Annotated in this window: 62 protein-coding genes, 2 riboswitches and 1 other annotated feature (1 of these 65 cut by a window edge); of the genes, 37 read left to right on the top strand and 25 right to left on the bottom strand. The window is 47.3% G+C overall.

Going from position 1 to position 56,679, the window contains the following annotated elements:
• The 15 genes from LCM20_RS15630 to LCM20_RS15560 form a co-directional block, all read left to right on the top strand.
• Positions 1-329: the end of a hypothetical protein gene (locus LCM20_RS15630; protein ID WP_225196417.1), read on the top strand. Its footprint begins 373 nt before the window's first position; only the last 329 of its 702 coding nucleotides appear in the window; its start codon lies beyond the left edge, outside the window; it ends in the stop codon at positions 327-329.
• Positions 330-417: 88 nt separating this feature from the next.
• Entirely contained in the window at positions 418-1,227 is an 810-nt protein-coding gene (locus LCM20_RS15625; RefSeq protein WP_225196416.1) for an ABC transporter permease, read from the top strand.
• 7 nt (positions 1,228-1,234) lie between these two features.
• Complete coding sequence (locus tag LCM20_RS15620) at positions 1,235-2,005, top strand: ABC transporter ATP-binding protein (RefSeq protein ID WP_225196415.1); 771 nt, start codon at positions 1,235-1,237, stop codon at positions 2,003-2,005.
• 12 nt (positions 2,006-2,017) lie between these two features.
• The gene (locus tag LCM20_RS15615; RefSeq protein WP_225196414.1) at positions 2,018-3,085 is read left to right on the top strand and encodes an ABC transporter substrate-binding protein; all 1,068 of its coding nucleotides are present in this window, start codon (positions 2,018-2,020) and stop codon (positions 3,083-3,085) included.
• A gap of 114 nt (positions 3,086-3,199) precedes the next feature.
• A complete protein-coding gene (gene eis / locus LCM20_RS15610) occupies positions 3,200-4,435 on the top strand; it encodes an enhanced intracellular survival protein Eis (protein WP_225196413.1) in 1,236 nt (411 codons plus the stop codon).
• A gap of 182 nt (positions 4,436-4,617) precedes the next feature.
• The gene (locus tag LCM20_RS15605) at positions 4,618-5,661 is read left to right on the top strand and encodes a LacI family DNA-binding transcriptional regulator (protein ID WP_225196412.1); all 1,044 of its coding nucleotides are present in this window, start codon (positions 4,618-4,620) and stop codon (positions 5,659-5,661) included.
• Positions 5,662-5,825: 164 nt separating this feature from the next.
• On the top strand, positions 5,826-7,076 hold the full coding sequence (locus LCM20_RS15600) for an ABC transporter substrate-binding protein (protein ID WP_225196411.1): 1,251 nt from the start codon (positions 5,826-5,828) through the stop codon (positions 7,074-7,076).
• 55 nt (positions 7,077-7,131) lie between these two features.
• A complete protein-coding gene (locus tag LCM20_RS15595; protein WP_225196410.1) occupies positions 7,132-8,070 on the top strand; it encodes a carbohydrate ABC transporter permease in 939 nt (312 codons plus the stop codon).
• Positions 8,070-8,894: a carbohydrate ABC transporter permease gene (locus LCM20_RS15590; protein WP_225196409.1), complete on the top strand. Its 825-nt coding sequence runs from the start codon at positions 8,070-8,072 to the stop codon at positions 8,892-8,894. The genes LCM20_RS15595 and LCM20_RS15590 overlap by 1 nt, the downstream gene beginning before the upstream one ends.
• 21 nt (positions 8,895-8,915) lie before the next feature.
• Positions 8,916-10,235, top strand: a complete 1,320-nt coding sequence (locus LCM20_RS15585; RefSeq protein WP_225196408.1) for an alpha-glucosidase/alpha-galactosidase — start codon at positions 8,916-8,918, stop codon at positions 10,233-10,235.
• Positions 10,236-10,294: 59 nt separating this feature from the next.
• Positions 10,295-10,621 carry a CHY zinc finger protein gene (locus LCM20_RS15580; protein WP_263622142.1) on the top strand — a complete coding sequence of 109 codons (327 nt, stop codon included), beginning with the start codon at positions 10,295-10,297 and terminating at the stop codon, positions 10,619-10,621.
• A gap of 145 nt (positions 10,622-10,766) precedes the next feature.
• Positions 10,767-12,056, top strand: a complete 1,290-nt coding sequence (locus LCM20_RS15575) for a Na+/H+ antiporter NhaC family protein (RefSeq protein WP_225196407.1) — start codon at positions 10,767-10,769, stop codon at positions 12,054-12,056.
• A gap of 24 nt (positions 12,057-12,080) precedes the next feature.
• Positions 12,081-12,557 (top strand): GNAT family N-acetyltransferase, encoded by a 477-nt coding sequence (locus tag LCM20_RS15570; RefSeq protein WP_225196406.1) that lies wholly within the window; start codon positions 12,081-12,083, stop codon positions 12,555-12,557.
• 108 nt (positions 12,558-12,665) lie between these two features.
• Complete coding sequence (locus LCM20_RS15565; RefSeq protein ID WP_225196405.1) at positions 12,666-12,803, top strand: hypothetical protein; 138 nt, start codon at positions 12,666-12,668, stop codon at positions 12,801-12,803.
• A 182-nt stretch (positions 12,804-12,985) separates the two neighbouring features.
• Entirely contained in the window at positions 12,986-13,612 is a 627-nt protein-coding gene (locus tag LCM20_RS15560) for an FMN-dependent NADH-azoreductase (protein WP_225196404.1), read from the top strand.
• 292 nt (positions 13,613-13,904) lie between these two features.
• On the opposite strand, the gene LCM20_RS15555 is transcribed toward LCM20_RS15560, so the two are convergent.
• The 4 genes from LCM20_RS15555 to LCM20_RS15540 form a co-directional block, all read right to left on the bottom strand.
• Entirely contained in the window at positions 13,905-14,894 is a 990-nt protein-coding gene (locus LCM20_RS15555) for a Gfo/Idh/MocA family protein (RefSeq protein ID WP_225196403.1), read from the bottom strand.
• Positions 14,895-14,966: 72 nt separating this feature from the next.
• Complete coding sequence (locus LCM20_RS15550; protein ID WP_225196402.1) at positions 14,967-15,698, bottom strand: VCBS repeat-containing protein; 732 nt, start codon at positions 15,696-15,698, stop codon at positions 14,967-14,969.
• A gap of 150 nt (positions 15,699-15,848) precedes the next feature.
• Entirely contained in the window at positions 15,849-16,304 is a 456-nt protein-coding gene (locus LCM20_RS15545) for a hypothetical protein (protein ID WP_225196401.1), read from the bottom strand.
• Between the two features lie 60 nt (positions 16,305-16,364).
• Positions 16,365-17,192 carry a DUF1206 domain-containing protein gene (locus tag LCM20_RS15540; RefSeq protein ID WP_225196400.1) on the bottom strand — a complete coding sequence of 276 codons (828 nt, stop codon included), beginning with the start codon at positions 17,190-17,192 and terminating at the stop codon, positions 16,365-16,367.
• A gap of 169 nt (positions 17,193-17,361) precedes the next feature.
• Here LCM20_RS15540 and LCM20_RS15535 point away from each other — a divergent pair, with 169 nt between their 5' ends.
• Positions 17,362-17,592 carry an excisionase family DNA-binding protein gene (locus LCM20_RS15535; RefSeq protein ID WP_225196399.1) on the top strand — a complete coding sequence of 77 codons (231 nt, stop codon included), beginning with the start codon at positions 17,362-17,364 and terminating at the stop codon, positions 17,590-17,592.
• 37 nt (positions 17,593-17,629) lie between these two features.
• Here the strand turns inward: LCM20_RS15535 and LCM20_RS15530 are convergent, their stop codons facing one another.
• Complete coding sequence (locus LCM20_RS15530; RefSeq protein ID WP_225196398.1) at positions 17,630-18,010, bottom strand: RidA family protein; 381 nt, start codon at positions 18,008-18,010, stop codon at positions 17,630-17,632.
• 133 nt (positions 18,011-18,143) lie between these two features.
• Between LCM20_RS15530 and LCM20_RS15525 the strand changes: the two genes are divergently transcribed.
• Positions 18,144-18,302, top strand: coding sequence for an aspartyl-phosphate phosphatase Spo0E family protein (locus tag LCM20_RS15525; protein WP_225196397.1), 159 nt, complete (start codon positions 18,144-18,146; stop codon positions 18,300-18,302).
• A gap of 216 nt (positions 18,303-18,518) precedes the next feature.
• On the top strand, positions 18,519-19,967 hold the full coding sequence (locus tag LCM20_RS15520) for a carbon starvation protein A (protein WP_225196396.1): 1,449 nt from the start codon (positions 18,519-18,521) through the stop codon (positions 19,965-19,967).
• Between the two features lie 53 nt (positions 19,968-20,020).
• On the opposite strand, the gene LCM20_RS15515 is transcribed toward LCM20_RS15520, so the two are convergent.
• The 7 genes from LCM20_RS15515 to LCM20_RS15485 form a co-directional block, all read right to left on the bottom strand.
• On the bottom strand, positions 20,021-20,431 hold the full coding sequence (locus tag LCM20_RS15515) for a DUF4395 domain-containing protein (protein WP_225196395.1): 411 nt from the start codon (positions 20,429-20,431) through the stop codon (positions 20,021-20,023).
• 384 nt (positions 20,432-20,815) lie between these two features.
• The gene (locus LCM20_RS15510; RefSeq protein ID WP_225196394.1) at positions 20,816-20,977 is read right to left on the bottom strand and encodes a hypothetical protein; all 162 of its coding nucleotides are present in this window, start codon (positions 20,975-20,977) and stop codon (positions 20,816-20,818) included.
• Positions 20,978-21,002: 25 nt separating this feature from the next.
• Positions 21,003-21,782, bottom strand: a complete 780-nt coding sequence (locus LCM20_RS15505; RefSeq protein WP_225196393.1) for a TatD family hydrolase — start codon at positions 21,780-21,782, stop codon at positions 21,003-21,005.
• The gene (locus LCM20_RS15500; RefSeq protein ID WP_225196392.1) at positions 21,779-22,516 is read right to left on the bottom strand and encodes an ABC transporter ATP-binding protein; all 738 of its coding nucleotides are present in this window, start codon (positions 22,514-22,516) and stop codon (positions 21,779-21,781) included. Before LCM20_RS15500 ends, LCM20_RS15505 begins: the two co-directional genes overlap by 4 nt.
• Complete coding sequence (locus LCM20_RS15495) at positions 22,509-23,273, bottom strand: ABC transporter permease (protein WP_225196391.1); 765 nt, start codon at positions 23,271-23,273, stop codon at positions 22,509-22,511. The genes LCM20_RS15500 and LCM20_RS15495 overlap by 8 nt, the downstream gene beginning before the upstream one ends.
• Positions 23,270-23,563 (bottom strand): MTH1187 family thiamine-binding protein, encoded by a 294-nt coding sequence (locus LCM20_RS15490; protein WP_225196390.1) that lies wholly within the window; start codon positions 23,561-23,563, stop codon positions 23,270-23,272. Before LCM20_RS15490 ends, LCM20_RS15495 begins: the two co-directional genes overlap by 4 nt.
• A gap of 12 nt (positions 23,564-23,575) precedes the next feature.
• Positions 23,576-24,550: an ABC transporter substrate-binding protein gene (locus tag LCM20_RS15485; protein WP_225196389.1), complete on the bottom strand. Its 975-nt coding sequence runs from the start codon at positions 24,548-24,550 to the stop codon at positions 23,576-23,578.
• Between the two features lie 119 nt (positions 24,551-24,669).
• A riboswitch (TPP riboswitch) is annotated at positions 24,670-24,779 on the bottom strand.
• 128 nt (positions 24,780-24,907) lie between these two features.
• On the opposite strand from LCM20_RS15485, the gene LCM20_RS15480 reads away from it, so the two are divergent.
• Positions 24,908-25,846 carry an ATP-grasp domain-containing protein gene (locus LCM20_RS15480; RefSeq protein WP_225196388.1) on the top strand — a complete coding sequence of 313 codons (939 nt, stop codon included), beginning with the start codon at positions 24,908-24,910 and terminating at the stop codon, positions 25,844-25,846.
• A 33-nt stretch (positions 25,847-25,879) separates the two neighbouring features.
• Here LCM20_RS15480 and LCM20_RS15475 read toward each other — a convergent pair whose 3' ends face one another.
• The gene (locus LCM20_RS15475) at positions 25,880-26,938 is read right to left on the bottom strand and encodes an NAD(P)/FAD-dependent oxidoreductase (RefSeq protein WP_225196387.1); all 1,059 of its coding nucleotides are present in this window, start codon (positions 26,936-26,938) and stop codon (positions 25,880-25,882) included.
• 182 nt (positions 26,939-27,120) lie between these two features.
• Between LCM20_RS15475 and LCM20_RS15470 the strand changes: the two genes are divergently transcribed.
• From LCM20_RS15470 to LCM20_RS15455, 4 genes are all read left to right on the top strand, one after another.
• Positions 27,121-27,801: a VC0807 family protein gene (locus LCM20_RS15470; RefSeq protein ID WP_225196386.1), complete on the top strand. Its 681-nt coding sequence runs from the start codon at positions 27,121-27,123 to the stop codon at positions 27,799-27,801.
• A gap of 31 nt (positions 27,802-27,832) precedes the next feature.
• Complete coding sequence (locus LCM20_RS15465) at positions 27,833-28,900, top strand: C45 family autoproteolytic acyltransferase/hydolase (RefSeq protein ID WP_225196385.1); 1,068 nt, start codon at positions 27,833-27,835, stop codon at positions 28,898-28,900.
• 43 nt (positions 28,901-28,943) lie between these two features.
• On the top strand, positions 28,944-29,723 hold the full coding sequence (gene fabI, locus LCM20_RS15460) for an enoyl-ACP reductase FabI (protein WP_225196384.1): 780 nt from the start codon (positions 28,944-28,946) through the stop codon (positions 29,721-29,723).
• Between the two features lie 295 nt (positions 29,724-30,018).
• A complete protein-coding gene (locus LCM20_RS15455; RefSeq protein ID WP_225196383.1) occupies positions 30,019-31,395 on the top strand; it encodes a Glu/Leu/Phe/Val family dehydrogenase in 1,377 nt (458 codons plus the stop codon).
• 100 nt (positions 31,396-31,495) lie between these two features.
• Here LCM20_RS15455 and LCM20_RS15450 read toward each other — a convergent pair whose 3' ends face one another.
• The gene (locus LCM20_RS15450; protein ID WP_225196382.1) at positions 31,496-31,663 is read right to left on the bottom strand and encodes a hypothetical protein; all 168 of its coding nucleotides are present in this window, start codon (positions 31,661-31,663) and stop codon (positions 31,496-31,498) included.
• A 187-nt stretch (positions 31,664-31,850) separates the two neighbouring features.
• Between LCM20_RS15450 and LCM20_RS15445 the strand changes: the two genes are divergently transcribed.
• Together LCM20_RS15445 and LCM20_RS15440 are read left to right on the top strand one after the other, a co-directional pair.
• Positions 31,851-32,681 carry a GNAT family N-acetyltransferase gene (locus LCM20_RS15445; RefSeq protein WP_225196381.1) on the top strand — a complete coding sequence of 277 codons (831 nt, stop codon included), beginning with the start codon at positions 31,851-31,853 and terminating at the stop codon, positions 32,679-32,681.
• 122 nt (positions 32,682-32,803) lie between these two features.
• Positions 32,804-33,319, top strand: a complete 516-nt coding sequence (locus LCM20_RS15440; protein ID WP_225196380.1) for a DinB family protein — start codon at positions 32,804-32,806, stop codon at positions 33,317-33,319.
• A gap of 62 nt (positions 33,320-33,381) precedes the next feature.
• Here LCM20_RS15440 and ppc read toward each other — a convergent pair whose 3' ends face one another.
• On the bottom strand, positions 33,382-36,144 hold the full coding sequence (gene ppc / locus LCM20_RS15435) for a phosphoenolpyruvate carboxylase (protein ID WP_225196498.1): 2,763 nt from the start codon (positions 36,142-36,144) through the stop codon (positions 33,382-33,384).
• Positions 36,145-36,371: 227 nt separating this feature from the next.
• Entirely contained in the window at positions 36,372-36,863 is a 492-nt protein-coding gene (locus LCM20_RS15430) for a GNAT family N-acetyltransferase (RefSeq protein ID WP_225196497.1), read from the bottom strand.
• 184 nt (positions 36,864-37,047) lie between these two features.
• On the opposite strand from LCM20_RS15430, the gene LCM20_RS15425 reads away from it, so the two are divergent.
• Positions 37,048-38,541, top strand: coding sequence for a Na+/H+ antiporter NhaC family protein (locus tag LCM20_RS15425; protein ID WP_225196379.1), 1,494 nt, complete (start codon positions 37,048-37,050; stop codon positions 38,539-38,541).
• 226 nt (positions 38,542-38,767) lie between these two features.
• Here LCM20_RS15425 and LCM20_RS15420 read toward each other — a convergent pair whose 3' ends face one another.
• Positions 38,768-39,250 (bottom strand): DinB family protein, encoded by a 483-nt coding sequence (locus LCM20_RS15420; protein ID WP_225196378.1) that lies wholly within the window; start codon positions 39,248-39,250, stop codon positions 38,768-38,770.
• A 135-nt stretch (positions 39,251-39,385) separates the two neighbouring features.
• Between LCM20_RS15420 and LCM20_RS15415 the strand changes: the two genes are divergently transcribed.
• The 6 genes from LCM20_RS15415 to eutH all read left to right on the top strand — a co-directional run bounded on the left by LCM20_RS15415 (position 39,386) and on the right by eutH (position 45,357).
• The gene (locus tag LCM20_RS15415; RefSeq protein ID WP_225196377.1) at positions 39,386-40,075 is read left to right on the top strand and encodes an AIM24 family protein; all 690 of its coding nucleotides are present in this window, start codon (positions 39,386-39,388) and stop codon (positions 40,073-40,075) included.
• Positions 40,076-40,165: 90 nt separating this feature from the next.
• Positions 40,166-41,731 carry a GAF domain-containing sensor histidine kinase gene (locus tag LCM20_RS15410; RefSeq protein WP_225196376.1) on the top strand — a complete coding sequence of 522 codons (1,566 nt, stop codon included), beginning with the start codon at positions 40,166-40,168 and terminating at the stop codon, positions 41,729-41,731.
• Entirely contained in the window at positions 41,703-42,347 is a 645-nt protein-coding gene (locus LCM20_RS15405; protein ID WP_225196375.1) for a response regulator, read from the top strand. The genes LCM20_RS15410 and LCM20_RS15405 overlap by 29 nt, the downstream gene beginning before the upstream one ends.
• A gap of 149 nt (positions 42,348-42,496) precedes the next feature.
• A riboswitch (SAM riboswitch) is annotated at positions 42,497-42,618 on the top strand.
• Between the two features lie 123 nt (positions 42,619-42,741).
• A complete protein-coding gene (msrA, locus tag LCM20_RS15400; protein WP_225196374.1) occupies positions 42,742-43,215 on the top strand; it encodes a peptide-methionine (S)-S-oxide reductase MsrA in 474 nt (157 codons plus the stop codon).
• A 137-nt stretch (positions 43,216-43,352) separates the two neighbouring features.
• On the top strand, positions 43,353-44,291 hold the full coding sequence (locus tag LCM20_RS15395) for a DUF1835 domain-containing protein (protein ID WP_225196373.1): 939 nt from the start codon (positions 43,353-43,355) through the stop codon (positions 44,289-44,291).
• Positions 44,278-45,357, top strand: coding sequence for an ethanolamine utilization protein EutH (eutH, locus tag LCM20_RS15390; RefSeq protein ID WP_225196372.1), 1,080 nt, complete (start codon positions 44,278-44,280; stop codon positions 45,355-45,357). The genes LCM20_RS15395 and eutH overlap by 14 nt, the downstream gene beginning before the upstream one ends.
• A gap of 386 nt (positions 45,358-45,743) precedes the next feature.
• Here the strand turns inward: eutH and LCM20_RS15385 are convergent, their stop codons facing one another.
• Together LCM20_RS15385 and LCM20_RS15380 are read right to left on the bottom strand one after the other, a co-directional pair.
• Positions 45,744-46,301 carry a DUF4256 domain-containing protein gene (locus LCM20_RS15385; RefSeq protein WP_225196371.1) on the bottom strand — a complete coding sequence of 186 codons (558 nt, stop codon included), beginning with the start codon at positions 46,299-46,301 and terminating at the stop codon, positions 45,744-45,746.
• Between the two features lie 25 nt (positions 46,302-46,326).
• Entirely contained in the window at positions 46,327-46,590 is a 264-nt protein-coding gene (locus LCM20_RS15380; RefSeq protein ID WP_225196370.1) for a DUF4190 domain-containing protein, read from the bottom strand.
• A 112-nt stretch (positions 46,591-46,702) separates the two neighbouring features.
• On the opposite strand from LCM20_RS15380, the gene LCM20_RS15375 reads away from it, so the two are divergent.
• The gene (locus LCM20_RS15375) at positions 46,703-47,605 is read left to right on the top strand and encodes a DMT family transporter (protein WP_225196369.1); all 903 of its coding nucleotides are present in this window, start codon (positions 46,703-46,705) and stop codon (positions 47,603-47,605) included.
• Here the strand turns inward: LCM20_RS15375 and LCM20_RS15370 are convergent, their stop codons facing one another.
• Positions 47,606-48,127, bottom strand: coding sequence for a ribonuclease H-like YkuK family protein (locus LCM20_RS15370; RefSeq protein WP_225196368.1), 522 nt, complete (start codon positions 48,125-48,127; stop codon positions 47,606-47,608).
• Between the two features lie 16 nt (positions 48,128-48,143).
• Positions 48,144-48,857 (bottom strand): tryptophan-rich sensory protein, encoded by a 714-nt coding sequence (locus tag LCM20_RS15365; protein WP_225196367.1) that lies wholly within the window; start codon positions 48,855-48,857, stop codon positions 48,144-48,146.
• Between the two features lie 117 nt (positions 48,858-48,974).
• Here LCM20_RS15365 and LCM20_RS15360 point away from each other — a divergent pair, with 117 nt between their 5' ends.
• Both LCM20_RS15360 and LCM20_RS15355 read left to right on the top strand, forming a co-directional pair.
• Positions 48,975-49,595 carry a CPBP family intramembrane glutamic endopeptidase gene (locus LCM20_RS15360; protein WP_225196366.1) on the top strand — a complete coding sequence of 207 codons (621 nt, stop codon included), beginning with the start codon at positions 48,975-48,977 and terminating at the stop codon, positions 49,593-49,595.
• Between the two features lie 31 nt (positions 49,596-49,626).
• Complete coding sequence (locus tag LCM20_RS15355) at positions 49,627-50,730, top strand: endonuclease (RefSeq protein WP_225196365.1); 1,104 nt, start codon at positions 49,627-49,629, stop codon at positions 50,728-50,730.
• A gap of 78 nt (positions 50,731-50,808) precedes the next feature.
• Here LCM20_RS15355 and LCM20_RS15350 read toward each other — a convergent pair whose 3' ends face one another.
• From LCM20_RS15350 to argS, 4 genes are all read right to left on the bottom strand, one after another.
• Positions 50,809-51,309: an isochorismatase family protein gene (locus LCM20_RS15350; RefSeq protein ID WP_225196364.1), complete on the bottom strand. Its 501-nt coding sequence runs from the start codon at positions 51,307-51,309 to the stop codon at positions 50,809-50,811.
• Between the two features lie 106 nt (positions 51,310-51,415).
• Entirely contained in the window at positions 51,416-51,646 is a 231-nt protein-coding gene (locus LCM20_RS15345; protein WP_225196363.1) for a hypothetical protein, read from the bottom strand.
• A 109-nt stretch (positions 51,647-51,755) separates the two neighbouring features.
• Entirely contained in the window at positions 51,756-53,240 is a 1,485-nt protein-coding gene (locus LCM20_RS15340; RefSeq protein ID WP_225196362.1) for an MDR family MFS transporter, read from the bottom strand.
• A gap of 100 nt (positions 53,241-53,340) precedes the next feature.
• On the bottom strand, positions 53,341-55,023 hold the full coding sequence (gene argS, locus LCM20_RS15335; RefSeq protein ID WP_225196361.1) for an arginine--tRNA ligase: 1,683 nt from the start codon (positions 55,021-55,023) through the stop codon (positions 53,341-53,343).
• Positions 55,024-55,067: 44 nt separating this feature from the next.
• Positions 55,068-55,281 (bottom strand) — a binding site (T-box leader).
• An 82-nt stretch (positions 55,282-55,363) separates the two neighbouring features.
• Here argS and LCM20_RS15330 point away from each other — a divergent pair.
• Positions 55,364-55,960, top strand: coding sequence for a DUF421 domain-containing protein (locus LCM20_RS15330; RefSeq protein WP_225196360.1), 597 nt, complete (start codon positions 55,364-55,366; stop codon positions 55,958-55,960).
• A gap of 57 nt (positions 55,961-56,017) precedes the next feature.
• On the top strand, positions 56,018-56,344 hold the full coding sequence (locus LCM20_RS15325; RefSeq protein ID WP_225196359.1) for a thioredoxin family protein: 327 nt from the start codon (positions 56,018-56,020) through the stop codon (positions 56,342-56,344).
• Positions 56,345-56,679: the final 335 nt, after the last annotated feature.

The following is a 56,679-nucleotide window of genomic DNA, read 5'->3' as shown; positions in this document are numbered from 1 at the left end:
TTTATGTCGATCAATCTGAAGACTACGAAACCATCGAAGCGATCTTTTTCCGTTCCCCGATTGTCGTCCGTGGTATGGAAGTCGTGCCGGAAGAAGTGCCTCGGTTCTCTTTAATAGAAGAGACACTCACGGTGCAATGGGAAGGTTCACGGGATATAAGGTTCAATTTATACGAACCTCCTATGATGATCCAGCGGTTCATGGATGGAGAAGGAACCGGATGGGATTATTCCGATGCCAAACGAGGTGTCTATGGCGTTTACATCAAAGCCCCTGAAGGGTTGGATATAGAAGTAGCGGATGGTTCTTCCATCCGCGTTGAACGTTAAAACCGGGGGATGCCTCGGTTTTTTTATTTCTCTATTCTCACACAATACGAGAGCCGTACATAAAATGGGCGGTAAGAGGTGGTGAAAGATGAAAGAATTTGAACATGATCCTCTTGCCGTCGAACAGGAAGAATGGAAGAAGCGGCAGTGGATGGAACGATGGAAGAAGCTGCTGACCATTTCGTCCCCCATATTGATTCTTGTATTATGGGAATTTCTATCGCGCACGGGACTTGTAGATGCCCGTTTTTTCCCGCCACCGACTGAAATCATCGGCACGTTTTTTGCCATGAGTGCGAGTGGTGAATTGTTTCAACATATCGGCATATCGCTGTTTCGTATTTTCGCAGGTTTTCTGCTTGGTGTCATTCCGGCGATCATCATCGGATTGTTTATGGGACTCTATTCTCCTATTCGTCATTTCTTATCCCCGTTGATCATGGCGCTGATGCCGATTCCGACGCTTGCGTTACTTCCGATCATCCTGATTTTGTTCGGAGTCGGCGAAGTGTCTAAGGTCGTCACCATTGCGGGGAGTGTCTTTTTCCCGGTTGTCATCAATACGGTGGCAGGGGTCATCAACATCGACCGCATCTATTTGGATGTGGCGACCAATTACGGCGCAGACAGAAAGAGTTTCTTCTTCAAGATCGCCCTCCCTGGCGCACTTCCGGTCATGCTTGAAGGCATCCAGATGGGGCAGGCGATTGCCCTCTTGACGATTGTCGCTGCTGAAATGATGGGAGCGAACTCCGGAATCGGATACTTAATCTGGACGTCTTACAAGGCATTCTTATTACAGGAGATGTTTGTCGGGCTTGTGCTCATTTCGTTCTTCGGCTACTTGTTCTCGCTGTTGTTGAGAGGTCTTCAATCGAAATTGCTGCCATGGAGATAGGAGGGCAATGATGAAAATATCGATGGATGCTCTGACGAAGGTGTTTTATAAAAAAGGGCAGAGTGTAACGGCTTTAGACGGCATTGATGTAGGAATTGAGGACGGCGAGTTCGTCTGCCTGCTCGGGCCGAGTGGATGTGGGAAGACGACACTGCTTCGAATTCTTGCAGGACTCGAGAAGCCGAGCACAGGTTCTTTTTCGATTCAGGAGAGTGGCAGGGACCGGCCGCTGCAGTCGATGGTCTTTCAGGAGCGAGGCGTCATCCCCTGGCTCACGGTAAAAGAGAACGTCGCGTTCGGATTGAAGATGCGTCACGTTCCGAAGGCAGTCGTCCAGGAGAGAACCGCGTTTTATTTAGAAAAAGTAGGGCTCGATAAGTTTGCTCATCTTTATCCGAAAGAGCTGTCAGGCGGGATGAAGCAGCGGGTGAGCATTGCGAGAGCATTCGCCAACGACCCGGAGATCCTGCTGATGGATGAACCGTTCGCCGCATTGGATGAACAGAACAAATTCATTCTCCAGGAAGAGTTGTTGAGTATTTGGGAAGAGACGAAGAAGACGGTGCTGTTCATCACCCACAGTATTGATGAAGCGCTCTTGTTGAGCGACCGGATTCTACTGATGAGCTCACAGCCGGGGCGGGTCACAGAAGAAATCTCGATCGACCTGCCGAGGCCGCGGACGATGGAGATGGTCCGGGCAGATCCGAAGATGACCGAACATTTCGTCCGGATTCGGAATCATTTAGACCGTGAAGTTGAAGGCTCACGAACATAGGAGGATATACGTATGAAAAAAAGATGGATGGTTGTGCCGATGCTGATGCTTGCGCTTGCTGGGTGTAGCGGTCAGTCTGGAAGCGGGAAAGAAGATGTCAATGGAGAGAATCCCTCTGGAGATCTGTCCCCGCTTGATAAAAAAACAACCGTTTTGATTGCAGAGGATGGGGCGGCTTCGGGGGCTGGCTTTTACATTGCAGAGGAAAAAGGGTATTTCGACGACTACAACATTGATGTGAAGTTTACGAAGTTCGCCAACAGTGATGATATGCTTCCGGCTCTGGCAGCTGGGGAAGTGGATATTGCGGGTGGCGTGTCCACAGCATCCTTCTTCAACGCCATCGCTCAGGGTATCGACGTCAAGATCATTGCCGACAAAGGCCACTACTTTGACGGGGCTTCCTATTTCTCATTCGTCCTCCATCCGGACCTCGTCAATGACGTGCAGGACTACTCGGATCTGAAAGGGAAGCGGATCGCGATTTCGTCACGGAATTCTGTCGATGAGTACATTTACGCGAAGATGCTGGAGCACGCCGGTCTCACGGAAGACGATGTTGAGACGGTGATCATGTCCGACTTCGGGAACATGCTTGCGGCGATGGGAAGCGATTCGATTGATGCCGCACTTCAAATCGAGCCTCTGATTACCCAGGGAGAAGTGGAGGACCTTCACGTCCGGTTCAAAGATGCAACCGACTTTGCGCCAAAAGCTCAGATCGCCATGGTGCTCGGGTCTCCGGATTTCATTGATAAAGACACGGATGTTTCCCTCCGATTTATGGCCGCTTATCTGAAGGGTGTCCGTGATTACAACGATGCTTTTCTAAAGGATGAAGGGAAAGATGAGGTCATCCAGATCATGACGAAGCACACCGCTCTGAAAGACCCTGCCTTGTGGGAAAAAGTAGCGGTCACAGGACTCGATCCGAACGGCGGAATGTTTGTTGAGGATATCAAAGCGCAGTACGAAATGTATCAGAAGAACGGAGCGACACGAGGCGAATTCGATTTTGAGAAATCGGTCGACACATCGGTTGCCGAGAAGGCAGTAGAGCTATTAGGTGAATACGAATAAACGGTGAAACCGCATCCTGTTAAGGGTGCGGTTTGTTTCTGAAAGAAGGGGAGTGCTCCGTGGGGTGTGGGAGCTAAGATACGGTGTATAATGGAAAAAGGGAGGGGATTGGATATGGTTGAATTTAAGCCGATGAAGGATTTTAATGAATTTATGGAGCTGTCACAGCGCTGTTATCCGGGAATGAAGCTGAACTCGAAAGAGGAAAAGGAACGATATACGGAGCATCGTGAAAAAATGAATGCGAAGGAAAACATTCGTACGATCGGACTCTATGAACATGAGAAGCTCGCAGGGGGTTACATTGAATACGATTACGTCGCCAATGTGTATGGAACAGCGGTGAAAGCAGCGGGAATCGGTACGGTTGCGGTTGACCTGGTCAACAAAAAACAAGGGCATGCGAAGCGGTTGATTCAAAAATTCCTGCTCGATGCCAGATCGAATGGCCGACCGCTCGCTCAGCTCTACCCGTTCCAGCCATCCTTTTATAAGAAAATGGGATTTGGGCTCGGACCGAAGCTTGAGACGTATCGTTTCCATCCTTCGCAACTTCCAACTGTGGAAAACGGGCTCAAAGGAGTCGTGCTCGGGGAAGGCGATGAGGAAGAGGTCAGCCGCTGTTATCATCAGTGGTCACGTCAGACGCACGGAGCTTGCGATAAGCCGGAATATGAGTTTGCTTTTTTGAAAAAAGAAGATCATCATGCAATCGGAGTCCGTGAAAACGGAGTACTTACCGGATATGTCAACTTCCAGTTTGAACAGCAGCCGGGAGATCATTTCCTACAGAACGATCTTATCGTCCGCAACTTTATCAGCACTTCCGTGAAGGCATACAGGTCTTTGCTTGCGATCTTACATAATCAAAAAGACCAAGTCCGATCCATCCTGTTTCCGACCTTTGATGAAGGGTTCTCAATGGTCCTCGACGACCCGACTCACACAGACGCTGACATCATCTTCGGCATCTATCACAAAACGAGCGAAGCGGGACGCGGATTGATGTATCGAATCATAGATGTGGATCGTTTTCGGGATGAAGTCAAAGACCATTCATTTGGAACGGAAACCGTACGAATCGGCTGGACGATTCATGATTCGCTACTTGAGGAAACCTATGAAGCAGTCTGGCAGTTCGACAATGGAAGACCACAAAAAACGGATCAGCCTGCAGATGTGAATCTTTCGCTGGGCATCGGTGAATTTTCTTCCCTGATGATGGGATGTCTGACACTGCGTGATTTGGTGTACCGGGGTTCTGTAGAGGAGCAAGACAGAGAGGCATTCCGTACCGCTCTCGATTTGTTCTCGCAGCCGACTAAGCCTGAGAGCTGGTCTTTTTTCTGATGACTTTACTAAATTATTTACTGGATTCATTTGAACAGCACTCTTTTTATTGAGAGGGCTGTTCATTATTTTTCAGAAAATTAATGAAATTGTGTTGAAAGCGCTTTATGTATCTGTTAGTATTCAATATAACAAATATATTTAGTAAATCTTTACTAAATTTTGTTGGAGGAGAGTTTCTAGTGGTCACTATAAAAGAGATAGCATTAAAGACAAATTATTCAAGCAGTACCGTTTCAAGAGTTTTAAATCATGATCAGAGCTTATCTGTGTCACCAGAGACTCGTCAAAGAATCTTGAGTATTGCGAAAGAACTCGGGTACAAAACTGTTCAGGAAAGGAGATCGACAAAGTCCGATCCTTCTACTGAAAAGGTAGGCATCCTCTTGTGTCACTCTGTAGAAGAGGAGTTGAATGACTCCTATTTCCTGTCTATACGGCAGGGGATTGAAAATGAATGTAAAAAGCAAGGGGTTCAAACGACGGAGCTGTTCAGGCTGAATAACTTGCAAACGGGGCAAATCAGCAAGGATATTGAACATTTGATCGTAGTCGGAAGGATCAACCATGAGTTGCTGGAACAATTAAGTGATCAGTTGAAGAACATTGTGTACATCAACCACTTAACCGACGAAAGCCAATTTGATTCCATTGTTCTTGACTTTGAGAAAGCGACACGACAGGCGATGGACCATCTGCTTGGTCTTGGTTACAAGGACATCGGATACATCGGTGGTCAGGAAATTGAATATTACTCTGGCAGGCAGAAAGAGTTTGAAGAAGGACGAAGAGCGACCTTTCAGAAAGTGATGGAAGAAAGAGGCTCCTTCGATCCACGTAAATGCTTAGTCGGCAAGTTTTCCATTTCGGATGGGTATCGATTGATGAAGGAAGCCATTGAGCAGGAGCTTGTACCGGAAGCCATCTTTACGGCAAGTGATTCTATGGCACTTGGGGTCATTAGGGCGTTGCAGGAACAACAATACAGAGTTCCAGAAGACGTAGCCATCGTCAGCTTTAATGATATCGAACTGGCCGAATACTCTAATCCACCTCTTACGACCGTAAGAGTTCCAACAGAAGAGATGGGGCGTTTGGGCGTGACGATGATGGTCGACCGCCTCGGTGGAAGAGAAATTCCGTTGAAAGTCGTTGTCCCGACAGAATTGGTAATTAGAGAAAGCTGCGGAGCTCGAAAAGGAAGGGGGAGGGAGGAAATCATTTAATAAAAATGCACACCCACCTGTTTTGGAGAACAGGAAGGTGCGCTCGGTAAAAGATGCTGAAGGATCTCTCGCTAAAGAACACCTTCAGCGCCTAAAGTATATCGGAAACGTGAATGACAAACAAATATTTCAATTTTTCATCTATCAAACTAGGAGGCTATTATATGAAAACAAAAGGTTTTCTGATTGGTGCGGCTGTGGCTGCAGGGGTGATGTTGACAGGTTGCAGTGGTTCGGCTTCAGGTGATGAACAAACGACGCTATCCTTTTACTCTACCGCCACTTCTGAGGAAGATAAACAGGTTGTAAAGGAAGCTGTACTTGCATTTGAGGAAGAGTATCCTTCGATTGATATAGAAGATAACTATCCTGGTGATGGATATGAAAACATGGCGCGTGTCAAAATGGCAGCGGATGATATGCCGGATTTATTCGACACCCACGGTTGGGCCAAGCAGCGGTATGGAGATTATGTTGCGGATTTGAGCGAAATGGAATGGACGGAGCGCTTGGATCCGGCGTTGGATACGATATTGAAAGACGATGAAGGGAAAGTGTATGCCTTTCCATTGAATCAGGCAAAAGACGGTATCAATTACAACGTGAACCTCCTGGAAGAATACGGAATCGAGCCGCCGTCTACGTTTGATGAGTTTATGGAAGCGCTGAGGACTGTTAAAGAGAAAAGTAACGGTGAAGTGACACCTCTCTGGTTCAATGGATCGGACAAGTCGGCATTCGGGCAATACTTTGACCAATTTTCCACACCGCTACTCGTAACAGATGAAGAGAACAGTTATGAAAGTGAACTGCTCGATGGAAGTTTTGATTGGAGCCATTATACGTACTTACCGGAAAAGTTGAAACAAATGCAGGAGGAAGGATTACTGAACGAAGATGCCTTGACTGCTCAAATCCAGCAGCGTGCTCAGCTTATGGCTCAAGGTAAGATTGCCTTTGTTTTCGGTGGAGGATCGATTGGAACAGCTGTTGAGGAACTAAATCCTGATGTTGAAGTAGGTGTCATTCCTATGCCGACGATCCATGAAGGTGATGAGTCGAGCTGGATTGGAGGCGAGCGTCATACTGTAGCGATTGCTCACAATACAGAGTATATGGAAGAAGCTAAACAGTTCGTTGAATTCCTTGCACGCCCTGAAGTGGCGAAGAAGGTAGCGGAAGGAACCTCCCTCCCAGCAGGACTCACAGAAATTGAAGCGGACAACTACTTTGCAGAATACTTCAACGAATATCAAGGTGTAAAAGTGCAACCCTATTTTGACCGTGTCTATCTTCCAAGCGGCATGTGGGACGTCATGGGATCAACAGGGCAGGAACTTCTGTCAGGTACAATGAGTCCGGAAGACGTGTCTGAAAAAATGTCCGAGGAATACACACGTTTACGAGAAGAATGAGTAGAGGGGGACACCCCCTCTGCCAATCAAACTCTACGAATAGGAGTTGTATGTAATGAGTGAATGGGTTCGTAAATCCCAGCAGTCGATTTCCAGGCAGAAAGTGAAAGTAGACACTCTCAGAAAACCGAAGCGGGAACAGTCGCTCTGGTGGATGTACCTGCCTGCCTTACTTGTAGTCAGTATCTTCATCCTTTATCCATTCATCAATGGAATCCGTGTCTCGTTCACAGACTGGAACGGCTTCTCCCAAACGAAGAACTGGGTAGGAATAGAGCAGTATGTTCGGATGTTTCAGGATCCAACGACATGGCTTGTTGTCAAGAATACATTGTTATATGGAATCGGAAGTACGATTCTTCAAAATGTGATCGGTCTCTTGTATGCCCTGCTATTAAATCAAAGCATCCGTTTCAAAGCCGTCACAAGAACTATCGTGTATCTTCCAGTTATAATTAGTCCACTCGTCATGGGATATATTTGGTATTTCTTCTTTGCTTTCCAAAATGGCGCTTTGAATGATGCCTTTCTTCTTTTCGGTTTAGATAAAATCAACGCCTTGGGTAATCCTGATTTGAACCCTTGGATCATAGTCTTCGTCAATACGTACCAATTTGTCGGAATCGCTATGATTATCTACCTTGCCGGACTTCAAAGTATTTCTAAAGATTTCTATGAAGCGGCTGTGATTGACGGTGCGTCGGCGTTTCAGAAGTTTAAAAACATTACGCTGCCACTCTTAATGCCTGCGATTACAATCAATATGGTGCTGAATATTATCGGTGGACTCAAGTTGTTTGATGTCATTCTTGCTCTGACGGGTGGGGGACCGGGTAATGCCTCCCAGTCTATGTCTACGTACATGTATTCCTTGTATTTTGACAGACAGGATGCTGGATATGCCGCCACTCAAGGGGTATTGATGGCCTTCATCATCTTAATTCTGAGTTTGCTTGCTCTCGTATATTTCAAGCGTAAGGAGGTCGATGCGTAATGAAAGGGAAAAAGAATAAAAGAGGTTGGACGACGTTAGCTATCGTTATATCTCTGCTTCACTTGGTTCCATTTTATATCCTGATCACGACTTCCTTAAAGGCGAATAATGACTTCAGTTCGAAGTGGCTGTTGCCGACAGAATGGAGATGGGATAACTTCACGTCTGCCTGGGAGAATGCCAGTCTTGGGACAGCTTTTTTCAATACGACAGTGATTACAGCTGTAGCTGCGGCTCTACTGATTGTATTCGGCTCATTAGCCGCCTATCCACTAGCGAGAATGAACACGAAGCTCAATAAATTCATATACTTCTTGTTCATTGCCATCATGATCATCCCGCCTTTGACGGCATTGGTTCCACTTTACCAGATGGTCGTCGACATGGGACTCATGAATACGCGACTTGTCGCGGTTTTGAATAATTTAGCCGCCTTCTTACCACTGACCATTTTCTTGTATGCCGGATTCATCCGCTCTACAATACCGAAGGAGCTGGAAGAAGCGGCCAAGATTGATGGGGCGGGTACATTGATGATCTTTTTCCGTATTGTCTTTCCGTTACTTAAACCGATCACAGCCACAGTACTTATTATTTCCTGCGTATTCATTTGGAACGATTACCAGTTTGCAATTTTCTTCTTGCAGGATAAGGAAGTTCAGACACTCACGGTCGCACTGTCCAGCTTTTTCGGGCAGAACCTGAGTCAGCTCAACCTTGTTGCAGCGGCGGCATTGATGTCCATGCTTCCGATGACGATTCTGTTCTTGTTTTTACAAAAATACTTTGTTGCGGGTCTTTCGTCAGGCTCAGTAAAAGGATAAGACTAGTAGAGGAGTGGAGATATGTCGAAAATTACATTTCTAGGTGCTGGGAGTACGATATTTGCTAAAAACGTTCTAGGAGATTGTATGCTGACACCGAGCCTACAGGAGTTTGAGTTTGCTCTTTATGATATTGATTATAAAAGGTTGAAAGAATCAGAGAGTATGCTTGAGAACCTTAAAGAAAGTGTAGGAAGTGGTGTTACGATCAACGTCTATACGGATCGGAAAGAAGCTTTGCGCGGAGCAAAGTACGTCGTGAACGCAATCCAAGTTGGCGGTTACAAGCCGAGTACGGTCATCGACTTCGACATCCCTAAAAAGTATGGGCTAAGGCAGACGATTGCAGACACAGTCGGAATTGGGGGGATTTTCCGTTCATTGAGGACCATACCTGTCATGTTGGACTTTGCAAAAGACATAGAAGAAGTCTGCCCGGATGCTTTATTCCTGAATTATACGAACCCGATGTCTACTTTGACAGGGGCTATGCTTCGCTATACGAATGTGAAAACGGTCGGACTTTGCCATAGTGTTCAGGTTGCGGTGCCAGAGTTGTTCAAAGCGTTGAATATGGACGACGAAGGGGTGAAGTGGAAAATCTCAGGTATCAATCATATGGCTTGGCTCCTGGAAGTCTCCAAGGATGGGAAAGACCTTTATCCAGAAATAAAACGTAGAGCAGAAGAGAAGCAGCAGGAGAAACACGAGGATATGGTGCGCTATGAGTTAATGAAGCGTTTCGGTTACTATGTCACCGAGTCCTCTGAACATAATGCCGAATACCACCCGTACTTCATCAAGAGTCAGTATCCGGAGTTGATTGACCGTTTCAATATTCCACTCGATGAGTATCCGCGGCGTTGTGTAGAGCAAATCGAGAACTGGGAGAAGATGCGTGATCAAGTCGTTCACGATAAAAACCTTACACATGAGCGAAGTCATGAATATGCTTCTTACATTATCGACGCGATCGAAACAGACAGCCCATTCCGTCTTCATGGAAATGTGCTGAATAAGGGAGGATTGATTGAAAACCTTCCGGAAAAATCAGTTGTCGAAGTGCCGTGTCTGGTTGATCGTAATGGAATCACACCTTGCCACGTCGGCGAGCTCCCGGAACAGTTGGCAGCTTTGAACAGAACGAATATCAATACCCAGCTTATGACGATTGAAGCGGCCGTGTCAGGTAAGCGTGAGCACATTTACCATGCCGCTATGCTCGATCCTCATACGGCAGCAGAATTATCGATGGATGATATCGTCTCCATGTGTGACGATTTGATTGAAGCTCATGGGCCGTGGCTTCCGAATTTTAAGAAAGAAAACATTCTTGTCTAATGTTGTTCCCCTCCTTACAATAAGTAAGGAGGGTTTTTTACGTTAGGGGGACAATCATTTTGAGGAATCCTATAGAGGTTTATGGAGTGGACGTCGATCAAGAGTCAAGGTGCACGCACTATCATTCGCAAGTGGATATCGTCGCCCTCAAATTTCGTTGCTGCCGGAAATTTTATGCCTGTTATCAATGCCACCAGGAAACAACCGATCATCCACCTGAGAAGTGGCCTCTGGACGAAAGAGATCACCATGCTATTTTGTGTGGCCACTGCCGGAAAACGATGAGCATTGACGAATATATGAATGTGAACGAGTGTCCTCACTGTCAGCATGCATTCAACGCAGGTTGCAAGAATCATTATCCTCTTTATTTTGATATGGAATGAGAAGGGAAGCGCAGTGGATTCGCTGCGTTTTTCTAATGGCTGATGGGAAGCATTTCTGCTTGATAGCAAGCGGAATAATATTGTAGAGTGTAAACGTGCTTTAATAGGGAAAAGAATAGAAATCATGGAGGGAGGATCATCAATCATGACAGAACAACCAAAAGCAAATCCATGGGCACTGATCCCGTTTGGCGTATTCATTCTTTTATTTATTGGATCAGGTATTGCGACAGGGGACTTCTACCAAATGCCTGTGCTTGTTGCTTTGTTTGCGGCGATTCTCGTCGCTTTATTCATGAATCGTAAAACAGACTTTCAAACGAAAATGCAGCAGCTGACCAAAGGCGGGGGACATCCCGATATCATCCTCATGGTCATCATCTTTCTATTAGCAGGTGCCTTTTCTTCCGTTGCAGAAGGAATGGGAGCTGTTGAGTCGACGGTTAACCTCGGGCTCTCAGTTCTGCCGGGTAACCTTCTTGTTGTCGGACTGTTTATCATTGCCTGCTTCATATCCATTTCTATGGGGACGTCTGTAGGGACGATTGTAGCGCTTGCACCAATTGGTATGGGCGTGGCAGATCAGACTGGAATCAACGTTGCCATTACAATGGGATCCATCGTAAGTGGGGCGATGTTCGGGGATAACTTATCGATTATCTCAGATACGACCATCGCGGCTGTTAAAACGCAAGGGACTCAAATGAAGGACAAGTTCCGGGCAAACCTCTTCATCGTTCTACCTGCAGCTATCGTGACCGCGGTCATTTTTGCATTCATTACGGCAGACGCTGCGTCACCGGTGCAGGAAGAGACACCTTATCAGCTTGTGAAGGTTCTTCCTTATCTAGGCGTTCTGATATTTGCTGTGATTGGCGTAAATGTGATTTACGTATTGATGGGCGGTATATTGTTCGCAGGTATCGTAGGGCTGTTTACAGGCGATATCGGGCTTTCCAGCTTTGTAACCTTGCTTGGCGACGGATTCCAGAGTATGCAGAACTTATCTCTGCTCGTCATTCTACTAGGTGGGTTAGTAGAATTGATTCGTCAAAATGGAGGTATACAATTTATCCTGCAGGCCATCAGTAAGCGTGCGAATTCCAATCGGGGAGGAGAATTCGGCATTGCTGGACTAGTGAGTGCTGTAAACTTCTCAACAGCGAACAATACGATTTCGATCATTACAGCAGGCCCACTTGCTAAGCAGATTTCGGACGAGTATGAGATCGATGCTAAACGATCCGCCAGTCTGCTCGATATTTTCTCAAGTTCTGTCCAAGGGCTGCTGCCTTATGGTGCACAGATCTTGTCTGTAGCTGGTGTCGCCAGCCTTTCGCCAGTTGCGATTGTACCGTTCTGCATCTATCCGATGCTGCTTGCTCTATCCGGTATATTAGCGATTACGTTCCGTTTTCCTAAGTTTACACTTTAATCTTTTCGAAGGAGGGATGATGTTATGGTTGAAGTCGTCGACGTACAGCCTCATCACCTTGATTCCATGCACAAATGGGAAATGGATGAGGAACTGCAATCGAAGACGGGAATTGAGAAGCCAAGGACCTATGAACAATTCTTCCATTCCTATCAATCCTACTTTCGAGGTGAAAAGCCCCGTCTGATCATTAAGGTCATTGAGTTAGACGGGCGGCCGGTCGGGAAAATCGAGCTTTATCAAAGTCCTGAGGAAGTGTATATCGGGATGCTTGTCGCTTGCGAACGAGGAAGCGGTATCGGCTCCGAGGCCCTGGAATTGTTTTTGGAAGGTGTAAGAGAACAATGTAACCTCCAGGCCGTACAAGCTGAAGTTTATCAAGACAACCCAGAGAGTCTCCGTTTTTTCGAAAGACATCATTTCAGGAAAACGGGAGATATGACGGTCGAGTGCTTCAGGGGAAAAGAACGAAAATTGCATGTGTTAGAGCGTTTATTGTAACAGCTTCCTTCTTTGAGGGAGCTGTTATTTTTTTCTATGGAAGGTATCTTTTGTAGTGAATCTTTAGTATGAGAAAGGTAATAAGAGTAAGTGGAGGTGAAGTCGCTGATGGAAGCCAAACCATTGTTTTATGACGGAACACTTCATGATGATGCGAAAGAGAAGGACCTGGAACAGCAGGAGCCTCTAACGGTAACAGACGAAATGCGAACATTCCTTAGCGGGAACCCTTTTTCAACGATTTGAGACATCTTCTTCGGAAGGTGTTTTTTTCTTTGCTCAAAAAGAAAAAAATTCTTGTGAGCATAACTCTTGAAATTTTGTTCTCTTTTTCACATAATATATCTCAGATTCACAATAAATGATTCCGAGACAAATTCGTTTTGGAACTAAAAGATATAACATGTGAAGAAAGGATTGATTCAAGGATGAGTAAAGTATTGTATATCACAGCACACCCTCATGATGATAAGGCTTCTTTCAGTATGGCGGTTGCGAAGGAATTCATAGATACGTACAAGGAAGTAAATCCATCAGATGATGTGGTTCATATCGATTTATATAAAGAGGACATTCCTCAAATCGATGCGGACGTATTCAGCGGCTGGGGTAAATTGCAGTCAGGAGATGAGCTTTCTGCAAGTGAGCAGAGAAAAGTGGAGCGCCTGAGCGAGCTTTGCGAAGAGTTCATTTCAGCTGATAAATATGTGTTCGTCACACCATTCTGGAACTTCTCCTTCCCACCGGTTATGAAGGCGTATATCGACTCCGTAGCTGTGGCAGGAAAAGCATTTAAATACACGGAGCAAGGCCCTGTAGGTCTTCTTACAGACAAGAAAGCACTGCACATTCAGGCGCGAGGCGGTATTTATTCAGAAGGACCGGCAGCTCAAATGGAAATGGGTCACCGCTACTTGGATACCATCATGCAGTTCTTCGGCGTGCCGTCCTTTGAAGGGCTATTCGTTGAAGGGCACAACTTGAACCCGGATCAAGCGGAAGCGATCAAAGAAGACGCAAAAGCACGTGCTAAGGATGCTGCGCAAACATTCTAAGTAAAAGGTTCTGAATTCATGTAGTGCATCGTGGGGAGGAAAATAACTCGCTTTCCGCGGGCGGCGCCGAGCCTCCTCAGACTTCGTCTTCCGGGGTCTCGCCACAACCGCTGATCCCGCAGGAGTCTCGCCATTTTCCTCCCCACTTTACGACAAATGTGTGTTCAGAACCTTACGATGGTGAGAGCAACGTTTAATCATTATACTTTGACACGTCCAGTAGATTGCCGGACACTTGTGTCGAAACTTTAAAAAAGGAGAACTCCCATGGTGGAGTTCTCCTTTTATTATTCTATTTCCTCTTTAGTTCAATGCGTCTGTTTTCTTTTTGAGAGAGGGCGGCGGCTTCGTTGACGGCGGTGAGCAGGTAGGCATCTTCACTCGTAATCGTCATCGGCTCATTGCGTTCGATGGCATCAGCCCATTGCTCCATCGGCATCGGAAGGTCCTCAGGAAGTTGTTCAGGCTCCTCCCAATCTTGGCCGCGCTTCAGGCGGATGTTGTCATCTTCGATCATAAGAGTTCCGTTGGTGCCGTAAAGCTCAAGCTGGAACGGACTTCCGCTCGACACGAAGCTCGTTTCAATGATGGACAAAGCGCCTGAGTCGTAATCAAGAACCGCTACAGCATGATCATCGACACCAAGGTCTCTGACCTGTGAAAGGCGGCTGCTGACAGCGGTCGGTTCTCCCATTAATCGGTTGGCGAGATAAATGGGGTGGGCACCGAGGTCAATCAAAGCTCCACCACCACACTGCTCTTCATTATAGAATCGCTCAGGGAGCCAGCCATTCGGGTGGTCTTCTGTTGGGACAGCTCCATTATGAGCGACTCTGCAACGCATCATTGTAATCTGACCAAGCCATCCTTTGTCGACGGCCTGTTGCGCATATAGGTAATAATCCTTCGTCAAGCGAGGAAGCGAAATCATAAACTCGACTTTCTGCTCTTCCAACGTTTTGAGCAGTGCCTTACATTCTTCAGATGTGAACGTCAGCACTTTTTCTGTGAAAATATGCTTTTTATGTTCGGCTGCCTTCTGGATGATTTCTGTATGTAAGTTCGTTGGTGTAGACACAATCACAGCGTCAATCGTGCCATCCGCCAGAAGACGGTCGATGTCTTCCTCAAACGGGACATCCAATTCATCAGCCCATGTTTTTCCACGCTCAGGATCCTCATCCCACACTTTAGCAATCTCTAAGGAAGGGTTTTCCCTTGCCTCCCGCTCATAATCTACAGCATGCACGTGCCATTTACTTAGTAGAGCCACTTTGATCATAAGAGCACCTCTTTCATAGGTTATATGGTACCTATTCTATCATGGGATTAAAAAAAAGACCCCAATGAGGGGTTACACATCCGTCTGTCCAACAACAGATACGTATTGATTGTCTATGAAAAGCGTAAAACCGTTTTTTTCGAAGCTGAGAGGTGTCTGGACAACACCGAGCTGGTCGGCATTGTACTGACCGATGATACGCTGGTACGCATCCAGCTCGTAAACACCGTCACCATTGAAATCAATCGGATAGAGTTGGTTCAGACCGGATACCGAGCCCTCGAGCGGTTTAATCAACGTTCCATCTTTGTTATACAAGTCAGCCAAATACTCCGGATTACGGTTGCTCAGGTCAATAATGAAACTGAGGTTCAGCGTCTGATTCACGACTTTGACTCTGTAATCATCCTGATAGATGACATCGTAAAGAAACATTCCGTTAAACGTTTCATAATCAAACAAAAGCGAAACTTTGTTATTTACAAATGAATAGATAAAGAAATATCCATAGCCGCCACTCCCGCCAGAGTTGATCCGAATGAAAATGTCATCGATGCCATCGCCAGTAAAATCTTGAAGCGTGACTCGTGGGTCGTAGCCCTGATCTTCTTTCAGTGGAATTGTGAAAAATTCATTGGTTTTCCCGTCTTGTATGACGAGCGTGATGGCTGTCATGTACGGACTATCAGGTAACGGCTGCCCAACCAGATACACATAGTCCTGGATGTGATCCCCGTTCACATCACCCTCTGCAACAGACAAAATCGTGGTCTGATTCTCACGGTTTTGAAAAAAAGGATACACTTGAGTCCCTCCTTGAATACGTCTACCCATACTGTATGTTTCCTGCACCATAATGGCACAAGAAATGTTGCATTGATGTATGAGAGTCAAGAGGGGGAGAGAATCGCTTGCAACTACAAAAAAAGAGCCGCATTTGCGGCTCTTTGGATATTATAGACGGTGGAAGCCTTCCTGTGTGAGGAAATCAGCGGCTTGATCATAGGAGTTGAAAGTTCCTTCAAGCTGTTCGTCTGCGTACACGTTGTACCCATCATCTTCCTTCATCAGTACTAACGCCTGATCATTTTCGTTCAGCCATTCCTCCATCACCGGATCCTTCTCGGCGGGGGAGAGCGCTAATGATTCGATGGACTGCTCAATGATCGAACGCAGAGCGTTCGCATTAAAAGCACGGATGTTAACCATGCCTTTGTCGTCTGTCGGGTAGTCTTCGATCTCTCCGGCGTAAACGAAGCCGTTTCCGTTCGGGTGAAGGCGATAGACGACAATTTGTTTTTCGTAGAGGCTGTCTTCGAAGTGGAAGTTGACGCGCCCCATCGATATATCGTGTCGCGTTAACTCATCGAATTCTTCTATAATGGAAATTTTTTCTTCAAAAGTAAGCATGTGATCCTCCTTGTAATGCACATTGAAATGTCGCACCAAAAAAGTGTATCACAGCCGGTTCTACTTTCCAAAGTTCATCTTCTGATATCGACCTCTGGCAATTTGGTAAATGCCGTACAAAATAAACCCTAACGCTACCATTGCTAAAAGCCACTGACCAAATGGTTGTTGAGCAATTTTCAATAAGGCAGCATCGAGTCCTTTCGCTTGAGAAGGGTCAGCTGTTAAGGCGGTCTGCACGAAGAAGTATCCAATGATGCCGAGTACGACGCCCCGAGCCATTAAACCGACTTTACCGGAATTTCTGGCGACTTTCTTTTCGTGCGGATCCATATCGCTTAAATGGAACTTAGACATGAATTTTTCAGTGAAACCTTCATACAATTCCTTCAGTCCATATCCAATGACAATGATGCCTAGAATACCGACTAAGTACCGGCCGAATGGCTGAGCCAAAAGCATAGCGGAGATCGTTTTATTCGTATCGCCTCCACCGGATCCGGCATGCGATGCAATTTGAATGGCGTTTATGGCAAGACCGGTGTAGATGATGCCGGCGATAGCATAGGCAATTCTTGAAATGGTCCCGACATTATGAGGATTGTTGATGGCTTTGATAAAGGACCACAGGATGTAGCCGAAAATACCAACGCTGATAATCCAAAGTAGAACCTCACCAAAAGGCATTCTGGCCATAGATTGGAATAAACCGCTCGTTCCGGTCGTCTTACCCCCAACCCCAAGTGCGGCCATCAGTGTAAGTAGTCCGACAAGACCATACACAATGCCTTTGGACATGTAACCGAACCGTCCTGTGCGACGAATCCAAGGTTTAATTTCTTCTTTCGCTTTCTCAGGTGTATTATGGGACTTCAAAGAGGTGTCCATAATCATCCTCCCTTTTGGTTAATAGTAGTAGATTCCCTGAAGTGTCACAAAGGAAACTAACGATGTATCCTATGTATCGGAGGGCGATATGGAACTGCCGGGCATAACGGATACCGGACTACCTGACCAATCAAGGATATGCTATAGTAGAAGGGAAAAGGGGATTACGATGTATTTAACGATTAAGGAAACAGCGGAATACCTTGAACTTCCGGAAGAATATATTGAACAGAAAATTAGACAAAACCGTATTCGTGCCGTACATGATGGTCAGCAGTACCTTGTGAACAAAAATCAATTCCAACGGCACTTTGAAGAAATGGAACAGTACCGAATTATGATTCAGGAATACCTGAATGAACCGATTCCGGAAGACCCGGATGTAAAAGATGAAGATTAAAAAATCAGCGCTCAGATTCTTAAGCGCTGATTCCGGGTTATTTTTTAACAGCAATCGCTTCAATTTCGACTTTGGCTCCTTTAGGAAGCTTGCTCACTTCGACAGCAGCCCGTGCAGGATAGGGTTCGCTTAAGTAACTCGCATAAATATCGTTCACCTTCGCAAAGTCATCCATAGAATCTAGGAAAATAGATGCTTTAGCGATATGATGATAACTCAGTCCAGCTTCCTGAAGAATGGCTCCGACATTCTTCATCACTTGATGAGTCTGTTCTTCAATATCATCAGAAACAAATTCCATTTTAACTGGATCCAGGGGGATTTGCCCCGATATAAAGAGAAGGTCACCAAGATCGACAGCTTGAGAATAAGGTCCGATAGCAGCAGGTGCGTTACTTGTAGATACTGGTTTGAACATGTTCATTCCTCCTATGTAAGGTTGCATTTATCCTACCACGACTTTGATAAATGTTAAATCTAAAGATATTTCCGGGGAAATGAACGGTTGTACGACAAATCATGACTAACGTGTTTCGAAAGGCTGGGGAACTATGAAAGACGACAATCAATTAGAAGACCAAATCGAGCAATTGAGAAAGAGAATGTATCAGATCTACGTGGATGACCCCGAAGATGATCAATTATTGAAAGTTTCACAGGAGCTGGATGTCCTTTTGAATGAATTCGCTAAAAAAGGACCGACGAGTTAGGCATTATGGAAAACAGTGCGATGGTAGTTCACAACCTATGTAAGCCTCATCCGAAAAGACCATGTTTGCGTGGTCTTTTTTCTTTTTGTCCTGTGTAAACGGTTTAAAATTGAGAAAAAAATGATAAAAATATAAATTTTCAGAAAACGTGTTGCGTAAATCGTATGATGTCGCTAGAATACTCCTTACATTCATTTTTCGAGAGGAGGCTCAGCGATGATCACATTTATCGCATCTATTCTTTTATTAATTGTCGGCTATCTAGTTTACGCAAAGGTGGTCGAACGAATTTTCGGCATCAGTGATCAACAGAAAACACCTGCCTATGCGAAACAAGATGGCTTTGATTATATGCCGATGAGTTGGTGGAAAGCGACGCTCATCCAACTATTGAATATCGCAGGTCTTGGACCGATCTTCGGTGCGGTACTTGGAGCGCTATACGGACCGGTTGCTTTCATTTGGATCGTAATCGGAAGCATCTTTGCCGGAGCGGTTCACGATTATTTCTCAGGGATGCTTTCCCTTCGTCACAACGGAGCGCAATATCCATCCCTTGTAGGAAGATACTTAGGGAAGCCGGCGCAATCAGTGATCAATCTCCTGTCCATCGCTCTGATGGTGCTCGTCGCTGCAGCCTTTACGGCCGGACCAGCACAATTGATGGCAGAAATCACACCGCTTGGGTTCTTCACATCGGTTGTTGTCATTTTTGCATACTTCTTGGTAGCGACCTTGCTTCCGATCAATAAAATCATTGGAAAAATCTATCCGATTTTCGGCGCGATCTTAATCTTTATGGCTGTGTCAATCGGAATCGGGATGTTCTTCTTTGAACAATCCATCCCGAACTTGACGGTTCAGAACCTTCACCCAGACAATCTGCCAATCTGGCCGATGTTGATGGTTACGATCTCTTGCGGAGCAATTTCCGGCTTTCATAGTACGCAGAGCCCAATTCTTGCCCGTACGTTGAAGAAGGAAAGCGAAGGGCGTAAAGTCTTTTACGGTGCGATGATTGCAGAAGGAATCATTGCCTTGATCTGGGCGGCTGCTGGTATGACGTTCTTCGGCGGAACGGGTGCCCTTCAGGAAGCGCTGAATGCAGGTGGACCAGCGGGCGTCGTCAATGAAATCAGCAGCACAACCCTTGGAACACTTGGAGGGATTCTTGCTGTCCTTGGTGTCATTCTTCTGCCGATTACGACAGGTGACACAGCGCTACGTTCATCACGTATGATGCTTTCGGAATTGTTCGAACAGCTTCGTAAGAAAAAATTCGAAAGCAAGTGGGCGCCTGCTTTGTTCGCGATTCCAGTTGCAGTCCCAGCCTTTCTATTGGCTCAGATTGACTACAGCTTCCTTTGGCGTTATGTCGGCTGGTCCAATCAGGTCGTCGCAACGGTCATGCTTTGGACTGGAGCCATGTACTTGATTGAGAATAAAAAGTTCCACTGGATCTGCAGTGTACCTGCCTTGTTCATGACAGCCGTTGTCAGTTCGTACATCTTCTATGCACCAGAAGGATTCGGGCTCTCCTATAACGTCTCGATGGTGATCGGAGCCATCATATGGGTCATGGTAGCAGCTTGGTTCGTATGGAGACTGAACAGAGCGAAGGACAATGTGAAAGTCGATGTTGTCCCTCAGCAGAAAGCAGGTTAAACATACTAATCCCGCATACAAGGAAAAAACGTCCACAAATCGTGGACGTTTTTTTAATGGTTGGTATTCAAGCGCTTGTGTTTCCACATCATATATCGGAAACGGATTGTGCAACCAATGCAGTATCCCATAAGAGCTGTGCCCGCTGCTGCCATCACCATCATGCTGAAGGCATAGCCAAGTGTCTGCCATCCTATTCCGAAAAAGAGGAGGGATAGACCGAGGCAGACGGTTGCAATCCATTGGTTAAAGCGTTGTTGATCGGGGTCTTCTGGTATATAGCTGTTCATCGGTTTCTTTAAGAACCGTTTCCCTATGGCAATAACGGGGTTTTTTCTAGTGATTAAAGTGATGGCTCCAACGGCAAACGGAAGGGCCAATACAATAGGTTCGAACAGTCCGATGAACACGGTCAGTACAATAAAGGTTTGATTCAATTGAACGAGTGGCTTTGGTATGCCCATTCGTATCACCATCCTTAATTCCTTATTATACACAGTGTATTACTCGGAATAAAGAACGGTGCTTATCAGGTTCCCGAGGACGGTTCCGAACGTAAGAAAGTTTTCAGTGTGATGGAAAATAATTCGCTTTCCCTGGGCGGCGCTGAGCCTCCTCATTCCCTGCGGTCATTCCGGGGTCTCACCTGACCTTTTTTTCCCACAGGAGTCTCATCATTTCCACCACACTGTGCGATAAACAGTGTATACAGAACCTTATGGCATCAGGTTATCTAACTGAGTAATCGACTTCCTATCGTCGTAGAGGGCATGTATTTTGAAAGTGTACGACTTGTCTATTAGTAAGTAGATTGATTTATTTTGATTTCTCACCACTTTGAGTAATGCCTAAGCTGAGGACTTTTTATAGAGAATCCATGAAAGAAGGAGAGTGGCGGCGAACCCTGCTGCAGCTGTGATGAGGGCTTGAACGACTCCTCCGAAGAAAAGACCTCCCAGGAATAAACCTACTGCGATTCCTAGTGGAAATACCCAGTTGAATGATTTCATATCGATTCCTCCGCAATTGTAGTGATCATCTATTCCCTTTTTCTGGAGCATCTAACTTATAAAAGTGTTTCGTGTTCTTGTACATGATTTCGTAAACTCGATCGATGGGCAGGTGCTTGATCTGTGCAATCGTGGCGATCGAGTCATGAATCATTTTGGGATGGGTGAGCTGACCCTCGTATTTCCCTTCAAATTGCCACGGTCCGTCTGTTTCCACCATCAACAGCTCAATTGGGTAATGTTCGATAATCGATTGTATCTCCTGTTCGTACACACAATCGGGTGTTACAGAAATTCGGTAGCCCTTTTTCTTCATTCTGTCGAGTGTTTGCTCTGAACCTTTGAACCAATGGAAATGAGCGTCCGTTACCTCGTGTTTTTCAAGCAGGTCGCAGGCGATGTCTGCTCCTTCGTAGATGGCATGCAGAATCACGGGCTTTTGCAGTTCCTTCGCCAGCTTAATGAAGTGTTCAAGCAACGCAGCATAGTTCTTCATATCCCCGTGGTCCGTGTAATAGGGGAGACCGACTTCCCCGATTGCCACGATCGTGGAGCGATTATTGCGAATAAGTTCTGTAATCGCTTCGAGCTCCTTCGTTTCCGGAAGCGCCTGTTCGGGATGGTATCCAAGCGCGTGCTTAATAGAAGGATGCTTGTAAGATAGGGTCTGAAGACAGGAGCTCAAGTGAAACGAAACCGCAAGGAGCGAGTCGACTTGATAGAGAGGGAGCTCCCTAAGAATTTGCTCCCTCTCATTTCGATCATACAGGTCGAGGTGGATGTGAGAGTCGATAACCGGCTTCATGTCATCACCTTCAATTCGGCGTGAACCTTCTGCTTCATTTTCAAAAATTCTTCGGTCAGTACGATGGACGGGTCGCGCGGCCGTGAAAAGGGAACGTCGAACTCCTGCTGTACGGTTGCGGGTCTGTCGGTTAACAGAATGATTCGGTCGGATAAGAAGAGTGCTTCTTCGATGTTGTGCGTAATGAATAGAATCGATCGTTGGTGTTCCGACCAGGTGTCGAGCAGCCACTTCTGCATTTCAAGTCTCGTAAACTCATCCAATGCTGAGAAGGGTTCGTCCAGGCAGATGAGAGACTGCGGACTGAGCAGGCTGCGGATGAAGGATGCCCGCTGCTGCATACCACCGGAAAGCTCGTGGGGGTAGGCGTGTTCAAAGCCACCAAGTCCGGCTTTTTGAATCATCGCCTCTGCCTTTGATTTGTCGATTTCTCCCTGTACCTCAGCGCCGAGGACGACATTTTCACGTAATGTACGCCACGGAAGAAGGGACGGGCTTTGAGGCATGTAGCTGATGGAGCCTTTCCGACCTTTAATCGATTCAGCATCCAGCACAATGTCACCCGCGTCCGGTTCATATAACCCACCGATCAAGTGGAAGAGCGTACTTTTCCCACTTCCTGACGGTCCGAGGATTGAGACGAATTCTTTCTCCTTCACGTGAAACGATAAATCACTCAACACTTGGTTGTGACGGAATGCTTTTGAGATTCCGTGGATCTCCAGTTTATTCATAAGCTTTTTCCCCTTTCCATCGTGTCACCCGCTTCTCAATTTGTGTAATCAATAGGAAAAAGAGCAGGCTCAACATCATAATGAAGAAAATGGCGACAAAGACCCGGTCTGTCCGGAATGAGGAGGAGGCGAGGGTCATGTAGACACCGATGCCTTTGTTGGCCCCGAGCCACTCCGAGATGACAGCTCCCATCACGCTGTATGTAGCTGAAATTTTCAATCCGGAGAAGATGGAAGGCAGCGCATAGGGCCACTCGACTTTCCGGAAGATCTGTCGTTTCGTTGCGCCGGCCATCTTCATGTAGTGGATGTATTCAGGCTTCGTCTGTCGGAATCCGTCCATTGTAGCGACAGCAATCGGGAAGAAGCAGACGAGCACGATGATAATCAGTTTCGGCAAAACACCGAACCCGAACCAAATGACGAGTAATGGCGCAAGCACGATGATCGGGATGTTTTGAGACAAAATCAGAAGGGGGTACACCGCTTCTCTCAATCTCGGAATCAAGTGAAGGAGGGTGGCTACCGCAAGACCGACAAAAGAGCCAATCGCAAATCCGATTGTCGTCAGTCGAATGGTTGAAAGGAGGTGCGGCGCGTAGGCTCCCCAACCAGCTCGTGCCTCCTCGAGAATGGCCGTTGGCGCAGGAAGAAGCCACTCCGGGATGCCCATCCACCTGCTGGAAAGTTCCCAAATCATGAGTAAAAGGATGAGGACCCCAGCGGGTCTCCATCCTTTTTGAATAATCTGATTCATGGACGATATTTCTCCGTCAGCTGATCCATCGATGCGCCGGATGGCTGATAAAGGACTTTGATCTGCGAGATGACGTTCGAGCTGCCACGACGGATCATCGCTTCATTCATGTTTTCAATCAAGCCGAAGATTTCGGTAAGGTTCCCTTCGATAGTCGTTTCTAAAGGGTGGACCTCATAACGGAAGCCGGACGATTCGATGAGGGAGATGGCCTCGTCGACGTACGGAATGACGTCTTCTCCGTCCTTCGTCTTCGGGATGATTTGAATACTCACTAATGCGTTACTCATTTTATTTCCTCCTTATTGTGGCAAGAATTCGTTTGTAAAGGCACTTTCTGCATCAAGCTCTTCTTCCAGTAGATTGTTTTCTACCATCCATTCGGCATAGTTCTGCCATACTTCGAGCTTCTGTTCGCCCCAATGTTCAGCATCTGCCTTGTATTTAGGGGACAGCCATTCCTGACTGGCGCGTACAAGCTCAGGATCGAGGTCCGGGACCGCTTTGATCAGATGTTCGGCCGCTGCTTCTGGATTGTCGATGGAGAATTGGTAACCCTTTGTCACGGCAGCCATGAAGGCTTCAACCGTTTCCGGGTGTTCCTCGATCATCGTTTCATTTGTTGTCAGAACGGGCGTATAGTAGTCGAGCTTCTCCGAGTAGTCGGTCAAGTACTGCATATTCAGCTCCTGACCACGAAGCTCAGCTTCCACGCCTGTCCAGCCGTAATAAATCCAGGCGAAGTCGATGTCACGCTCGACCGCCGTGAAGAAGTCGGAATTGCCCATGTTGACGATTTCAACCTGTTCGACATCCGCACCTTCTGTTTTCATTAAAGAATCCAAGACCGCTTTCTCGACAGGGGCGCCCCATCCGCCGTATGCTTTTCCTTCATAGTCGGCAGGGGAGGTGATCTCTTTTTCAACGGGTGAAGCAAATCCGGATGTATTATGTTGGATGATGGCCCCGATCGATACGACGGGGATGTCCTGGATGCGGGCTTCGGTCAGGGTTTCCTGAGCGCTCACTCCGAAATCGGCCTGGCCGGATGCAACGAGTTGATCAGCTCCTGCTTCACCAGGCAGCATGATTTCAACATTCAAGCCTTGTTCTTCGAAGTAGCCCTCCGCTTCGGCCACATACAACCCTGTATGGTTCGTGTTCGGGGTCCAATCAAGGACGAGTTTCAAGTCTTCGGTTTCCGTTGCCGCACCTTCTGAGTTCGAGCACGCTGTGAGCACAACGGCGGTAAGTAAAAATAGTAAAACCTTTTTCATCTGTAGTCCCTCCAAAATAGTCATTTTCGTTTACAAATGGTGTTGGAAGGGGCACCTGATGCATACAAAAAAGCACCCTGGTACCATACCTAGGGTGCTGACATATCGTAAACGAATGATGTTTCGTCTCGGATGTTCCCTACGCTGGTCTAAACCAGATCAGGTTCTAAGGGTCAGTATCAAAAGGATACAATCTCAACCAGCTAAACTGGTCCCCCTACATATAACCTATTCCATTGTAAAACGAATCTTTCATTCATACTTTGACACAGTTTCATAGATTTATCAAGCTCGGATTTAATGCAGAGTCAAACGGTCGGTTATATGTTACGATAGGAAGAGGAGGGTTTAGCATCTATGAGTAAAATTTACGTAATCCATGAAAACAATGAGTGGACCGACCATTTGACAAAGCGTCTGGATGAACTGGCGCTGCCTTATGAATTATGGCATTTAGATACAGGCCAGCTTGATTTGATGAGTGAACCGCCGGAAGGCATTTTCTATAACCGGATCAGTGCTTCCTCTCATACGCGTGATCACAGGTTCGCACCAGAATATACAGAAGCCGTACTCGCCTGGTTGGAGCGACATAACCGAAAGATCATCAACGGACCACGGGCTTTACGGCTTGAAGTGAGTAAGGTGAATCAATACATGGCCTTGCAGAAGGCAGGAATTCAAACACCGGATACAATGGCTGCTGTTGGAAAAGAAGAGATTGTGAGTGCAGCGGATCGACTTGGTCACGCCTCTTTCATTACGAAGCATAACCGTGCCGGAAAAGGGCAGGGCGTCCAGATGTTTCATTCGAAGGAAGCCTTGAAGGGACATCTGGAAAGCGGGGACTTCGAAGAGCCGGTCGATGGCATCACATTGCTGCAGCAATACATTCAGGCACCTGAACCTTATATCATCCGTCATGAATTCATCAACGGGACGTTTCTGTACGGCGTGAAAGTCGACACGTCAGAAGGGTTCGAGCTTTGCCCAGCAGATGCCTGCTCGATTGAAGACCAATTCTGTCCGACTGACGCACCCGACAAACCGAAGTTCGAAATTCTGAGCGATTACCGTCCGGGCTTTATCGATACGTACGAACAGTTTTTACAGCAGAATGACGTTGATGTTGCGGCAATCGAGACGATTCAAGACGCGAGTGGAAACGTCTATGCCTATGACGTCAATACGAATACGAACTACAACTCGGACGCCGAAGCTGTGGCTGATGTCTACGGGATGCTAGAGCTTGCGAAGTATTTGAAAAAAGAGTTGGAGAACAACAAAAAATCCTGAACCGAGCCTTCGGTCAGGATCTTTTTGTTTTGATTAGTGTCGCTTACTCAGCCATAGAACGCCGGACTTCGCTAAGCGGGGAAGTACGCCGGTCATCGGCTTTTGAAGCATGTTTCCGAATCCATCATTTTTACCGAGTGAGCCGAGTGCGCCTTTCAGTTTCACTCCACCTGGTCGCTCTGGTACTCGATCATTTAATACAGCAGCCAGGATCTCAGCAACGCTTTCCCCTTGCTGTCCGGCGAGCTGTGCACTTGGAGAATGTTCGGATGAGGCACAGTCTCCGACGACGTAGACATTTTGGTGGGACGGTACTTGATAGAAGTCGTTGACGATGACTTTGTCCTGAGAGTCCTTATCGAAAGGAAGTTCGCGGACTAAGTAGTTCGGTCTGACACCGGCCGTCCAGACGGTCACATCATTCATGTAGCATACGCCGTTATTGCATACACCGTCTCTTTCGACGTATTCGACGTTCGCTCCGTGGATGACCTCAACATCGTTCTTCTCAAACCATTTCTCGACATAGTTTTGAATCTTTGAATCAAAAGCTTTCAGCACGGTGTCGCCACGGTCCAACAGACGGATGTTCAAGTCTGACCGGCTCTCGCGTACTTCTGATGCGACTTCGATTCCGCTCAGTCCGGCCCCGACGACCGTTACGTTTTTGTAAGCACCGAGGTTGCCGATTGAGTAGCCTGCGCTCCGTGCTTTCGCGAACGTCTGGACGCTTTCTGTGAATTCAGATGCGCCTTCGATTCCGTGATAGTTGTCTTCACATCCAAGACCAATCACCAAATAATCATAAGTAAGGCTTTCTACTTTGCCTCGCAAAATGATTTGTTCATTTTCGCTGTCAATTTTCTCAATTTCATCGAACACATATTCAACCTGCTCGTGAGTAGGGAAGTCAACGCGTGCGTGCCTGTCCGACTCCGTCCCTGCAGCGATTGTGTAGAATTCCGTTTTCAAAGAGTGGTATGGATTACGATCGACGACGATGATTTGAACATCATCCGGCACTTCTTCAAGCAAGCCGTTCAAAATGTTGATTCCGCCATATCCTCCACCCAGTATGACTAACTTCCTCATCCCTGCACACCACCTTCTTCAATTTCCAATCTAGCTGTAACCAACGCAAACGCTTACGCATTCTTTCTCATGTTTAAGATTACCAAAAAATACACCCGAAAACTACAGAATCCGAGCATTTCTTTTTTTATATTGAAACGATGTCCCGTTTCTGACGTAAAGAGAGTGGGAGGAGGGTTTGTTTGAAGCAGAAGAATACAGCGCTATTGGATGTGATTTTCTATCTGATTTTTCCGCTTGCGGTCTGGCATCTGATGCGGGATGTGATCGGGGATTATTATGCGATGCTGCTGTCATCTGTCCCGGGCATTCTTTATACCGTTTATCGATTCTACGCTTTGAAAAAAGTGAACGTATTCGGAATCTATATGATTGCAACGTTAGTAGTGGGAACACTCATTGATGTGCTGTCTGGTTCTGCCATCAGATTGCTGTGGAATAACGTCATCTATGCGTACGTCATGAGTGGTCTGTTTCTCGTAACGATTCTCGTCAGAAGGCCGATCGCTTTGTATTTCGGTGTCGACTTTGCTGAGATGCAGGGGTATGACCGAACTTTCAGCAAACGTCTCTTTTTTAAAAAGAAGCTGCTTCGTATCTTTAACTGGATTGTCTTCGGGTTCGCCCTTCAGGACATGCTGCTTGCGACCTTGAAAGTGTGGCTGATCAGAGAGTATGGCGTAGATGCCTTTGATGAAGGCCTGATTCTGAGGCAGGTTGTAAGCTGGGGCCTGACGATTCCGGTTGTGCTCGGATTCTTTCATATTGGGAAAGTCATTCAAGAATCGCCTCACTTGATTAAGGAAGTCGAAGAGGAACTGAAGGAAGAATCTTTAGCACAGGGAGAAAAAGTGGTAAAGTGAATCCATAATCTAGTGGAAAGAAGGCTTGTACATGCAGCACATCTACAGCGATATTCTACAGTTCAGAGGAACCCATTATGACTTTGGATATAAACAAGGCGAGCAGCTTAAAGGTTCATTGACCGTTCAAAACAGGGAAAAGCAGTGGAAGGTGAGGATCCCACGTTTCAAGGTGGCGGAACAGGAAGTGAAAGAGGCGATCACCCGGTTTGCCCCAGGGGTGTGGGATGAACTTCTCGGACTGCGGGACGCGTTGGAATGGCCGATGGAACGCGTCATGATGGAATTCGGCGGGTATCGCATCGACTACAAACGGTCCGGGTGCTCCATTATGACGGGCGACGGGTACATGATTCGAAATTATGATTACATGCCGAAAACCTATGAAGGGCGCTACAGCCTGTTCCAGCCGACCGACCAAGGTTATGCCATCATCGGACCGACGCAGCGCATTACAGGAAGAATGGATGGAATGAACGAGAAGGGGCTCGTCATGGGCTACAACTTCATGCACCGCAAACGACCGGGCGACGGATTCATCTGTTGTATGATTGGCAGGTTGATTCTTGAGTCCTGCGCAACGGTACAGGAGTCGGTAGACATGCTGCGGGAAATCCCGCATCGTCATTCGTTCAGCTACACGGTTTTTGACCGTAGCAATCAGACATACGTCGTCGAAGCTTCTCCGCGTGGAGTGGAGGTGCGACAGTCGGATGTATGCACGAACCACTTCGAAATCATGACGAAAGAGAATCGCCATCATCTCGTGGATTCGATGAAGCGGATGGATGCCATTAACGAAAATCGCCCCGGCCTTGAAACAGCCTACGATGCATTCCGCCTTATGAACGATTCGGACAAAGGCGTGTTCTCGAAGCAGTACAGCAACTGGGCTGGGACTATCCATACCTCAGGCTATTTACCGGAGGATGGCAAAGCTTGGTTTGCATTGGGAGGAGACCGCAAGCCTTACGAGATCGACTTTGCAAGCTGGTTAGCAGGTGAAGAACTGGAAGACGAGAGAATCACCGGCTCTGTAGACACGGACATTCCTTTCGTTCACATGAGTGATCAAGCCTACTGGTCTGGCAAAAAGTAATTTGTGGTACACTACGAATAGATCGATTTTTGGGAGGTACATCATGGAAGATTTATTGCAAATGAAAAATAAAAATATGGTCGTAATGGGGGTTGCCAATAAGCGGAGCCTTGCCTGGGGCGTCGCCCAGTCGCTTCACCAGGCAGGGGCCAACCTCATTTTTACATACCGTAAAGACCGCTCTTTGAAAAAGCTCGAGCAGCTGCTCGATGAGTTCCAAATCGAAGCGAAGCAGGTCATCCAGTGTGATGTCAACGATGATGAAAGCATCAGTCAGGCATTCAAGGAAATCGGGGAGAAGCAGGAAGTCATTCACGGCGTCGTCCATTCGATTGCCTTCGCTCACGCTGGAGATTTGAAAGGCGACTTCATCGATACGTCACGAAGCGGGTTCTCTTTTGCACAGGATACGAGTGCCTATTCTTTAGTGGCTGTAGCCAAAGCTGCACAGCCTTACATGACAGAAGGTGGATCCTTGACGGCGATGAGCTACCTTGGCGCAGAACGTGTCGTGGAAGGGTACAACGTCATGGGCGTTGCGAAAGCCTCCCTTGAAGCGTCTGTACGCTATTTAGCGGCTGATCTTGGGAAGGACAACATCCGTGTCAACGCGATTTCCGCAGGAGCGATCCGCACGCTGGCGGCTAAAGGTGTTCCTTCCTTTAATGAAATCCTCCGCAAAATTGAGGAGACATCTCCGCTTAGGAGGAACGTCACGAAAGAAGAAGTCGGCGACATGACGCTCGCGATGATGAGTCACTTGTCGAGAGGCGTGACGGGCGAAATCGTATATGTCGATTCCGGTTATAATATTCTAGGATAAGCACACGAAACGCTCAGGATTATCCTGGGCGTTTTTTAGAGCGCAGATAACGTTCTATCGGTTCCTTTAGAACGTGAGAAGCGGTGTTGGCGAAACAACTCGCTTTCCATGGGCGTCCGCCGTGGAAAACGAGCTGTTTTCAACCCCGCTGTCTACATCATTTGAAACAGAACCGTTCTCCATGTTTTTGTGTGAGGGTATCCCCTTTGGGAAACCCATTTTTTGTATTGTAAACGTTTCATACTTTCGAATTAGGGAAACCTATCAATAGATTACGTAAACGGAGGGGTTGTCTATGCAGAAGCAGCAAACGATTATTGAAGAATCACTCAAAGCCTTGATGAAAGATGAAAGCTTTCTTCCTGATCTACAATCACAAACAAGGGAACAGGCGTTCAAATCTCTCGTCGCCCTTTTATCCACACCGAACCACATACATAAGTCCTTCTTAAGGATCACTCTTGAGAACGGCCGTATCGTCCGCATCCCATCATTCCGTGTCCAGCACAGTGATACGGTCGGTCCTTATAAAGGCGGAATCCGTTTTCACGAATCCGTCAACGAGGAAGAGGTGGCGAACCTTGCCAAGCTGATGACGCTGAAGAACGCCCTGCATGAATTGCCGTTCGGTGGCGGAAAAGGCGGAGTCGGAATCAATCCTAAAGAATTCACGGTCAAAGAATTGAACCTCATTTGTAAAAAATATGTCCAATACTTCAACGATATCCTCGGACCTGACAAAGATATTCCCGCTCCGGACGTCGGAACGGGAGAACGTGAAATGGACTGGATGATGGGCGAATATAAGAGTACCCACCCTGGTCAGGCGTACCGCAATAGTTTTACCGGAAAAAGCATATTGAACGGTGGTTCGCTCGGCCGGAGAGAAGCGACCGGTAAGGGTGTGTATTTCACGTTCCGCTATATGATGCACAACTTTGTTCAGGAAAATAAAAAGTGGCTGAGGGATACAGAGAATCCGTTTGCTCACACAGCACTCGATCACGCTGACAAGAAGTTGAAAATGGCTGTCCAGGGATTCGGTAACCTCGGTTCTGTTGCAGCGCTTGAAGCCTCACAGTGTAACTATTTACAAAATAAAATCGTCGCTGTAAGTGACCATAACGTCATGTTGTATAATGACGACGGACTGGATATTCAAGGGCTCGTCAAGTATGTCGAGGGCCACGATGGTGACCTGCCGACCGAGAATGGTCAGCTTGAGGAGCACGATATAAAAGCTGAAATAAAAGGAAGGGACGACCTGCTCGAGCTGGACGTCGATGTTCTTTTACTTGCCGCACTGGAAGATCAAATTCATGAGGACAACATGGAGAACATTAAAGCACGCTTGATTATCGAAGGGGCGAACGGTCCCATTACCGAAAAAGCGGATAAGTATCTAGCCGACAAGGGCGTCCTCATTGTTCCGGATATTCTCGCTAACGCAGGTGGTGTGATTGTTTCCTTCTATGAATGGGTGCAGGGAAGAGAAGCGCAGTTCATGACGGAGGACGAAGTGTATCAACGCTTGTTTGATAAAATGAAGGGGACGATGGACACGATTCTCCCGCAGTTCTTCGGTGATCCCTTCCCGCTGCGTCAAAACAGCTACATCCACTCAGTGAAAAAGCTGTCGACCATCATGTATCGACAAGGTAAATTATATTGAGGCTCGGATCTCATTAATCCCAGTTGTAAAAACCCGGACGTCGCATTTTACATAAATGCCTCGTCCGGGTTTTGTTTTTATGAGATCCAGGCTGCATAGCTTACCGCTCGCTATCTTTTAATGCATTTGGGGGATTGGAAATCACTAGTTTCAGCGTAGGAATGACTGAGGCTGTTGAGCTCTGCAGTTCAATTCGGTCATTTGCGATGGCGAGTATCATGCCAACCGCCGGGATGGTAATGATCATAAATAGAATATCAAAAATCATATAAGGTCCTCCTTCAACAGTTAATACTCTATACCCTATTTATTGGGTGTGAAACTATTTTACTAAATATTCAGAAATTTACAAGAGAGGCGTGTACCTTTGATGGTGGGAATCTTCTTATTTTTGGAAACATTTTAGTAAATTTGTGTTACACTATATGAAAATCCAGAGGAAGGGAGAAACGTTGTTGATTGTCGAATTGGCAAAAGATGAGTTTTACCGTTGCACATCGTTGTTGGATCGCGCGAGAAGTATTGAAGTGAATGCTGTCATCAAAGGCAGTCATCCAGGACGTGTTTTTGTCGATGATCGATTCGAACCGAAAACAGCTCTGGTCTGGCTCGGAAATATAGGTAGGTCTTTTCTAGTCGGAGACGAACAGAATAAGAGCTTCAATGAGGGTTTGAACGATTTGATAGACGAACACATCAGCGAAGAAATCCAGGAAGATTTCGAGATTATGGGGCGGACGATCAAGTGGGACGAGCTGGCTGTTGACCTGTTCCGTCACAGGAGTGTGGGGAACTGGAAGCGGCAAGTCTATAAGCTGCATTCTCAAAACTATTTGGCAGAATCTGAACCGTTGCTGCCAGACGCCTATCAAGTACAGCCCTTAACAGCAGAGCGATTAAAAGCCTTCGATCAAGATGGCGCTGCACAAACCAAACTATTGAATTTCTGGCCCACCTTAGAAGCGTTTGAAGAGAAGGGGGTTGGAGTCGGAGTGTTTCACCAAGGTGAATTGGTCAGCTTCTGCTTTTCGACCGTTATATTTGAACGGACGCACGCCGTACATATGGAAACAAAAGAAGAATATAGAGGGAAGAACCTGGCTCAAGTTGCCGCTCATACCTACGTCAGAGCTTGCTTCGACAAGAACGTGATCCCGTACTGGGATTGCCGAGAAGAGGACTCCCCATCAATTGCTATCGCAGAATACATAGGCTTTACCAAGGTGTTTACATACACTGGATTCCGCTTTCCGTTGAAAGCATCAAAAAAGAGCAGTGCCTTTTAGGGGCGCTGCTCTTTTTGTATGTTCATCTATAGTATAGCATATCCAGATTGGAAAATTCAGTCTATTAATTTGTCCATCCAGCAACTAGTATAGAGGACATCACGAAAAAAGGAGCGCATCACATGATTGACTACCGAATTGTTGCACTGGAACCGTACGATCAAAAAGTAGGAGAGCTTGTTTCGATGTTGGAACATACGAGAGGCGTCACGCTTGAAGAGGTGAGAGACTTGTCTATCGACGAATTGGACGAGGTGCCGGAAGACGAAGGGAATTCGATCGGGGCGCTTCTGTTACATATGGCAGCGATTGAATTCGTGCATCAGCTCATTTCTTTTGAAAAGAGGGATGTAAATGAAGAAGAGTGGAAGGAATGGAAAGTGGCCCTTCAGCTCGGGGAAGAGGCAAGAAACTCAATTAAAGGCAACCCTCTTTCGTACTACCTCAAGACCTTAAATGATGTAAGGGAGAACACGTTGAAATACTTGTCGGACAAGCAGGATGACTGGCTGCTTGAAGAGGACCAGTGGGGGAATGGCGCCGCCTACAATCAGCGCTATCTTTGGTTCCATGTCTTCGAGGATGAAATCAATCACCGAGGTCAGATCAGAGTCTTGAAGCGCCGGCTGAGAACTTGAAAGAATCCTTCGCAGAATCAATCAAAAAAGCCACCCGCACTTGGGTGGCTTTTCAAAATCGATCAACCTGTATTACGAAGTCCTGCTGCAATACCGCTGATTGTCAGCAATACTTCCGTCAGTAAATCATCATGAGGGTCCTCAGAGCTTCGCAGTTCCTTGATCAGTTCGACCTGAAGGAAGTTCATCGGATCCACGTAAGGGTTACGAAGTCTGACAGATTCTTTGATTGTCGGCTGGTGATCCAGCAGTTCTTCGTCGCCTGTGATCTTCAGGAGGATATCTTTCGTCAAGTTATACTCGTTGACAATGGTCTGGAAAATACGCTCGCCGATTTCAGGGTCATTTACGAGTGCTGTGTATTCTTTAGCTGTTTGAATATCCGCTTTCGTAAGCGCCATCTGCAAGTTGTTGATGGTCGACCGGAAGAACGGCCAGTTTTCATACATATGTTGAAGCTGTTCCAGGTTCTCAGAGCTCTTCTCCGCATAGCTTGCCAGTCCTGAACCGGAAGCGAACCACGCTGGAATCAGCTGACGACTCTGCGTCCAAGCGAATACCCATGGAATCGCACGAAGGTTTTCAAACTTCGAACTGTCTTTACGTTTCATTGGGCGCGATCCGATATTCAGCTCGCTGATTTCTTTAAGTGGTGTGACTTCGTTGAAGTATGTCAGGAAGTCAGGGTCCTCGAAGACAAGGGACTGATATTTCTTCAAGGAAACATCAGAGATGTCTTCCATCGCTTTCTCCCACGTCTGCTCACGGTGGTGTGCCTGCTCGGACTCCTGCGAAATCTTCGCGGCCCCTTCAAGAAGCGTAGAAGCACCCTGCTCCAAGCTTCTGTAGGCGATGTCTCGAAGCAGATAACGGGAAGACAACACTTCACCCTGCTCGGTGATTTTCACACCTTCACCCAGCGTTTCTGCTGGTTGAGAAAGCAAGCTGCGGTTCAACGTACCGCCGCCTCGTCCTAGTGAACCACCACGACCGTGGAAGAACTTGAGGTTCACGTCGTATTGACGGGCCATATCATGGATTTCCTGCTGGGCTTTATATAGGCGCCAGTTGGCTGTTAACGTACCGCCGTCTTTACTACCGTCAGAGTAACCCAGCATGATTTCCTGGTGATTGGCACGCTTCGTCAAGTGCTTATTGTAGACGTCCATCTCGAATAAAGTCTTCAAGATTTCAGGTCCGGCCACTAAGTCGTCGACGGTCTCAAGAAGAGGCGCCACATTCAGGCTGCTCTCAACCGAACCGTCCGCATGAAGGCGGTAAATGCCGGCTTCCTTCGCAAGGACAAGCACTTCAAGCAGGTCACTGGCAGATTCGGTCATACTGATTAAGTACACTTCAATGGAACGCTTTCCGAATTCGAGATGCGCATTGCGGATCATGTGGAAGACGTTCAACATTTCCTGGGTCGACTCAGAATAGTCCTCATTCAGCAGGGAAATCGGACGAGGGTCCTTCAGTACCTGCTCGAGGATATGCAGCTTCTCGCGTTCTGAGCGTTCGCGATAATCGGATTCAATGCCGACCTTTTTCAAAAGTTCAGCAACAGCTGATTCGTGTTCACCACTGTGGTTACGGATATCTAATGTCGCTAAGTGGAATCCGAACAGCTCGACCTGGCGGATCAATTTACGCAGCTTCTTCAGTTCACGCTGGCTTGGCTGGTGCGTCGAAGCACTGGCTTTGATCTGGTTCAAGTCAGCAAGCAGCTCGTCTGCATGGCCATAACCGATGTCGGACTGCCCTACTTGGCGCAAGCGCTCAAGGATAATGGCGAATTTACGACGATAGATTTCTTTTTCAACGCGCCATTTCTTATCTTTTCCGATCCGTTTTTCGCCTTCCGTTACGGACTGGGTAAGCTCGTCCGTCACATTTACTTGTTTTGTGGAGTGGCTGAATCGTTTCATCAATTCAATGAGAACACCTTCATATTTTTCAAGAATCAGTTCGCGGTGCTTCTGGAGCGTTTCCCATGTCAGGTCCGGTGTTACGTTCGGGTTCCCGTCACGGTCTCCTCCGATCCATGAGCCGAAGCGAAGGAAGTTCGGAACCGTCCAATCTTCTCCCGGGTACGTCTCATCAAGTCGGACTTCTAATTCCTCATGTACATCTGGAAGTACGTCGAACAACGTCTGGTCGAAGTAATACAAGCCGTTGCGCACTTCATCCATCACCGTCGGCTTACGCTCGCGAAGCTCATCTGTCTGCCATAGGACTGTCACTTCATTTTGCAGACTCGCCTGCAGGCTTTCCCTCTCCCTCTTCGTTAATTGAGGGTGGTCAAGTCGTTTCAGGATCGTCGCAATCCGTTTCTGGATCTCGAGAACGGTACGCTTCGTCGCTTCCGTCGGGTGAGCCGTGATGATCAGCTCTAGTGATAAATGATCCAATACATTTTGAATGACGTCTTTAGAGAAGTCATTTTCTTTCAAATGATGGACGGCACTTTCAAGAGAGAAAGGCTGTGCTCCATGGTCCTCCCGAAGCTGGTATTCGCGTCTTCTGCGAATGCGGTGGTTTTGTTCTGCGATATTCACGAGGTGGAAATAAATTGAGAATGCGCGGATGACTTGAGAGCGCATAGGAGGCTGGAGGCTGTTTATCTCTTCTTTTAATTGATTGTAAGTCGTTTCATCCGGCTCGTTCCTTAGCTGCTTCGTCAGCGTACGGATGCTTTCGACTTTGTTTAATAGTTCTTCTCCACCATGATGGACGAGAATGTTCCCGAGCATTTCACCGAGAACACGAATGTCGTGTCTTAGGGGAGTTGTATGATCGTTCGTTTTAGATTGTGTTGTCACAATGTCACCTTCCTGTTATCTTCTATTTTTGTCGATTGAAAAAATAGCCCTATGTTTTCATAATATTATCAGAATTATTTGTATAGTCAAACGGAAGCACGTCTGATCAGACAGGGTTCACAAGGTTTCCACTCTATTCATCATGACAAAAAATGACGTATCGACAACGATGTAAGCGCTAACTAAAGGGGAGGTTTAATATTTTGAAAGCGCGGTTAATTTTGTCCGACCTAATCCGTTTCAAGGAGGCTCATTTCGACAAGGTTCCAATATTCATTTCCGATCCTCCGGTGGTCCCTGAGTAGACCATCTTGCTGAAATCCGATTCGTTCGTAGCAGCGGATGGCAGGCGTGTTGAAATCGAAAACGCCGAGCGTCACTTTATGAAGGTCCAATTCTTGAAAGGCGACATGAAGAACGGATCGAATCATGTGTTCAGCGATTCCTTTCCCTCGATAGTCGGGGTGGACGATGACTTTTCCAATCCGTGCCTGACGGTGCAGCTTGTCTATTTTTCCTAAAGCGATGTGTCCGACGATCTGCTGGGAGTCTTCTTTATCTTTCGCACTGAACAGTTTCTGGTTTTCCGTTTCCATATAATGCGTCCACTGTCCGGTGTCGAGTGGGTACTGGAAAGCGGGACCTGCCCACTGAAAAAGAGACGTCTCAGAGTCGATCCAGGATTCTATCAATCGTGCATCTTTCAAGGTGAAAGGAGTCATAGTAATCAAGGGTGCGAACCTCCTTTTTGGTGGTTCTATCATACAGGAATTCCCTGTTGCGGCGCACGTGATAAGCCTTCCACTTATTTACTTTAAAGAATTAAAGATTTCTGTTTATTTGTGACCGTTTACCGTGGTAGAGTATAGGGTATGCCATAGTCTGAATAGTTAGGGAGGGATTAAAGTGGCAGATCAAAAAAACAACGAAGAAATCAATGAAGCCGTTGGTGAAAAGTCAGTCGAATGGCTTCAGTTCCGCGGAGGTGTATTCACTGCGACAATCCCTTTGGTTTTCTTTATCATATGGGCCATCACATTAAGTGTCACGCAAATGGTGACAGAAGAAGCGTTAGTTTTAGGAATGGTCATCGGGATTGTACTCGGTCTGTTTTTTGTTAAATCGAAATGGGCGGATTATGCTCAAAGCTTGATTTCAGGAATGGCTCAGCCAGTCGGTGTCGTAGCCATCATTGCTTGGTTCTGGGCAGGAATGTTTGCTCAGCTGCTTTCAGCTGGTGGACTTGTCGACGGATTAATCTGGTTAGGGTTCCAGACAGGACTTGAGGGCGGCGCCTTTGTCGTCATAACGTTCCTATTATCTGCACTTTTCGCTACCGCTGTCGGTACAGGATACGGAACAGTTGCGACGTTCGGTCTTCTCATGTATCCAGCTGGTATCATTCTCGGGGCGGACCCCGTCATTTTACTTGCGGCGATCTTGAGTGGTGCCGTATTCGGAGATAACTTGGCACCTGTGTCCGATACGACGATCGTATCCGCTACAACACAGGAGGCGGACGTGCCGGGTGTTGTACGTTCCAGGTTTAAATATTCTGTAGCAGCTGCCATTCCAGCGATCATCTTATTCTTTATTACAGGAGGTGGCGGAGAGGAAGGAAGCCTCGAAGTCATCAATCAATTGCAGTCAGAAGTCTCTCCGGACGGACTACTAATGTTGATTCCGTTTGCCCTTGTTTTATACCTGGCGCTTAGCGGACAACATCTATTAACTTCGCTTTCATGGGGGATCGTTGCGTCCATCGGGCTTATTTTCTTAACAGGGACACCCCTTACAGAAGTCATTCATATCTATATGAATGAAGCAGGGGACCCGGTCATTGAAGGGGCTCTGATGAGCGGAATCTCCGGTTACTTCAATATGGCGATCCTCATTCTGTTCATCATGGCTTCTGCCTATCTTCTGGAAGTGGCCGGTACGATGGAAGTCATCAAGAACTTCTTCCTTCGTATTATTAAAAATGTGACGCGCCGTGCAGAGTTCTCGATGTTCGGGATTGTGGCCTTCCTGAACATGTTCATCACAATCAACACAGCAGCAGAGATTGCGGCTGCTCCGTTTGTGAGGAAACTTGGTAAGGAAATGAACATCCACCCGTACCGTCGTGCGAACTTCCTGGATACGGTGACGTCTTCACTCGGATATATTTTCCCTTGGAGTGCAGGTGTATTGATTGCCTGGACGACAATCCAAGGAGCTGCGGAACAGTACGAGTTCGTACCTGTCGTCAGCCCGATCGAAGTCTTCCCGTTCGTTTTCCAAGGATGGGGCTTACTCATTGTCATGTTCATCGCAGCGTGGACAGGCTGGGGGCTTCGTTACTCCGGAAAAAATGGAGAAGAAGTGAAGCCGGAAGACTATCATCAATCCAAGAAGTAAAAAAATCCCGCCTTGTGCGGGATTTTTTACATTTTGAAGAGAAAGTCTTATCGGTTCTTTGTTAGTAGGCAAAGCGGTGTTGGCGAAACAACTCGCTTTCCATGGGCGTCCGCCGCGGAAAGAGAGCTATTTTCCACACCACTGACCTCCACATTTGTAACAGAACCGTTCTCCATACTTTTTCAACAGTCTTTGTTTCAGTAAGGAACCACCTTCATCCTTTAGACTACAGCGCTTGTTTTACTTCTTTCATTTGATCCAGGTGACGGAGTTCGTGCCAGCCGATGAATTCGATCCATTGTTCTAAGTTCATGTCGCCGAATGCCGGGTGAGGGAAGGCGCGTGTCTTGAGCGTCTCTTCGTCTTTATTGTGGATGAGGAAAAGGGTGGCTTCGCGTGTCTTCTCAAGTCCGTCTTTCGCTTTTTCAATCGATGTGAATTCACCATTCGGCTGGACAGCTTCAGGTGCTTCGACTTTATAGCCGCGGTCTGTTGTGTTGTGGATCGGCTTGGATGTCGTCTCCTGGATGTCGCCTTCTTTGATCGCCCGGTTGATCTGATACACGACAAGCTGCTCCATCAAGTATAAATGCTCCAATACCTCTAAAATCGACCAGCGATCTTCTGCGGGCTTTTTCTTGGCCTCTTCATCGGATACGTTATTTACAAAGTCTAGTATTTGATTTCTTTTTTCATCTAATCCATACATATACGTGAACACCCTTCCTACAAGATTATAATTCGAGTCTACCCATTTCACCCATCCTGAAACATTTTCCAATTGAAAGGTTTTCATCTGATAGACTTACGATTAGAATAAAAGAAAAAGGTGAGGAGCGAAAGCATGAGCAACTATTCGATTCAACAATTCATACAACAAACGAAACAGGATGAGTCTGAGAACGACTATTTTGAGCTGGAGACACCGAGGATTCTTGAGGTCAATCTACTTGATCAAGTGTGGGCGAAGGCGGGCTCGATGATTTCCTATAATGGAGACATCAAGTTTGAACGAGAAGGGCTGCTGGAGCATGGAGTCGGCCGCCTGTTCAAAAAAGCGATGACAGGAGAAGGCAGTGCATTGATGAAGGCGACGGGACGTGGGCGCCTCTACTTAGCCGATCAAGGGAAGAAGATTACGATTTTCGACCTGGATAATGAAACGATCACGGTGAACGGCAACGACCTTCTCGCCTTTGAGCCGAGCGTGAACTGGGATATCAAGTTAATGAAGAAAGTGGCCGGTATGGTTTCTGGAGGGCTGTTCAATGTCACACTGAGCGGAAGCGGCCGTGTAGCCGTCACGTCTCACTATGAACCTCTTACCCTGCTTGTGAAACCAGGCGAGCCGGTCATCACGGATCCCCATGCTACCGTAGCTTGGTCCGGTCATCTCGAACCGGAGTTCAAAACGGACATCAGCTTCAAAACCTTCCTTGGCCGTGGAAGTGGGGAATCCATTCAAATGGAGTTCAGCGGAGAAGGGTTCGTCATTGTCCAGCCGTTTGAAGAAGGTCACGCCACGACGGAATAATTCAGACTAAAGTCGTAGAGAAGGTTCAACCTTTTTCTCGACTCGTGAAAAAGGAATCCTTCGTACAATGGAAGAAAGGAGGGGCGCGGCATGTTTACGAAACAAAACGAACTGCACACACTTCGGGTGATTGCGGAGACTTTGAACCAATCGAATGATATAGAGTTTATGATGCAGACGGTGCTCGAGAAGCTGCTCAACTTGACGCAGCTGCAGGCAGGGTGGATTTTTTTGACCGATCGAAGGGGTTCTTACACCTTGGCTGCCGATCATCGATTGCCACAAGCCCTGGCCCAACACGATAAGCGTCCGATGTGCCAGGGATCTTGTTACTGCTTGAATAAATATTGGAACGGTGAACTCAAGGACCCGATCAACATCATCGAGTGCAAGCGTCTGGACGAAGCGGTCCAGTTTTCGACTGGAGATACAGAAGGCATCACACACCATGCGACCATCCCACTCGTTGCGGGTGCAGAGCGGTTCGGGGTGTTGAACGTCGCCTCGCCGGGGAAAACGCATTTCGACGATGAGGAGCTGACCCTGCTGCAGTCTGTCGCTTATCAGATCGGAACTGCCATTAAACGGACGCGGCTTTATGATGCCAAGCAGCAGCGTGCCGATTATTTCGCCAAGCTGAATGATGTCGTCCGCTTACTGTGGAAAGCAGATGACCACGCCTCTCTTCTAAAAACAGCTGCTCAACGACTACGAGAGGCGTATCGGTTCCAATCGGTCTGCACCTTTACGAATGAAGGCGGAGAGCTCGTCCTCCGTTCCAGAGAAGGCGCCCCTTTAGAAAACGCCGCAGCTCAAGTAACAGAATCGTTCCGCCGGCAGGAGCGCATCCAGGAGAACCAGACCGTCTCCTTGCCTTTGACGGTGAAAGAGGAACGACTTGGCGTATTGCTTGTCAGAGCCGAACAAGAAATCAAGGATGTAGACATAGAAGTATTAGAAGCGATAACCGGCCACGTTTCGCTTGCGTACGAAGGCATTTCTGTTCAGGAAAAAAGGGCGGAAGTATTGTTGTATGAAGAGCGGAACAGACTGGCACGTGACTTGCACGATTCTGTGAATCAGAAGCTATTTTCCTTATCTCTTACAGCACGCGGAGCGAAAGAAATCGCACGTGACCACGAAGAAATGAAAGAGCTCCTGACCGAGATGCAGTCTCTGTCACAGGAATCGATGCGTGAAATGCGGTCGATGATCTGGCAGCTGAGACCGGTTGGTATTGAAGATGGGTTGTTGTCGGCGCTGAAGAAGTATGCGGTTCATCTGGGGATAAACGTTCACTTCGACGTAGAAGACATTCCTCATCTCTCTCACGCTGCACAGGAAGCGCTTTGGAGAATCAGTCAGGAGTCCATGAACAACATTCAGAAGCATGCGGGCTCAGGGGAGGCGTGGATGAAGCTTACCTCTGGTCCGGACGGTGTCCAACTGTTGGTGGAGGACCACGGAAGAGGCTTCGACCCAGAGGAGAAGACCTGTCGAACCCTTGGGCTGACCAGTATGAAGGAACGAGCTCAGCTGCTTGGAGGAACGCTTCAAGTGGATAGTGAAAAAGGGAAGGGAACAACAATCCACGTATTCATTCCCTGGGTGAAAAAGGAGGAGCACAATGGCCATACGCGTACTATTAGTCGATGATCACCTAGTTGTGCTTCGTGGACTGCGTTTTTTTCTGAACACCCAAGAAGATATCACCATTATAGGGGAAGCAGAGAACGGGGCAGAAGCGCTCAAAGCTGTGAACGACCTTCAGCCGGACGTCGTCTTAATGGATCTGATGATGCCGGTTATGGATGGAGTGGAAGCGACGAGAAAGGTGAAAGAGGAGAATCCTGAAGCCAAAGTGGTTGTGCTGACGAGTTTTTCAGATCAGGATCATGTCATCCCAGCCCTGCAAGCAGGTGCAATCGGCTATCAGTTGAAAGACGTAGAACCAGACCTACTGGTCGATACCATACGAAAAGCCGCTGAAGGTGAAAAGTATCTGCATCCGAAAGCAACGGATTTACTTCTCTCGGAAATGACGGTTGGAAAGGAAGCAGAGACGCCGCTCTATACGTTAACAAAAAGAGAGAAAGAAGTGTTGGAGCAGATTACGCTCGGCAAAAGCAACAAAGAAATCTCCAGCGATCTGTACATTACAGAGAAAACGGTCAAAACGCACGTAAGCAACATCTTAAGTAAGCTCGACGTCCATGACCGCACTCAGGCCGCCATCTATGCGATGAAGAATCGATTATTTGAAAAAGCGTGAATCGTCCATGCATGAGCGGCGTGATTGTGAATACAATGGAACAAAGAGAGCTGGATGTGCAGAAAATCTCGAAAAAACGAAGCACACTCCTTTACTTCGCTATAAAATCATAGTATAGTATGAACCATAATAAAAATCATAACGGAAACTTCTTATCCAGAGAGGCGGAGGGACTGGCCCTTTGATGCCCGGCAACCATCGAATCAATCCAAGGATTGACGAGAACGGTGCCAATTCCTGTAGAATGTGTGAGCATTCTAAGAGATGAGAGGATCGTACGGATATATCTTTACGACCCCTTTTCTTACTGGATAAGAAAAGGGGTCTTTTGGTTGCAGTCATGCACCGTAAGGCTCTCGGTAGAAGTTGCGTTAACAGAAGGGATAGATGACAAATGGCAACAGCTATTTTTGGAGCAGGATGTTTTTGGGGAGTAGAAGCATTCTTTGAAAGATTTGAAGGAATTACGGCGACTCGCGTCGGTTACACAGGTGGAAAGGTAGAAAGCCCATCCTATGAACAAGTGAAAACCGGAAAGACAGGCCACGCAGAAGCGATTCGACTGGAATACGATCCAAGCGTCATCACGTACGCGGAACTCGTCAATATTTTCTTCGAAGCTCATGATCCAACGTCCCGCAACAAGCAGGGGATTGACGTTGGACATCAATACCGCTCTGCCATCTTCTATAAAGATGCAAGCCAGAAATACATTGCAGAAGAAAAAATCAAAGAATGGGACGCAAAAGGCATCTTCAAGCGCCCAATCGTCACAGAAGTCACAGCGGCTTCTACGTTCTACGAAGCAGAAGAATACCACCAGAAATACATTCATAAAAATGGTTCCGTTGCATGCGGAATCAGCTGATCGAGAGAGCTTCCACAATTGGAGGCTCTTTTTTATGGTTATGGTTGAAAAACGAAAAAATAGAGAAAAAGCAGGAATTACAACAGAAAACATCGAAGAAAACCATAAAAAGAACCGTACGAACAGGAGGGATGGTCATGATTCATATCGTCAATGGCGATGCTGTCGGGGAACGACTGAGCGTTGAAGGAGAAGTCATCGTGTGGTGCGAAATGTACGATTGGGGACCGCTCAATCACGAATGGCATCACAATGACCTGATCGGGCGGAGGGCTGCCTTTTTTGAAGAAGCTCTGGAACTGCCCTCTCCATTATTTATCCAGACAAGTAAAGAACAATTACATGCCCTCCACAACATCCCACCGGAGGAAGAAGTCGTACTCTGGTTCGAACACGACCGCTATGATCAAACGATGCTCATGTTCCTGATCCACGAACTATCCAAACGAGCGCTCAACCTATCCATGGTTACGCTCGATGCCCATCCGTCTGCCGATCCATTCTATGGAATGGGACAGCTCGACGATGACCACCTGAACGACTTAATCAAAACAAAGCAGACGGTAACACCGGAACAAGTGGAAGAAGCGGTCCGAGGCTGGAGGGCCTACGCATCCCCGTCCGTTAAAGGAGTGGAGAAATGGGTCCGGGAGTCCCCTCACCCGCTTCCATACTTGAAGGAAGCGATGAACGCTCATTTGGACTATTTCCCTGACCGCGACACAGGCGTCAATCGTGTCGAAAAGGACGTTTTGTCTTTCTTGAACGGAAACATTCGCACCTTCAAGGAAGTCCATCAATTCCTTCGCGAGAATCGGATCCGTGATGGCATCAGCGATTTATACGCTTCTCATATCCTTCGTCAAATCGATCTGCTCTTGGAGAGGGATGGACCACTACCGAACTTCAATACCCCTGAGCGAAATCCGGAGATCACGTTAAGCCAGTTAGGACAGCGTGTTCTTCAAGGAGAAGTGAGTCGGATCGCCGCTTGTGGGATCGACACGTGGGTAGGAGGCGTGCGTTTATTTTCGAAGAAACGTGACATCAAGGAGAACGCTTATGTGGATCAATAATGCCTTACTCATCATCATGTGCTTTTTTATGGTGCTTGGTGCCCTCGACTATTACGTATTCAACCACCGACTGTCTCTAGGGTGGCGATTTTACGAAGCGTTTATGATGATGGGCTCGCTAGCGCTTTCAATGGTCGGCATCATTTCCCTAGCGCCTGTGCTGTCAACGGTTCTCGCGCCCGTCATCACACCACTCTATGATTGGTTCGGAGCAGACCCTTCGATGTTCGCCTCGACCCTGCTCGCAATAGACATGGGGGCCTATTCGCTCTCGCAGTCGCTCGCTTCGACAGAAGAAGCAGCGATTTTTTCTTGGGCTTTTCTAGGTACGATGATGGGTCCGACCCTTGTCTTCACCATTCCCGTAGCGCTGTCGGTCATTCAAAAAAAGGATCAGCCTTACTTTGCCAAAGGCATCCTGATCGGCTTGATGACGATTCCGATCGGATGTCTCGTCGGGGGCGCATTAGCCGGTTACGAATGGTTATGGATGCTTCGCAACTTGATGCCGACTTTCCTGCTTTCACTCTTGATCGCTTTCGGACTCATTTTCTTTTCCCGCGTTACGATCCAGCTGTTTGCGAAGTTTGGAAAAGGAATCGAACTCATCATCATTGCAGGGCTGATCGCGATCATTATCGAGACCTTGACCGGGTTCACCGTGATTCCCGGGATGGCGCCGATTTCAGAGGGAATGGTGATCGTCGGTCAAATCACCATTACATTGGCGGGCGCTTACCCGCTGATTGCTTTCATTAACCAGAAAACAGAAAAGCCGCTGCTCCGTATCGGGAAGAAGCTCGGGGTGAACGGCAAAGCCATTACAGGGTTGGTCGCTTCACTCGCCCACCATTTACCTATGCTTGCGACGATGAAAGAAATGGATGCGAGGGGAAAGGTGATGAATGCGGCATTCGCCGTCAGCGGAGCCTTTGTCGTCGGCAGTCACTTTGCTTTCGTGGCAGGGGTGGAGAAGAGTATGATTCTCCCGGTCATCGTCGGCAAACTAACAGCAGGCTGCCTCGCCGTACTCCTGGCCTTACTCATTCAGAAGCCGGAGAATTGAGAGTTAGTAAACCAATATAAAAGGCATGGAGCGCACTAGACGCACCATGCCTTCAGATTGCCAGAGAAAGTCCTATCGGTTCTTTCAAAGTTTGAGAAACGGTGTTGGCGAAACAACTCGCTTTCCGTGGGCGTCCGCCGAGTCTCCTCGCTCCCTTCGGTCGCTGCGGGGCCTCATCTGTACTCTGCTCCCACAGGAGTCTCGCTGTTTCGCCAACACCTTTATGAGGTGGAGGCGGAACCTCTTATGCTGCCAACTGAAAAAGCTATGTTGGCACGGAATGAAGTTCGTCTTTCCTCATCCTAGCTCGGTTCTGTTCCCACTACTTTCCACCCCGCTGGTCCACTCACTTGTAACAGAACCGTACTCCATACTTTTTATGACCTTTAAATTAAAATCGATCCGCGGAAGCCTCTGGCTGCGTAATAGGATTCCGCACCGTTGTGGTAGATAAACACATGTCCGAACCGGTAATCTCCGAACAAGGCGCCACCGAGCTCTCTAATATCGGAAGGGGTATGTACCCAGCTTGATGTTTTCTGATCGAACGGACCGAGCGTCTGAAGCTTGCGGTACTGCTCTTCGGTCAGCATCTCGATCCCCATTGATGCAGCTAAATCTACAGCGCTGTTCTCAGGCTTGTACTTCTTGCGTGACTCCAGCGCTTCACGGTCATAGCAGACACTTCTTCTGCCTTTGGGGCTTTCCTTCGAGCAGTCGACAAACCAGTATGCCTGTTGTGACTCTTCGTAGCCGACGACATCGGGTTCGCCTCCTGTCTGCTCCATTTCGTGAAGGGACCATAGTTTTTCCGGCTGTTGGTCGAGATTAGCTTCGACAGACGACCATTCCATCCCTTCGTGCCGTTCAGAGTGCTTCTCAAAACGTTTCTTCAATGTTTCCACGAGTTCGTTTCTTTCTTCAGCGGACAACTCTCTTGCCATTTATACTCCTCCTTATATCGGTTGTTTAAGGGAAGATCTGATGGAACGATGAGAACAAGAAGTAACTGATCAATGCGATGATGAAGATGACCCCTTGAATGGCGAGCCCGATCGCACTGCACGTTTTACCGGCGAGAGCATACGTGCGCCCGTCTTCTCCGGTCACTTCTATTTCCTTCAATCCACGGTTTGCATATAGAATCCCCATGATTCCGAGTATCATGCCCACGAGCGGAATGAAGATCGACATGATTCCGACAATGAATGATGTCATCGCTTTGCTGTTCATCACGTAATCCCCCTTGAATCTTTCCAAGTAAATCCCAATAAAAGATACCTTTCTCTGTCTATACGATTTATAATGGGAAAAGGATTCATTTTTTCAGGAAGAAGGTTTTCAGATGAACAAATATACGGCGCTTATTGGACTGAGTTTCATATGGGGCCTTTCCTTCGTTTTTATAAAATATTTAGTCGAACCTGCCGGGGTGTGGGGGACCGTCTTTCTCCGCTGCTCTGCTGGAGCCCTTGTGCTTGTGCCGTTCGTTTGGAAAAAGAGAGAAGAAATGAAAAATGGCCTTCCTTGGAAGGCGCTGCTTCTGGTCGGTATCTTTAATGCCGGAGTGCCCTGGGGATTGATTGCGCTGAGCGAAACACAGATCAACAGCAGCACAGCCGCTGTACTGAATGCTCTTACACCCATCTGCACGGCACTGATCGGCTTCGCTTTTTTCTCAGTCGTCCTGAAGAAACAGCAGTGGGCGGGGGTGCTCCTCGGATTCGTAGGTGTGCTGGCGATTATCGATTTTCAAGTCGGGGCGCTGTTCACTAATAACTTGGTCGGGATCGGAACGATGGTTGCGGCTACCGTTTGCTACGGGTTCGCTTCTCAGTACACGAAGCGTCATTTGCAGCATACAGGCATTCTCGTTGTCGCAACGGCAACGTTACTGGTTGGTGCTGGGGTCGGACTGCTGGGAATGCTCGTTTCGGGAAATGGGTTATCCTCAGCTTTAATCACCGATCCTTACGCCGTCATTTCTGTCGTTGGACTTGGATGTCTAGGCTCAGGAGTCGCTCATCTATTATTTTTCTATATGGTCAAAGAAGGGAGTGCGGAGTTTGCGACCTCCGTCACGTACCTGATTCCGCTGACTGCGATGGTGTGGGGATATGTATTACTCGATGAGCCCGTTTCCGGCCATCTGATTTCCGGACTCCTTCTCATTTTTATCGGAGTCTTTCTTGCAACCCGCGGAAAAAAAGCCTTCGCACCAGTCGGGAAGGCAAGAAAAGTCAGTTGATTATTTGGTGAAACGGTTGGCGTAACTGCTCGCGACAATCGAATCGGGTTTGATTTTCGGTTCCATCCCTAGAGATTCAATGCGGGCTGCCATTTCATTTACAAATAATCTTGTCCGGTTCCGTTCACCTGCACCGATATCAATGTGACCTTCGATACTGAACGTCGCCCCTTTGTAGATATGCGGGAGAATGATGTCGATCAATTCTCCCTTGTGCGCTTCTGAAAAAAGGGTTGCGACTTCTTCCGTAAGAGACGTTTCATAGGATATTCGTTCGTGCAGTGTTGTCATCTGCCTGTTGACGATTTCTTTTCGGTAACAGGCCCAGGCTCCTTTGCCGATCCTCTGAATGACGACACCAGTAATGAAGCGGGTATAGGTTGGGTGAACTTGAGAATCGGTCCCAAGCATCAGTTTGTATTCGCCGATTGGCTCATGCTGCATAAAGGTTCTGATATGATCAAATACTTGCTCAAATTCCATATCTTTATGGGAAAGGTTTTGGAATTTTATCGCACTCATCGTCTTTTCACTCTCCTTAAGCTGCTTTCTTACGTACTATATTAGATTTAAATAATCGGAAGAACGTGACAAATAAAAGAATGATAACAAACCCTGCTGTAATGAACCGGATCAGCTCGTTTGTCTGGTAGGCGAAAATCGCGCCATATCCCCATACAAACACGAGCGGGTAGACGGCATCGTTTTGGGCGAATGAGAAGGCGATGGCAATCAGGCCTCCAAGGGTCAGCATAATGACGGACCAGCCGAGCTCACCGATTCCGAACAATTCGGTGATTCCGTTCGCCTTCAGTACAACGAATGCGTCCACAATGGTCGCAATGGATGTCCAACCTAAGTAAAGAGAGAAGGGAATCCGCTGCCAAACCGTCGGCGCGGTCATTTGCTGGTTCGTGTACACGACACATAGAGTGACGAGCGAGAGGGAGAGAAAGAGTATCGATGGTGTCGTCCCGAGGATCACGGACGTCCCGGACAGGATCATCGTAATCGGAAACCAGAATCCGATCTTCTGGATCTGCTCATTTAACGATTCATCTGCAAAAAAAGATTTCATGATATAGAGGAATAAAAGAAGGTAGATGAGGCCCCAAATGGAAAAGGCGAAAGGCGCGGGCATGACGAGCACCATATCATTCGGGTTGTAAAAGTCGCCGGCTAAAAATAATGAGGTCACCAGTAGATACATATAGCTCGCCAAATTGAATAGTTTCAATCCCAGTAAACCCATGTTGTCCACTCTCCATCTCTGTTGTATTTACTTTTCCCGTTTGTAAGAGCCCCTATGCAGGGGAGCTGGTACATTTTATGTGAGGATAGAAGATTCATGACAAAAGGGGGGATATTCGTGAAAAATATCATCTATTTGCTGGGGCCGACCGTGATGATTTTCATAGGGTTGTACGTCTTCTCCAGCGTGCCGGTCACCTTCGTTTTGTTTTATGGGTGGCTCACTGTGTTCTGCCTTTTACATAGAAAAGAAGTGGGATCTTTCTCCATGACGAAGTCCGAATGGCTTGTCGGGATCGGATCCGGTGTACTGTTTTATATCTCCATCTTTGCGGGGGTCTTCGTGTTTCAGGATCATGTTACCGACTTTGAGGAAGTCCGGGTCTTAACAGAAGAGTGGGGATTCACGGGTTGGGGACTTGTGCTCGTTCTGATTATGATCAATCCTTTCCTTGAAGAGGTGTACTGGCGAGGTGTGATGCTGATGAGGCTGAAAAGGGAAGGAACAGAAACACGTGCCATCGTCACGACTGCATTCTATTATTCGTTGTATCATATTCTCTCGATGGTGCTCCTGTTTACTTGGCCGCTGAACGTCGTTCTCGTTCTGCCAGTATTCGCAGCCGGGTTATTCTGGGCGTATATCCGGCTGAGAACAGGCTCCTTAGTCGGTGTCATCATCAGTCATCTTCTGGCGGATGCCGGGATTATGAGTATTTATTGGTTCTTTGTACGGTAAAACTTACATCACGAAAAAGGAGAGGGCAACAATGAAGAAACAACTGACAGGATGGATCATCCTTTTATTGCTGATGACAGCCTGTACATCATCCCCGACGTTCACTTCAGTACAGGAAGTGAAAAAGGCGGAAGAGGGAACAGAACAGACGATCCAGGGCTATATCGTCGGTGTTCCGACACAGGTCGAGCATGTCGAGACGAAGGATTTCTCCAGTGATTACGCTTTAGCTTTAGCGGATCAGAAGGGGACGACAAATCTTGACGAAATGGTTTTTGTGCAGCTGAAATCGGAGTACCGACAGGAATTCGGCCTCATGAGTAATCCAGACTTGATGGGGGCGACGATTGCTGTGTCTGGGGTGAAAGAACCCTATTTCAGTCACGATGGGATGAAGCAGGTGTCCAAGGTGAGCCTGCAATCCACCCAAACGCAAACGGAAGAGGAGGGAGGCGAGGATTACTATCAAGTGACAGAAGGCCTTACAGGGGAAGCTTTGAAAAATAAGCTGAATGACCTGATTGATGCTCATACCGAACTCTCCTATGACGATGTGTGGAATGCGCTCAGGGAACTGGACGAAAATCCCGAGAAAAAAGGAGACGTTCTGCTGCTTTATTCAGGGAAATCCCTATCTAAAGACGCAAATGGAGGGGATGTGGATGAGTGGAACAGGGAGCACGTATGGCCGAAGTCGCACGGTGATTTCGGAACTGCGATGGGACCTGGAACAGACCTTCACCACCTGAAGCCGACCGATATGACCATCAACTCTTCCCGGAACAACCTCGATTTCGATAATGGCGGAGAGCCTCAAGGAGAGGCAGCCGGTACGTTCTCCGATCAAGATTCATGGGAGCCCCGTGATGAAGTGAAAGGCGATGTCGCCCGGATGGTCTTTTACATGGCGGTCCGATATGAGGGGGAACGGGACGGAGAGCCTGACTTAGAGCTTGTGGACCGTGTCGAAACCGACGGGCCCGCGCTCGGGAAGCAGTCGACGTTACTGCAGTGGCACAAGCAGGACCCTGTAAGCGAACCAGAAATCCGTCGCAATGACCTCATTTTCACCAAGTATCAAGGCAACCGCAACCCGTTTATCGATCATCCTGAATTTGTCGAGAAGATATGGTAAAAAGAGCAGCGGGGTGGGAAACGACAGACGATCCTTGAAGGATTCAGGTCGTTTTCCACCCCGTTTTATGTATTTTCATTATTTTTTCACTTCCGCTGTACCTGACCAGCTTAGGACCGTTCCGATGAAGTTTTTGATATCGAGTCCTTTCATGTTGTAAGTATCCTCATCGTTCACAGTAGCAGTTGCCTCTTCCATCAATGTCACCTCATAACCGCGATCGAATGCAGCAATCGCTGTGAACAGACAGCAGAACTCTGTGTTGAAACCGGTGATGGTCACCTGATCCACGTCTTGCTGCTTCAGTAGGTCGTCCAGGTCGGTTTGGTAAAAAGAGCTTGGCGTCTCCTTTTCAAGTACAGGCACATCATAGTGTAGAAGTCTCTCATCTAGTTCGACTTCATCCCCGTATCTGTAAAACTCACTTTCCTCATCTTCATCCACGTGCTTCATGAATACAACGGGCTTATGGTCACGTTGATAAGATTCAATGAGTTCTACTATTTTATCCAGTTGGTTTGAAAAATCTCCTTGCTCGACGAGTGCTTTCTGTACATCAATGACTAATAAAGCTTTCATCTTTTATACCTCCTCATGCTTCTATCGTAGCACGAAGGGAGCATAACAAAAAGACGCTGGACAAAGCGCAGATAGGCATCGTCCAGCGACAGGATATAATGTTGAGTTAGAACCATACAAATAGAGAAATAAGAACAGTTAAGAGAACAAAGAACACACCATAGATCACGACGAGAAGCGGGATGTTGGATGGTTGGTTCTCGGCCATCAGCTGACGGATATCATCTTCAGCGGAGGAAGCGCTTTGCAGCTTTGTCTGATTCATAGCAATCGCAAAAGTGCTCACCAAAGCGAACAAACTGACCACGATAATGATCCCCATATAAATCGAACCCACGTTGATCTCCTCCTAAAATCAGGTTAGTTTCTTATACCCTGTAAGGTAGGAAGAAAACAGAAAAATAAGAGTAAAAAGCTGCCCTCATAGAGGACAGCTTTTGGAGTGTTTACATGGATTCTGCAACTTCTTGTTGTTCATCATTGTTTTCTTTTTCAGGCGTCGCTCTCTTGATGAACAAGGAAACGATGAAGCCGATTGCGGTAATGAAGAAGGCGATCAGGTAGACGAATTCGACTCCGACTACAGTCGCTTGCGACATCGCGGCTTCGCTCGCTGCGTTATCAGCCTGACTCAAGTACGCTTGTTGTCTGCTCGTCAGCAGGCTGATGAACACGGCCACCCCTATTGCACCGGAAACAGGTTGAAGCGTGTTCATGATCGCTGTTCCGTGCGGATATAACTTTTTCGGAAGCTGGTTCAGTCCGTTCGTTTGCGCCGGCATCATAATGGCTGAGATCGACAGCATGATGAACATGTAGCTTAGCACCATCTGCCAGATCGGCGTATCGGCTGTCACCCGGCTTAAGCTGAACATCGTCGCTGTCAGTATTCCTGCAGCCGGGATGATCATCACTCGTGGTCCGAATTTATCGAACAGTTTCCCCATGACAGGAGAAAGCAGTCCATTCAACAGTGCTCCCGGAAGAAGAATCATTCCGGCCGTTTGAGGAGACAAGGCTAACGGCCCCTGCATGAACATCGGCAGGATGATTTCAGACGAGAACATCGCCATGATCAAGATGATGAAAAGGACGACGGCAATCGAGTACATCGGGAATTTAAATACGCGTACATCGAGAAGCGGCTCTTCTAATTTAAGCTGGCGGAATGTGAAGAAGACCAGACTGATGAGACCCGCAATAAGCAAGGTGAGCACTCCTGGATCCAATAGGCTGGAGTCCCCTTTACCGGCTAGGCTGAATCCTAATACAATGCCACCGAATCCTAAGGTTGAAAGAGCGATGGATAAGATGTCTACTTTCGGTTTTGTCACTTCCCCGACATTACGCAGGTACTTCCAGCCGAATAGGATGGAAAACAGGGCGAACGGAATGACGGTAATGAACAAGAACCTCCACCCCAGATTATCTACAATCACACCAGACAGCGTTGGGCCGATCGCGGGTGCGAACATAATGACAAGTCCGACCATCCCCATCACACCTCCGCGTCGTTCAGGAGGGAAGATCAACAGGAATGTGTTGAAGATAATCGGGATCAACAGCCCTGTTCCGACGGCCTGAAGCAAGCGTCCGGTCAGCAGAACGCCGAAGTTCGGCGCCACCGCACAGACCACTGTCCCTACCGTGAAGATGGTCATCGTCCCGAGAAACATCTGTCTCGTCGTGTAGGTCTGCAGCAATAGCGCGGAAACCGGAATCAAGATTCCCATAACGAGCAGGAAGCCCGTCACCATCCACTGTACGACAGGTTCAGGGATGTCGAATACATCCATTAATGTCGTTAGAGCAATATTTAATAATGTCTCATTTAAAATAGCAAAAAAAGCACCAATGATCAGTGAAAACATAATCGGCTTCACTTTGAAATTCGGATCGTCGGCTAAGTACTCATAGTTGGTGTCACTCATATATTTATACTCCCTTTCTTTAAATGTCCACAAGTATCTATTATATAGATGAAAAGCGGGAGATGTAAGAGATATGCCACCCTTTTACATACTTTTTTGCTTACATATTTTCAGGCGCTTCGATCCCTAAGAGGGAAAGCCCTTCGTTCAGTATAACCTGGACGGCATAGATCAATGTAAGGCGGCCTTTTTCCTGATCGCTGCCCAACACTTGAGTGTGCGCATAGTATTGGTTGAATGATTTGGCGAGATCAAGTAGGTACTTCGCCAATTTCGACGGGTCATAGGCTTGGTAAGATTCCTGTATGACATGCGGGAAAGAACGAACGTGTTTGACAACGCCCCACGCCTGTTCATCACTCAGTTCCACTTCCGCATGTTCCAGTTCAAATCCGGCTTTCTTCAATAAAGAGAGTGTACGGACATGGGTGTATTGTACATAAGGACCTGTATGGCCTTCGAACGAGAGCATTTCATCTAGAGAGAACTCAACGTCGTTGGTACGGTTATGTTTCAGGTCATGGAAAATGACAGCGCCGACGCCGACTTGACGAGCCACTTGGTCTCGTTCTTCAAGACCTGGATTTTTCTCAGCAATATTCGCCCCTGCACGTTCGATGGCTTCCTGCAGCACTTCTTCAAGAAGAACTGTCTTTCCGGCGCGTGTCGACATCTTCTTTCCATCTTTCAAAATCATTCCGAATGGCACGTGGTGCATGTTGGCTGCCCACGGAAGGTCCATTTTGTCTAAGACGTGCTTCACTTGCTGGAAGTGGAGGGTCTGCTCATGACCGACGAGATACAGCGCCTCTGAAAACGAGTACGTGTTGTAACGGTCGACTGCCGCTGCAAGGTCGCGTGTCGCATACGTCGTGGTTCCGTTACTCTTGCGAACTAAGCAAGGTGGTAGCCCCTCCTCATCAAGACGCACAACCTGGGCACCATCTGATTCTTCTAACCACCCTTTTTGTTTAATGTCCTCGATGATGGGATCCATCTTATCGTTATAGTAAGCTTCTCCACGCGTCAGATCGAACTCGACTCCGAGAAGGTCATAAATACGGTCGAATTCAACTAAGGAGACGTCTTTGAACCAACTCCACAACGCGACGACTTCTTCGTCACCGTCTTCAAGCTTTTTGAAGTAGCTGCGTCCTTCGTCAATAAGAGAAGGATTCGTTTCGGCTTCTTCGTGAAACTTCACATATATGCGTGTGAGCTCCGTCAAAGGATCCTCCTTGATGGCTTGATCATCTCCCCAGTGGGTATAAGCAGCGACTAACTTCCCGAACTGGGTTCCGTAATCGCCGACATAATTGATTTTGACGGTTTCGTATCCGCACTTCTCAGCAAGGTGACTGATGGTGTTGCCGATGATGGTCGAACGCAGATGTCCCATCGAGAACGGTTTGGCGATGTTAGGGGATGACAGATCAAGCACGACGGTTTTCCCTTCGCCAATCGTATGCGCGCCATAGTTCTCTCCATTAGAAAGGACTTCCTTTAATGTATGGGAAGTGAAGAAATCCTGGTCGAGGAACAGGTTCACGTATCCTCCTTTGGCTTCTGCTTTCGAAATGTGTGGATGGTTGATCTTGGACGCTAACTCTTCCGCAATGCTTTGTGGGCTTTTGCGGAACGTCTTCGCCAATTGAAAGCAGGGGAAGGCCAGGTCCCCGAATGAATCCTTTTTAGGAACTTCAATCAACGCGTGTATCCATTCACGTGAGAACTCCTCACCTAGTAAATGCGCAATTTGCAGTGCTGTTACATGTTTCTCCATTAGAATGCCTCCTTTTTTTCATACAAAAAACCTCGTCTCTACAATGAAGAGACGAGGTTAGACCCGCGGTACCACTCTTGTGGCTGAAAAACAATCAGCCGCTCAACGTTGATAACGGGGAAACACCCCGGCCATTCCTACTCATCTTCAGAAGGGCTTCTCAAAAGTCCGGTTCACCGACAGAAGGACTATCAGGCTCACACCAACCCTGACTCGCTGCAGTCTTCTGTCCGCTACTCTCTTTTTCCACGAATTTCATAATGTTTTAAAAAAGTATAGCCGACCTATGGATGGTTTGCAAGAGGTTTTCACATGATAAGAAGAAAAGAGGAGAGATCATATGGACATGGATTGGATTTGGAAGGCCATTCTCATTATAGTAGTAGGAACCTTCATATTGAGGGTGGCCGGAAGGAAGTCGATTTCTCAAATGACGCTTTCCCAAACCGTCATTATGATCGCCATCGGTTCTTTACTGATACAACCGGTCGCAGGTAAAAATATTTGGGTGACCTTCGGGGTTGGGGGCGTTCTCGTCTTAACTCTAGTCGTCGTGGAGTTTCTTCAGGTGAAATTCGACTTTATGGAGCGGCTGCTGACAGGACGCTCGACCCTCATTATCATGAACGGAGAGATTCAACAAAAAGAAATGAAGCGGCTTCGTTTTACCATCGATCAATTGGAGATGAAATGCCGCCAGCAGAATATCTCATCCTTACGTGATATTCAAACCGCGACACTTGAGCCTAATGGGCAAGTGGGTTTCGAATTGAAGGAGCAGAGTAAGCCGGCAACGAAAGAAGATATTGAGCAACTGAAGCAGCAGCTCGTCCTATTGAAGAACCAACTGCCCGCACCTCCTGAACAAAAAGAGAACATTTTTCAAGAAATAGAGGACGGATACCATCAGTACCCCCATCCAGATAATCTGCAATAAGCAGAAAACGGGATTTTGGAATCCAAGTGCTGATACAATGTTGGGGAGGTGAAGAACATGCAGTCATTACATTCAATAGAAGAGATGGATCCATTTATTCAACAGGAAGCGATCACCCTCCTATACATTTCCCAGCCGAACTGCTCCGTTTGTCATGCACTCCTTCCTCAAGTGGAAGAGCTGCTTGAGGACTATCCCTCCATACAAGCGAGGCATATGGACGCATCGGAAGTACCGGAAGTCGCTGGAAGTTTATCCGTCATGACCGTACCCGCCGTACTGGTTTTTGTAGAAGGGAAAGAGATGTTTCGCAAAGCCCGCTTTGTACCCATGGGGGAGCTGAACCAGCAGCTGGCTAAACTGAATCACTTTATGAACGAATGAATTCTGCCTTCTTACAGGCAGAATTTTTTTATTCTCTAATAACGCTCGAACAGAGAAAGTCGCGCTCGAACAGAGAAAGTCGCGCTCGAACGGAGAAAGCCGCGCTCGAACGGGGAAAGCCACGCTCGAATGGAGAAAGCCGCACTCGAACGGAGAAAGCCGCGCTCGAACAGAGAAAATCGCGCTCGAACAAAAAAAGAACCGCCCACCCACAATAGACTCTTCGAAACAGTCAATCCCAGAGAATGATGGATTCAGTTCCTCTCCTACAGCCTGAAAACCCCGCCCTTATCCTATTTTTAGGAGATATTCCTGATTCATCCTCACCACCAACC

Source organism: Halobacillus litoralis (assembly GCF_020171725.1).
Lineage (GTDB): Bacteria > Bacillota > Bacilli > Bacillales > Halobacillaceae > Halobacillus > Halobacillus litoralis_F.
Note: the sequence above shows the minus strand (reverse complement) of the source record. Positions and strands in the feature narration are given on the sequence as shown.

Bases quoted from the DNA above. Each gene is read 5' to 3' on its own strand.
- LCM20_RS15625 (WP_225196416.1), top strand. From the start codon at position 418: ATGAAAGAATTTGAACATGATCCTCTTGCCGTCGAACAGGAAGAATGG.
- LCM20_RS15620 (WP_225196415.1), top strand. From the start codon at position 1,235: ATGATGAAAATATCGATGGATGCTCTGACGAAGGTGTTTTATAAAAAA.
- LCM20_RS15615 (WP_225196414.1), top strand. From the start codon at position 2,018: ATGAAAAAAAGATGGATGGTTGTGCCGATGCTGATGCTTGCGCTTGCT.
- eis (WP_225196413.1), top strand. From the start codon at position 3,200: ATGGTTGAATTTAAGCCGATGAAGGATTTTAATGAATTTATGGAGCTG.
- LCM20_RS15600 (WP_225196411.1), top strand. From the start codon at position 5,826: ATGAAAACAAAAGGTTTTCTGATTGGTGCGGCTGTGGCTGCAGGGGTG.
- LCM20_RS15595 (WP_225196410.1), top strand. From the start codon at position 7,132: ATGAGTGAATGGGTTCGTAAATCCCAGCAGTCGATTTCCAGGCAGAAA.
- LCM20_RS15590 (WP_225196409.1), top strand. From the start codon at position 8,070: ATGAAAGGGAAAAAGAATAAAAGAGGTTGGACGACGTTAGCTATCGTT.
- LCM20_RS15585 (WP_225196408.1), top strand. From the start codon at position 8,916: ATGTCGAAAATTACATTTCTAGGTGCTGGGAGTACGATATTTGCTAAA.
- LCM20_RS15575 (WP_225196407.1), top strand. From the start codon at position 10,767: ATGACAGAACAACCAAAAGCAAATCCATGGGCACTGATCCCGTTTGGC.
- LCM20_RS15570 (WP_225196406.1), top strand. From the start codon at position 12,081: ATGGTTGAAGTCGTCGACGTACAGCCTCATCACCTTGATTCCATGCAC.
- LCM20_RS15565 (WP_225196405.1), top strand. From the start codon at position 12,666: ATGGAAGCCAAACCATTGTTTTATGACGGAACACTTCATGATGATGCG.
- LCM20_RS15560 (WP_225196404.1), top strand. From the start codon at position 12,986: ATGAGTAAAGTATTGTATATCACAGCACACCCTCATGATGATAAGGCT.
- LCM20_RS15555 (WP_225196403.1), bottom strand. From the start codon at position 14,894: ATGATCAAAGTGGCTCTACTAAGTAAATGGCACGTGCATGCTGTAGAT.
- LCM20_RS15545 (WP_225196401.1), bottom strand. From the start codon at position 16,304: ATGCTTACTTTTGAAGAAAAAATTTCCATTATAGAAGAATTCGATGAG.
- LCM20_RS15540 (WP_225196400.1), bottom strand. From the start codon at position 17,192: ATGGACACCTCTTTGAAGTCCCATAATACACCTGAGAAAGCGAAAGAA.
- LCM20_RS15535 (WP_225196399.1), top strand. From the start codon at position 17,362: ATGTATTTAACGATTAAGGAAACAGCGGAATACCTTGAACTTCCGGAA.
- LCM20_RS15530 (WP_225196398.1), bottom strand. From the start codon at position 18,010: ATGTTCAAACCAGTATCTACAAGTAACGCACCTGCTGCTATCGGACCT.
- LCM20_RS15525 (WP_225196397.1), top strand. From the start codon at position 18,144: ATGAAAGACGACAATCAATTAGAAGACCAAATCGAGCAATTGAGAAAG.
- LCM20_RS15520 (WP_225196396.1), top strand. From the start codon at position 18,519: ATGATCACATTTATCGCATCTATTCTTTTATTAATTGTCGGCTATCTA.
- LCM20_RS15515 (WP_225196395.1), bottom strand. From the start codon at position 20,431: ATGGGCATACCAAAGCCACTCGTTCAATTGAATCAAACCTTTATTGTA.
- LCM20_RS15510 (WP_225196394.1), bottom strand. From the start codon at position 20,977: ATGAAATCATTCAACTGGGTATTTCCACTAGGAATCGCAGTAGGTTTA.
- LCM20_RS15505 (WP_225196393.1), bottom strand. From the start codon at position 21,782: ATGAAGCCGGTTATCGACTCTCACATCCACCTCGACCTGTATGATCGA.
- LCM20_RS15500 (WP_225196392.1), bottom strand. From the start codon at position 22,516: ATGAATAAACTGGAGATCCACGGAATCTCAAAAGCATTCCGTCACAAC.
- LCM20_RS15495 (WP_225196391.1), bottom strand. From the start codon at position 23,273: ATGAATCAGATTATTCAAAAAGGATGGAGACCCGCTGGGGTCCTCATC.
- LCM20_RS15490 (WP_225196390.1), bottom strand. From the start codon at position 23,563: ATGAGTAACGCATTAGTGAGTATTCAAATCATCCCGAAGACGAAGGAC.
- LCM20_RS15485 (WP_225196389.1), bottom strand. From the start codon at position 24,550: ATGAAAAAGGTTTTACTATTTTTACTTACCGCCGTTGTGCTCACAGCG.
- LCM20_RS15480 (WP_225196388.1), top strand. From the start codon at position 24,908: ATGAGTAAAATTTACGTAATCCATGAAAACAATGAGTGGACCGACCAT.
- LCM20_RS15475 (WP_225196387.1), bottom strand. From the start codon at position 26,938: ATGAGGAAGTTAGTCATACTGGGTGGAGGATATGGCGGAATCAACATT.
- LCM20_RS15465 (WP_225196385.1), top strand. From the start codon at position 27,833: ATGCAGCACATCTACAGCGATATTCTACAGTTCAGAGGAACCCATTAT.
- fabI (WP_225196384.1), top strand. From the start codon at position 28,944: ATGGAAGATTTATTGCAAATGAAAAATAAAAATATGGTCGTAATGGGG.
- LCM20_RS15455 (WP_225196383.1), top strand. From the start codon at position 30,019: ATGCAGAAGCAGCAAACGATTATTGAAGAATCACTCAAAGCCTTGATG.
- LCM20_RS15450 (WP_225196382.1), bottom strand. From the start codon at position 31,663: ATGATTTTTGATATTCTATTTATGATCATTACCATCCCGGCGGTTGGC.
- LCM20_RS15440 (WP_225196380.1), top strand. From the start codon at position 32,804: ATGATTGACTACCGAATTGTTGCACTGGAACCGTACGATCAAAAAGTA.
- LCM20_RS15430 (WP_225196497.1), bottom strand. From the start codon at position 36,863: ATGACTCCTTTCACCTTGAAAGATGCACGATTGATAGAATCCTGGATC.
- LCM20_RS15420 (WP_225196378.1), bottom strand. From the start codon at position 39,250: ATGTATGGATTAGATGAAAAAAGAAATCAAATACTAGACTTTGTAAAT.
- LCM20_RS15415 (WP_225196377.1), top strand. From the start codon at position 39,386: ATGAGCAACTATTCGATTCAACAATTCATACAACAAACGAAACAGGAT.
- LCM20_RS15410 (WP_225196376.1), top strand. From the start codon at position 40,166: ATGTTTACGAAACAAAACGAACTGCACACACTTCGGGTGATTGCGGAG.
- LCM20_RS15405 (WP_225196375.1), top strand. From the start codon at position 41,703: ATGGCCATACGCGTACTATTAGTCGATGATCACCTAGTTGTGCTTCGT.
- msrA (WP_225196374.1), top strand. From the start codon at position 42,742: ATGGCAACAGCTATTTTTGGAGCAGGATGTTTTTGGGGAGTAGAAGCA.
- LCM20_RS15395 (WP_225196373.1), top strand. From the start codon at position 43,353: ATGATTCATATCGTCAATGGCGATGCTGTCGGGGAACGACTGAGCGTT.
- eutH (WP_225196372.1), top strand. From the start codon at position 44,278: ATGTGGATCAATAATGCCTTACTCATCATCATGTGCTTTTTTATGGTG.
- LCM20_RS15385 (WP_225196371.1), bottom strand. From the start codon at position 46,301: ATGGCAAGAGAGTTGTCCGCTGAAGAAAGAAACGAACTCGTGGAAACA.
- LCM20_RS15380 (WP_225196370.1), bottom strand. From the start codon at position 46,590: ATGAACAGCAAAGCGATGACATCATTCATTGTCGGAATCATGTCGATC.
- LCM20_RS15375 (WP_225196369.1), top strand. From the start codon at position 46,703: ATGAACAAATATACGGCGCTTATTGGACTGAGTTTCATATGGGGCCTT.
- LCM20_RS15370 (WP_225196368.1), bottom strand. From the start codon at position 48,127: ATGAGTGCGATAAAATTCCAAAACCTTTCCCATAAAGATATGGAATTT.
- LCM20_RS15365 (WP_225196367.1), bottom strand. From the start codon at position 48,857: ATGGGTTTACTGGGATTGAAACTATTCAATTTGGCGAGCTATATGTAT.
- LCM20_RS15355 (WP_225196365.1), top strand. From the start codon at position 49,627: ATGAAGAAACAACTGACAGGATGGATCATCCTTTTATTGCTGATGACA.
- LCM20_RS15350 (WP_225196364.1), bottom strand. From the start codon at position 51,309: ATGAAAGCTTTATTAGTCATTGATGTACAGAAAGCACTCGTCGAGCAA.
- LCM20_RS15340 (WP_225196362.1), bottom strand. From the start codon at position 53,240: ATGAGTGACACCAACTATGAGTACTTAGCCGACGATCCGAATTTCAAA.
- argS (WP_225196361.1), bottom strand. From the start codon at position 55,023: ATGGAGAAACATGTAACAGCACTGCAAATTGCGCATTTACTAGGTGAG.
- LCM20_RS15330 (WP_225196360.1), top strand. From the start codon at position 55,364: ATGGACATGGATTGGATTTGGAAGGCCATTCTCATTATAGTAGTAGGA.
- LCM20_RS15325 (WP_225196359.1), top strand. From the start codon at position 56,018: ATGCAGTCATTACATTCAATAGAAGAGATGGATCCATTTATTCAACAG.